The organism is Georgenia sunbinii, assembly GCF_036421875.1.
GTDB lineage: Bacteria > Actinomycetota > Actinomycetes > Actinomycetales > Actinomycetaceae > Georgenia_B > Georgenia_B sunbinii.
Genome location: NZ_JAZGOL010000006.1, coordinates 113110 through 170780, shown reverse-complemented (window position 1 = coordinate 170780; position 57671 = coordinate 113110). Strand labels below are relative to the sequence as shown.

The 57671-nt window shown below is 71.1% G+C and carries 47 protein-coding genes and 2 pseudogenes (2 of these 49 only partly in view); 29 read left to right on the top strand and 20 right to left on the bottom strand.

Annotated features, from left to right (window positions below; genetic code table 11):
- The 3 genes from V2J52_RS14920 to V2J52_RS14910 form a co-directional block, all read right to left on the bottom strand.
- Positions 1 to 781, bottom strand: the start of a protein-coding gene (locus V2J52_RS14920) for a cupredoxin domain-containing protein (protein ID WP_331228523.1). The gene continues 830 nt to the left of window position 1, outside the view; the window shows 781 of its 1611 coding nt (coding positions 1-781); its start codon is at positions 779 to 781; its stop codon lies beyond the left edge, outside the window.
- Positions 782 to 856: 75 nt separating this feature from the next.
- On the bottom strand, positions 857 to 4786 hold the full coding sequence (locus V2J52_RS14915; protein WP_331228522.1) for a ThuA domain-containing protein: 3930 nt from the start codon (positions 4784 to 4786) through the stop codon (positions 857 to 859).
- 149 nt (positions 4787 to 4935) lie between these two features.
- Positions 4936 to 5949 (bottom strand): multicopper oxidase domain-containing protein, encoded by a 1014-nt coding sequence (locus V2J52_RS14910; protein ID WP_331228521.1) that lies wholly within the window; start codon positions 5947 to 5949, stop codon positions 4936 to 4938.
- Positions 5950 to 6470: 521 nt separating this feature from the next.
- Between V2J52_RS14910 and V2J52_RS14905 the strand changes: the two genes are divergently transcribed.
- Both V2J52_RS14905 and V2J52_RS14900 read left to right on the top strand, forming a co-directional pair.
- Positions 6471 to 7436 (top strand): hypothetical protein, encoded by a 966-nt coding sequence (locus V2J52_RS14905; protein WP_331228520.1) that lies wholly within the window; start codon positions 6471 to 6473, stop codon positions 7434 to 7436.
- 88 nt (positions 7437 to 7524) lie between these two features.
- Positions 7525 to 8094: an HhH-GPD-type base excision DNA repair protein gene (locus V2J52_RS14900; RefSeq protein WP_331228519.1), complete on the top strand. Its 570-nt coding sequence runs from the start codon at positions 7525 to 7527 to the stop codon at positions 8092 to 8094.
- Positions 8095 to 8106: 12 nt separating this feature from the next.
- Here the strand turns inward: V2J52_RS14900 and V2J52_RS14895 are convergent, their stop codons facing one another.
- The 9 genes from V2J52_RS14895 to V2J52_RS14855 all read right to left on the bottom strand — a co-directional run bounded on the left by V2J52_RS14895 (position 8107) and on the right by V2J52_RS14855 (position 14581).
- Complete coding sequence (locus tag V2J52_RS14895; RefSeq protein ID WP_331228518.1) at positions 8107 to 8361, bottom strand: helix-turn-helix domain-containing protein; 255 nt, start codon at positions 8359 to 8361, stop codon at positions 8107 to 8109.
- Positions 8361 to 9029 (bottom strand): hypothetical protein, encoded by a 669-nt coding sequence (locus V2J52_RS14890; RefSeq protein ID WP_331228517.1) that lies wholly within the window; start codon positions 9027 to 9029, stop codon positions 8361 to 8363. Before V2J52_RS14890 ends, V2J52_RS14895 begins: the two co-directional genes overlap by 1 nt.
- A gap of 75 nt (positions 9030 to 9104) precedes the next feature.
- Positions 9105 to 9683 (bottom strand): hypothetical protein, encoded by a 579-nt coding sequence (locus V2J52_RS14885; RefSeq protein ID WP_331228516.1) that lies wholly within the window; start codon positions 9681 to 9683, stop codon positions 9105 to 9107.
- A gap of 83 nt (positions 9684 to 9766) precedes the next feature.
- The gene (locus V2J52_RS14880) at positions 9767 to 9985 is read right to left on the bottom strand and encodes a PLD nuclease N-terminal domain-containing protein (protein ID WP_331228515.1); all 219 of its coding nucleotides are present in this window, start codon (positions 9983 to 9985) and stop codon (positions 9767 to 9769) included.
- Between the two features lie 68 nt (positions 9986 to 10053).
- Positions 10054 to 10455 (bottom strand): type II toxin-antitoxin system VapC family toxin, encoded by a 402-nt coding sequence (locus V2J52_RS14875; RefSeq protein ID WP_331228514.1) that lies wholly within the window; start codon positions 10453 to 10455, stop codon positions 10054 to 10056.
- A complete protein-coding gene (locus V2J52_RS14870; protein ID WP_331228513.1) occupies positions 10452 to 10682 on the bottom strand; it encodes a hypothetical protein in 231 nt (76 codons plus the stop codon). The genes V2J52_RS14875 and V2J52_RS14870 overlap by 4 nt, the downstream gene beginning before the upstream one ends.
- A 40-nt stretch (positions 10683 to 10722) precedes the next feature.
- Complete coding sequence (locus V2J52_RS14865; RefSeq protein ID WP_331228512.1) at positions 10723 to 11370, bottom strand: pentapeptide repeat-containing protein; 648 nt, start codon at positions 11368 to 11370, stop codon at positions 10723 to 10725.
- Positions 11367 to 11858, bottom strand: a complete 492-nt coding sequence (gene ybaK, locus V2J52_RS14860; RefSeq protein WP_331228511.1) for a Cys-tRNA(Pro) deacylase — start codon at positions 11856 to 11858, stop codon at positions 11367 to 11369. Before ybaK ends, V2J52_RS14865 begins: the two co-directional genes overlap by 4 nt.
- Positions 11855 to 14581 carry a DEAD/DEAH box helicase gene (locus V2J52_RS14855; RefSeq protein ID WP_331228510.1) on the bottom strand — a complete coding sequence of 909 codons (2727 nt, stop codon included), beginning with the start codon at positions 14579 to 14581 and terminating at the stop codon, positions 11855 to 11857. The genes ybaK and V2J52_RS14855 overlap by 4 nt, the downstream gene beginning before the upstream one ends.
- 119 nt (positions 14582 to 14700) lie before the next feature.
- On the opposite strand from V2J52_RS14855, the gene V2J52_RS14850 reads away from it, so the two are divergent.
- The 8 genes from V2J52_RS14850 to V2J52_RS14815 all read left to right on the top strand — a co-directional run bounded on the left by V2J52_RS14850 (position 14701) and on the right by V2J52_RS14815 (position 20851).
- Complete coding sequence (locus tag V2J52_RS14850; protein ID WP_331228509.1) at positions 14701 to 15390, top strand: TetR/AcrR family transcriptional regulator; 690 nt, start codon at positions 14701 to 14703, stop codon at positions 15388 to 15390.
- Entirely contained in the window at positions 15374 to 16297 is a 924-nt protein-coding gene (locus V2J52_RS14845) for an ABC transporter ATP-binding protein (protein WP_331228508.1), read from the top strand. Before V2J52_RS14850 ends, V2J52_RS14845 begins: the two co-directional genes overlap by 17 nt.
- A gap of 1 nt (position 16298) precedes the next feature.
- Positions 16299 to 17954, top strand: a complete 1656-nt coding sequence (locus V2J52_RS14840) for an ABC transporter permease (RefSeq protein ID WP_331228507.1) — start codon at positions 16299 to 16301, stop codon at positions 17952 to 17954.
- 63 nt (positions 17955 to 18017) lie between these two features.
- Entirely contained in the window at positions 18018 to 18284 is a 267-nt protein-coding gene (locus V2J52_RS14835; RefSeq protein ID WP_331228506.1) for a type II toxin-antitoxin system VapB family antitoxin, read from the top strand.
- On the top strand, positions 18281 to 18676 hold the full coding sequence (locus tag V2J52_RS14830) for a type II toxin-antitoxin system VapC family toxin (RefSeq protein WP_331228505.1): 396 nt from the start codon (positions 18281 to 18283) through the stop codon (positions 18674 to 18676). The genes V2J52_RS14835 and V2J52_RS14830 overlap by 4 nt, the downstream gene beginning before the upstream one ends.
- 40 nt (positions 18677 to 18716) lie before the next feature.
- Positions 18717 to 19559 (top strand): hypothetical protein, encoded by an 843-nt coding sequence (locus V2J52_RS14825; RefSeq protein WP_331228504.1) that lies wholly within the window; start codon positions 18717 to 18719, stop codon positions 19557 to 19559.
- Between the two features lie 55 nt (positions 19560 to 19614).
- Entirely contained in the window at positions 19615 to 20016 is a 402-nt protein-coding gene (locus tag V2J52_RS14820; protein ID WP_331228503.1) for a VOC family protein, read from the top strand.
- Entirely contained in the window at positions 20009 to 20851 is an 843-nt protein-coding gene (locus V2J52_RS14815; protein ID WP_331228502.1) for a PhzF family phenazine biosynthesis protein, read from the top strand. Before V2J52_RS14820 ends, V2J52_RS14815 begins: the two co-directional genes overlap by 8 nt.
- Positions 20852 to 20868: 17 nt before the next feature.
- Here the strand turns inward: V2J52_RS14815 and V2J52_RS17145 are convergent.
- A pseudogene (locus V2J52_RS17145) lies at positions 20869 to 21005 on the bottom strand (DUF899 domain-containing protein); the annotation flags it as partial.
- 234 nt (positions 21006 to 21239) lie between these two features.
- Here V2J52_RS17145 and V2J52_RS14810 point away from each other — a divergent pair.
- The gene (locus V2J52_RS14810) at positions 21240 to 21722 is read left to right on the top strand and encodes a hypothetical protein (protein ID WP_331228501.1); all 483 of its coding nucleotides are present in this window, start codon (positions 21240 to 21242) and stop codon (positions 21720 to 21722) included.
- Positions 21723 to 22002: 280 nt separating this feature from the next.
- On the opposite strand, the gene V2J52_RS14805 is transcribed toward V2J52_RS14810, so the two are convergent.
- Both V2J52_RS14805 and V2J52_RS14800 read right to left on the bottom strand, forming a co-directional pair.
- Positions 22003 to 22959 carry a hypothetical protein gene (locus V2J52_RS14805; protein WP_331228500.1) on the bottom strand — a complete coding sequence of 319 codons (957 nt, stop codon included), beginning with the start codon at positions 22957 to 22959 and terminating at the stop codon, positions 22003 to 22005.
- Positions 22960 to 23178: 219 nt separating this feature from the next.
- A complete protein-coding gene (locus V2J52_RS14800; RefSeq protein ID WP_331228499.1) occupies positions 23179 to 23601 on the bottom strand; it encodes an NUDIX hydrolase in 423 nt (140 codons plus the stop codon).
- A gap of 135 nt (positions 23602 to 23736) precedes the next feature.
- On the opposite strand from V2J52_RS14800, the gene V2J52_RS14795 reads away from it, so the two are divergent.
- Both V2J52_RS14795 and V2J52_RS14790 read left to right on the top strand, forming a co-directional pair.
- A complete protein-coding gene (locus tag V2J52_RS14795; RefSeq protein ID WP_331228498.1) occupies positions 23737 to 23982 on the top strand; it encodes an AbrB/MazE/SpoVT family DNA-binding domain-containing protein in 246 nt (81 codons plus the stop codon).
- Positions 23979 to 24359 carry a type II toxin-antitoxin system VapC family toxin gene (locus tag V2J52_RS14790; RefSeq protein WP_331228497.1) on the top strand — a complete coding sequence of 127 codons (381 nt, stop codon included), beginning with the start codon at positions 23979 to 23981 and terminating at the stop codon, positions 24357 to 24359. Before V2J52_RS14795 ends, V2J52_RS14790 begins: the two co-directional genes overlap by 4 nt.
- A gap of 47 nt (positions 24360 to 24406) precedes the next feature.
- Here V2J52_RS14790 and V2J52_RS14785 read toward each other — a convergent pair whose 3' ends face one another.
- Positions 24407 to 25072 (bottom strand): TetR/AcrR family transcriptional regulator, encoded by a 666-nt coding sequence (locus tag V2J52_RS14785; protein WP_331228496.1) that lies wholly within the window; start codon positions 25070 to 25072, stop codon positions 24407 to 24409.
- 122 nt (positions 25073 to 25194) lie between these two features.
- Between V2J52_RS14785 and V2J52_RS14780 the strand changes: the two genes are divergently transcribed.
- On the top strand, positions 25195 to 25878 hold the full coding sequence (locus V2J52_RS14780) for a hypothetical protein (protein ID WP_331228495.1): 684 nt from the start codon (positions 25195 to 25197) through the stop codon (positions 25876 to 25878).
- 135 nt (positions 25879 to 26013) lie between these two features.
- Here V2J52_RS14780 and V2J52_RS14775 read toward each other — a convergent pair.
- Positions 26014 to 26236: pseudogene (locus V2J52_RS14775) on the bottom strand (DUF899 family protein); the annotation flags it as partial.
- Positions 26237 to 26372: 136 nt separating this feature from the next.
- Here V2J52_RS14775 and V2J52_RS14770 point away from each other — a divergent pair.
- Both V2J52_RS14770 and V2J52_RS14765 read left to right on the top strand, forming a co-directional pair.
- Positions 26373 to 32240 carry a metallophosphoesterase gene (locus V2J52_RS14770; protein ID WP_331228493.1) on the top strand — a complete coding sequence of 1956 codons (5868 nt, stop codon included), beginning with the start codon at positions 26373 to 26375 and terminating at the stop codon, positions 32238 to 32240.
- Positions 32241 to 32254: 14 nt separating this feature from the next.
- Positions 32255 to 33019: a PT domain-containing protein gene (locus V2J52_RS14765; RefSeq protein WP_331228492.1), complete on the top strand. Its 765-nt coding sequence runs from the start codon at positions 32255 to 32257 to the stop codon at positions 33017 to 33019.
- 149 nt (positions 33020 to 33168) lie between these two features.
- Here the strand turns inward: V2J52_RS14765 and V2J52_RS14760 are convergent, their stop codons facing one another.
- Complete coding sequence (locus tag V2J52_RS14760; protein WP_331228491.1) at positions 33169 to 34410, bottom strand: glucose-1-phosphate adenylyltransferase family protein; 1242 nt, start codon at positions 34408 to 34410, stop codon at positions 33169 to 33171.
- Between the two features lie 215 nt (positions 34411 to 34625).
- Positions 34626 to 36305 (bottom strand): bifunctional 3'-5' exonuclease/DNA polymerase, encoded by a 1680-nt coding sequence (locus tag V2J52_RS14755; protein WP_331228490.1) that lies wholly within the window; start codon positions 36303 to 36305, stop codon positions 34626 to 34628.
- Between the two features lie 160 nt (positions 36306 to 36465).
- On the opposite strand from V2J52_RS14755, the gene V2J52_RS14750 reads away from it, so the two are divergent.
- The 4 genes from V2J52_RS14750 (at position 36466) to V2J52_RS14735 (ending at position 43118) form a co-directional block, all read left to right on the top strand.
- A complete protein-coding gene (locus V2J52_RS14750) occupies positions 36466 to 38472 on the top strand; it encodes a S8 family serine peptidase (protein WP_331228489.1) in 2007 nt (668 codons plus the stop codon).
- 161 nt (positions 38473 to 38633) lie between these two features.
- Positions 38634 to 39251, top strand: coding sequence for a TetR/AcrR family transcriptional regulator (locus V2J52_RS14745; RefSeq protein WP_331228488.1), 618 nt, complete (start codon positions 38634 to 38636; stop codon positions 39249 to 39251).
- 94 nt (positions 39252 to 39345) lie between these two features.
- Positions 39346 to 41913 carry an MMPL family transporter gene (locus V2J52_RS14740; protein WP_331228487.1) on the top strand — a complete coding sequence of 856 codons (2568 nt, stop codon included), beginning with the start codon at positions 39346 to 39348 and terminating at the stop codon, positions 41911 to 41913.
- A 167-nt stretch (positions 41914 to 42080) separates the two neighbouring features.
- Positions 42081 to 43118, top strand: coding sequence for a LacI family DNA-binding transcriptional regulator (locus V2J52_RS14735; protein WP_331228486.1), 1038 nt, complete (start codon positions 42081 to 42083; stop codon positions 43116 to 43118).
- Between the two features lie 132 nt (positions 43119 to 43250).
- On the opposite strand, the gene V2J52_RS14730 is transcribed toward V2J52_RS14735, so the two are convergent.
- The gene (locus V2J52_RS14730; protein WP_331228485.1) at positions 43251 to 45905 is read right to left on the bottom strand and encodes an alpha/beta hydrolase-fold protein; all 2655 of its coding nucleotides are present in this window, start codon (positions 45903 to 45905) and stop codon (positions 43251 to 43253) included.
- Positions 45906 to 46471: 566 nt separating this feature from the next.
- Between V2J52_RS14730 and V2J52_RS14725 the strand changes: the two genes are divergently transcribed.
- The 9 genes from V2J52_RS14725 to V2J52_RS14685 all read left to right on the top strand — a co-directional run.
- The gene (locus tag V2J52_RS14725) at positions 46472 to 47455 is read left to right on the top strand and encodes a carbohydrate ABC transporter permease (RefSeq protein ID WP_331228484.1); all 984 of its coding nucleotides are present in this window, start codon (positions 46472 to 46474) and stop codon (positions 47453 to 47455) included.
- Positions 47452 to 48309 (top strand): carbohydrate ABC transporter permease, encoded by an 858-nt coding sequence (locus tag V2J52_RS14720; protein ID WP_331228483.1) that lies wholly within the window; start codon positions 47452 to 47454, stop codon positions 48307 to 48309. The genes V2J52_RS14725 and V2J52_RS14720 overlap by 4 nt, the downstream gene beginning before the upstream one ends.
- Positions 48310 to 48335: 26 nt before the next feature.
- Positions 48336 to 49676 carry an ABC transporter substrate-binding protein gene (locus V2J52_RS14715; RefSeq protein WP_331228482.1) on the top strand — a complete coding sequence of 447 codons (1341 nt, stop codon included), beginning with the start codon at positions 48336 to 48338 and terminating at the stop codon, positions 49674 to 49676.
- Between the two features lie 101 nt (positions 49677 to 49777).
- A complete protein-coding gene (arfA, locus tag V2J52_RS14710) occupies positions 49778 to 51277 on the top strand; it encodes an arabinosylfuranosidase ArfA (protein WP_331228481.1) in 1500 nt (499 codons plus the stop codon).
- Positions 51274 to 53607: a beta-xylosidase/alpha-l-arabinosidase gene (locus V2J52_RS14705; protein ID WP_491062138.1), complete on the top strand. Its 2334-nt coding sequence runs from the start codon at positions 51274 to 51276 to the stop codon at positions 53605 to 53607. Before arfA ends, V2J52_RS14705 begins: the two co-directional genes overlap by 4 nt.
- A complete protein-coding gene (locus V2J52_RS14700; protein WP_331228480.1) occupies positions 53604 to 54548 on the top strand; it encodes a sugar phosphate isomerase/epimerase family protein in 945 nt (314 codons plus the stop codon). The genes V2J52_RS14705 and V2J52_RS14700 overlap by 4 nt, the downstream gene beginning before the upstream one ends.
- Positions 54545 to 55447, top strand: a complete 903-nt coding sequence (locus V2J52_RS14695) for an NAD(P)-dependent oxidoreductase (protein ID WP_331228479.1) — start codon at positions 54545 to 54547, stop codon at positions 55445 to 55447. The genes V2J52_RS14700 and V2J52_RS14695 overlap by 4 nt, the downstream gene beginning before the upstream one ends.
- Positions 55444 to 57231 carry a dihydroxyacetone kinase family protein gene (locus V2J52_RS14690; RefSeq protein ID WP_331228478.1) on the top strand — a complete coding sequence of 596 codons (1788 nt, stop codon included), beginning with the start codon at positions 55444 to 55446 and terminating at the stop codon, positions 57229 to 57231. Before V2J52_RS14695 ends, V2J52_RS14690 begins: the two co-directional genes overlap by 4 nt.
- A gap of 5 nt (positions 57232 to 57236) precedes the next feature.
- Positions 57237 to 57671, top strand: partial view of a ribose-5-phosphate isomerase gene (locus tag V2J52_RS14685; protein WP_331228477.1) — the 5' portion only. The gene runs 21 nt beyond the window's last position; the window shows 435 of its 456 coding nt (coding positions 1-435); its start codon is at positions 57237 to 57239; its stop codon lies beyond the right edge, outside the window.

Here is a 57671-nt window from a genome sequence, read left to right as displayed (position 1 = left end):
TGTCCTCGGGGTCGGGTTCGCCGCCGTCGTCCTCGACGATGGTCAGGTCCACCGTGCCGTCGGCGGTGTTGCCGGCGACGTCGGTGGCTCGGTAGTTGACGGTGTGGTCGCCGAGCTCGGTGATGGTGATGGGCTCGGTGTAGGGGGCGAACTCGCCGTCGTTGAGTGAGTACTCGATGGTGTCGACGCCGGAGTCGTCGTCGGTGGCGGTGATGGCGACCTCGGCGGAGCCGATGAAGTTGCCGTCCTCGTCCTGGTCGCCGGTGACCTCGGCGGAGACCGCCGGGGGAGTGGTGTCCTCCGGGTCCGGTTCGCCACCGCCGTCGTCGGTGACGGTGAACTCGCCCGTCATCATCCCGTGGCCCGGGATGGCGCAGAAGTACCGGTAGGTGCCCGGCGTCAGCGTGATCTCGGCCTCGTAGTACCCCTCGTTCGCGTCGTACGGGTTGGCGGTGATGTTGAGGTCGACGTCGTGGTTGTAGCCCGGCGTCGAGGTGTCGAAGGTCAGCGTGTGGGGCATGCCGGAGGTGTTCCCGGCCGCCACGCTGTTGTCGAAGATGACCTGCGCGGTCCCGGCGACCGCCGTCTCCGGTGCGCTGAGATAGTCGGTGACGCTGTTGCCCGACGTCCAGGTGAGCACCTGGTCCTGGGCGGAGGCCGCCATCGGGACGAGGGAGAGGCCGGTGAGCGCGCCAAGGAGGGCGACGACGATGCGCCGGAGCAGTGTGCGGCGTGCCGGTCGACGATGGTGGATCTGGGGTGACATCACTTGCTGAGACATATGAGCAGTGCACCTTTCGGGTTGCGGGANGGCGAGCGGGCTGCCCGCTCGCCGCACCGGCCCGTGGATCACGACCTAGGACAGGTCACGCACGCGAACGTTGCGCATCTCCATCAGGTCGTTGCTGCCGTGGTTCTGCAGGCCGATGTAGCCGCTGGCGAACTGCCGCAGATCCGTGGGCGGGTCACCGGCACGGGACGACTCCTGGCCGGGCGAGTTCTCGAACTCGTTGATGACCACGCCGTTGCGCAGGATCGTGTACTGCTGGCCGACGACGCGGATCTCGTAGTCGTTCCACACGCCCTTGTCGGTGACACCAGCGTCCTCGAGCGCGACCGGGTCGAAGTTGTACACCGATCCGGTCTTCTGCGGCTCGCCGGTCGGGCCGTCGTACAGCTGGATCTCGTGACCGCACATGATGGCGACCCAGGCCTCGGACTGACCCTCACCGCACTCCGGCTGCTCCTCGGCAGTCGGGTCCGGGAACCGGACGAACACGCCGCCGTTGGCGTAGGTGTCGCCCTCGGAGACGTCCCGGAACTGCAGCTTGAGCGAGAAGTCCGAGAACTCCTCCGCCTCGTACCACAGCATGCCCAGGCCGCCCTGGCTCAGGATCGACCCGTCCGGGAGCAGCTCGAAGTGACCGCCCGGTGCCTGTCGCCAGTCGTCGAGCGACTCGGCGGTGCCGTCGAACAGCCACTCGTAACCGGTCTGTCCGGGGTTGCCGATCTCGGAGCGTGCTGCCCCGTTGCTCAGCTGGCCCCCGTCACGACCGGTGACCACGCCGTCGGCCCGGAGCTGGCGCACAACGTCGTTGACGTGGCGGATGAACGCGCCGTGGTTGTCCCACTCGCCCTCGTCGTTGATGAGGTCGGCGATGGTGCAGCCACCGAGGTCCTGGTTGGCCACGCCGGTGTCGACGTCACCGATCCACACGGTGTCGCGCGCGTCGGGAACGGCGCACTCGATGGTCGAGACGGTCTCGACCGTCTCCACCGTGCCGTCCGCGTAGGTCACGGTCAGCGTGACGTCGTAACTGTCCACCCGGTCGTAGGTGTGCCGGGGGTTGGGCTCGGTGGAGGTGTTGCCGTCACCGAAGTCCCACTCCCAGGCCACGCCGCCGGACCGGGATCCGGAGAACTGCACGGTCAGCGGGCTGCTCTGGATGCTCGCCGCGGTTGCGGTGGGCGCCGGGGTCGCCGGGCCACCGGTGTAGGCGATGCGGATGAGCTTCTGGTTGTCGTGCAGCGTGAAGAACGCGCTGCCGTAGTCGAGCAGGTACAGCGCACCGTCCGGCCCGAACTCGGCGTCCATCCAGCTCTGCAGCTGGTTGTCGCCGCCACCGGCGCGGATGATGTGGCGCAGGTCCTCCGCGTACAGCGGCGGTGCCTGCTCGTCGATCCCGTCGGGGTCGGCGGTCACGGCAATCCGGTTGTTCGAGTTGGACTGGTCACCGATGAGCCACTTCCCTTCCCAGTAGGAGGGCCAGGCGATCTCGCTGTCCTCGTCGACCTGCGACATGCGGTAGGTCGGGCCGGACATGACGGCCTGACCGCCACCCTGCAGGTAGGGCTGGGTGTAGGTGGCCTCGTCGGACTCGTAGCTGGGGATGCCGTCCTCGTCGCGCGGGAAGACCGGGCCACCACCCTCGGGGGCGTACCAGATCATGTTGTCCCGAGCGTCGGGGATGTCCACCAGGCCGGTGTTGCGTGGCGAGTTGTTCTCCAGGTTGTCGCAGTCGTACCAGTCGGTGAGGACGCTGGCGTCCTCGTTGCTGCGGTCGCGGTACGGCTGGCGGTCACCCATGCAGTACGGCCAGCCCTGGTTGCCCGCCGAGGTGATGATGGTCGCCGTCTCGTACTTGGCCGGGCCCAGCTCTGGGTCCGGCCCGAACGCGTCGGGACCGACCCAGGCTGCGGTCAGCCAGTCGGTGTCCGGGTCGATCTGGATGCGTGACGGGTTGCGCACGCCCATGACGTAGATCTCCGGGCGTGCCTGGTCCCCGTTGCCCTCGGCGCCGGTGAACAGGTTGTCCTCGGGGATCGTGTAGCTGCCGTCCTCCTCGGGGTGGATCCGCAGGATCTTGCCGTTGAGGTTGTTGGTGTTGCCCGAGGTGCGCCGCGCGTCCTGGAACGAGATGCCGGCGTACTCCTGGGTCCAGTTGTTGCCGGAGTATCCGTCCGAGCCCTGGGAGGAGTTGTTGTCACCGGTGGCGACGTACAGGTTGCCGTCGTCGTCGAAGCCCATGCCGCCGCCGGCGTGGCAGCAGCTGTGGATCTGGGTCTGCCACTCGAGCAGGTCGACCCGGGTGTCCTGGTCGATGGTCAGGTTCTCCCGGTCATAGGTGAACCGGGAGACGGTGCGCATCCCGATCCGGTCCTCGGTGTCGATCGACTCGTGCGGCATCCAGTAGACGTAGAGCCAGTTGTTCTCCGCGAAGTTCGGGTCCGGCTCGATGCCGAACAGGCCCTCCTCGGTCTTGACCAGCTCGCCGCCGCTGCCGCGGTTGCCGAACACGTCGAGCGTGGTCAGCAGCGTGGCCTCACCGGTCTCGGGGTCCCACTGGTGGATGGTGCCGCAGCCCAGGCCCACGTTCGGGTCGTCCCACGAGACGACGGGGCCCGTGGCGCAGGCACCGCGGCCGACATAGAAGATCGTGCCGTCGTCGGCGGCGACCAGCCCGTGCGGCTCGCCCATCTGGTCGAGCTCGCCCTCGGCGTTCTCGTCGGTGAGCCGCTCGATCTCGTAGTTGTCGCCGATGGTGGCCTGGCAGTCGCCACGGATGATTCCGGTGGACCACTGGATGGCGCCGAGCAGGTGGCTGCGGAAGGCGTCCTCGGAGTAGCTCTCCGCGGTGCCGCCCATGCCGGTGTAGAACGACCGGCCGCCGTCGTAGTCGCGGCACCAGGCGATCGGGTGGAACGCGCCGTTGGCGTTGTCACCGGGCTCGTAGCTGGTCTCGTCGATCTGGGCGACGGTGTGGACCTCTCCGGTCGGGTTGACGTCCCAGTTGAGCCACTTGTCCGAACGCGTCCACGTCTGCGGGAGCTCCGCCGTGGCCGGGTGTGCTTGGTCGGTGACGTTGACGGTCGCCTCCTGGACCGGGATCTCCACGTCGGGCGGTTCGATCGGCTCGTCGGCGAAGAGCAGCCAGTCGGCGAGCTGGACCGATGAGTCCCCGGCGTTGGCGGTGATGTCCAGCTGGAAGTGCTGGTACGACTCGGTGTTGTCGATCTCGTAGGTCTTGCGCTGGAAGCGCTCCGGGAAGTCGTCGCTGCGCGTGTCGAGGTCCACCCAGGTCTCGCCGTCGGTGGAGCCGCGCAGCGTCCACGTCTCCGGGTCACGGCCCGCGAAGTCGTTGGCGGACGTCATGGTGTAGCTCGTGATGACGGCGGGCTCGGCGAGCTCGAGGGTGATCGTGGAGGTTTCCGCGAAGGCGAGCCACTTGGTGTTCTCGTTGTCGTCGATGAGGTTCTCGACGCCCTCGTTGCCCGGGCTGTCGCCCGTCGCGGAGATCTCGGCGACCGAGCTGATCCCGGCGGGCCGGGCGCCGAGGAGCTCGGTGAACCACTGGGACTCGGGCTGGGCGGTGACGGCGTCACGGACTCCGAGGAAGCCACCGCCGTCGCTGATGAAGTCCTGCAGCGCGCCCTCCTGGGCGGCGTCGAGGGCACTGCCCTCGGCGGCGAGGAACACCACCCCGCGGTAGTTGTCGAGGTTCTCGTCGGTGAAGTCGGCCGGGTCGGTGGAGGCGGTGACGCCGAACCCGTTCTCGGCGCCCAGTTCCTCGATGGCCTGAGTGGCCTCGACGACCGGGTCGTCCTGCGCGGCCGGATCACCGTGGAAGACGAGGACATCGACGTCCTGGTCTGCGGCCGACGCCGCTGGTGCCACCGACTTCGGTTGCGCGCTCGCGGCGCTGCGGCCCTTGCTGGCGGTGGCGTCGCGGGAGCTGTCGGAGCTCCCTGGCGATGCGAGGGCGGGACCGGCGGTCATGCTCAGCATGACCGCGGCACTCGCCGTCAGGGCTCCGGCGTGCTTGAGACGCCGGAGCCGGCCAGCCCTGAGGCCGGCGCTTGCTCTTGATGTGTTGCTCAACTTCTCCCCCTTGTGAAGTAGTTTCGGCCCGCGATCTGGCGGGCCGCGAGGTATGCCTAGTGGTCGCCTCCTTCGTGCTCGTGGAACCAGTCGATGGACTCCTGGGCGCCGTCGGGCATGCTGCCGTCCGCATTGCGGACCAGGAAGATGCCCGCCATCCCGCCGTCGGAGTGGAACTGGACGTGGCAGTGGTACATCCACGCACCGGGGCCGACGTCCTCGCCGGCGATCACCTGGAAGCCGAAGGACGATCCCGGGTTGAGGTCCTTGTTGTCGATGATCTGGCTGGAGTCGCGCGGGCCCTCGAGGTAGCCGGTGCGGTTGTCCGCCCAGCGGTGCGCGTGCAGGTGGAAGGTGTGAAACATGTCACCGTGGCCGATGCAGATGTACTCCACCGTCTCGCCGAGGTTGGCCTCGAACATCGGGGTGTCCGGGGCGACCTTGTTGTTGGTGAGCATCCCGTTGAAGACGACCGTGAACTGCCGGTCGGGCAGGATGTCGCCCCGACGACGGACGATGAGCGCCCCGTAGAGCCCGGCCTGCAGCCCGCCGGTGCCGTGCGGCGTGCCCATCGCGTGGTCGTGGTAGTGCCAGTAGCCGGCGGTGCCAGGCCGGCTCCACCGGCCCAGCGACTTCTCGCCGGTCGTCCGCCAGATGTACGTCCGGGTCTCGCCCGGCTTGTTGTACGAGAAGTTCATCGGCGAGCCGTCGGACTCGGTGTCGTACAGCACCCCGTGGGGGTGGATGGACAGATCACGGTCGGTGGTGTTGACCAGCGTGATCTCCATGGTGTCGCCCTCGTACATCTCGAGGATGGGGCCGGGAATCGTCGCCTCGCCGGGCGCCAGCCCGTAGCCCACCTGGCCGCCGCCCATGTCCTCGGCGTACATCGTGATGCGGTGGACCGTCGCGAGCGGGTCGGCGGCCCGGCCCGGCGCTGCCGCCGCAGGGGTGGCGAGCGCAGCCGCAGCAGCGGGCGCGAACACCGCGGCAGCGGCGCCGCCGAGCATCGTGCGTCTCGAGAGGCCGCCGCCGGTGGGTCGGGCGGGGCTGGTCGTCTTGTCGGTCATCTTGCTCCTCTCGACTGGGGAGCCTGTGGCCGTCCGCACGCCCCCCGGCGTGGATGCCCGCCTCATCGCCGGTTCCCGTCCGGGCCCGACGATGGGCCCGGGCCGACGAGGCGCTGGAGTGAGGCGCGTCGTCGCGGCGATCCGGAGGTGAAGCAGGTCACTAAACCTGCCAACCGTAGGCCTGCATTTTGCGTTCCGTCAAGCAAAAGAACCGAGAGGGGCTTCTGTACGTCGATCTACCTAACGGGGGGTTGCTGTTTTCCGAATAAGACGGTTCACTCTCTTCCGGGGGTTGCCCTGACAGAGACGTCGTCAACTGGGCAGTGACACATGAAGTCACGTAACACGTGCGAGGTGCGTTGCGGTGGAGACACCGGCGCCACCAGGCCCGACGCTGGGTCCGGGCTCCGAGGTGCCTGCGTGCGCCTGTCGAGCTCGCGGTGCCATCCCCACCCTCAGAACCGAGCGCGCCGGCGGTCGTCCGTCGTGCCCGGGAAGCTCACCTCAGCCAAGGAGAAACCATGCGAAAGAGACTGACCAGCGTCCTCATCGGCGGACTCGTGCTTGCCGGGTTCGGGGCCATGGGTCCGGCGCAGGCCGCCCTGACCACCCACTGCGACGGGAGCGCCGAGGGGGTGACCGTCCCCGGGGACCTGGTCGTCCCCGCCGGGAAGGCCTGCTCGCTGGCGGACACCACCGTCACCGGCAACGTGCGCGTCGCCGCCGGGGCCGACCTCGTCGGCAACGGGCTCACCGTCAACGGGAACGTCAACGTCCAGGCTGACGCCTACCTCGACCTGGTGGACTCCACGGTGGACGGCAACGTCGTCAACCGCGGCGCCTTCGGCGTCTACCTCGACTACACCGAGGTCAACGCCTACAACGGCAACCCCAACGTCAACCCCGAGTCGTTCCTGTGGACCTACGAGTCCTCCTTCGCCGGCCGTGTCGCCGCCACCGGCGGGTCCGTCCTGCTGGAGAGCTCGGACGTCAACCGCGTCGTGCAGGCGACCGACACCCAGTACATCGACATCATCGACACCGTGGTCGGCGGCGCCCTGACCGTCACCGGCGCGGAGTTCGGGGCGATGGTCTGTGGCAGCGAGGTCGACGGGCACGCGACCTTCGCCGACAACGGCGTGGGGGTCCAGCTCGGTGCCGGCGGTGCGCTGGCGGCCTGCGACAACGGCACCAGCGTCTGGGGCGGCAACGTCCTGGTCTCCGGGACCACCGGCGCCGCCCAGGTGTCGGACAACATCATCCGGGGCAACCTCTCCGGCACCGGCAACGAGTCGGCGGCGCAGAGCGACAACCGTGTCCGCGGTGACATCCTCGGCCAGTTCGCCGAGGAGACCCAGCAGCGCGCGATGCGGATGCAGCTCGAGGCGCAGCCGAACGCCGAGCGCAACGCGCTCGACGAGCTGCGCAGCGAGCGCCTCGGCACCGCCGAGGAGCTCGTCGAGATCGCAGGCCCGGCCAACCTCTGACCGGACCGCTGACCGCACGGGGTCCTGCGCCGCTCCTGGCGCAGGACCCCGTCGCGCTGCCGGCCTCCCGGGTGGCAGGATCGGGGCCATGGACCTGCACCTCACCGGAGACGAGGCCGCCGACCGGCTGCTGTCGACCGACCCGTTCGCGCTGCTCGTTGGCATGCTGCTCGACCAGCAGGTGCCGATGGAGACCGCGTTCGCCGGCCCCGCCAAGCTGGCCGACCGCCTCGAACGGTTCGACGCCGCGACGCTGGCCCGTCTCGACCTTGACGAGCTGACCGAGGTCATGCGCCAGACGCCTGCGGTCCACCGCTACCCGGGATCGATGGCCAAGCGGATCCAGGCGCTGGCCGCCGTCGTCGTCGAGGAGTACGACGGCGACGCCGCCCGGATCTGGACCGACGGGCAGCCCGACGGTCCGCAGATCCTGCGCCGGCTCAAGTCGCTGCCGGGCTACGGCGAGCAGAAGGCGACGATCTTCCTCGCGCTGCTGGGCAAGCAGGGCGGGCTGGAGGCGCCGGGGTGGCGCGAGTCCGCCGGAGCCTATGGCGAGGAGGGTTCGCTGCGGTCGATCGCGGACGTCGTCGACGAGGACACCCTGCTCCAGGTCCGCGAGACCAAGCGCGCGGCGAAGGCGGCGGCGAAGAAGGGCTGAGGGTCCCGGCGGTCAGCGGACCGGTGGGGCCAGCCGGTCGCTGCGGACGAGGAGCTCGCCGATCTCGCAGTCGAGCGCCTGGCAGATCGCGACGAGCGTGGAGAACCGGATCGCGCGGGCGCGGTTGTTCTTGAGCACCGAAAGGTTGACGATGCTCACCCCGACGAGCTCGCTCAGCCGCGTCAGCGTCATCGCGCGGTCAGCAAGCAGCTCGTCGAGGCGGCAGTGGACGCCGGTGGGCGCGTCGTCGTCGGCGGCGCGAGCCATCAGACCAGCCCCTCGGTGTCCCGCTGCAGCCGGGCGCCGATCTCGAAGGCGGCGGCGACGACCCCCAGGGCGAGCCCGATGCCGATCGGCGCCAGGCTGATCTCCATGGCCAGGCCGAGGAAGCCCTCGGCCGCCCCCGCGCCGTGGTACCCCCCGGTCGACTCCGGCCCGAGGAAGGAGACGATCTCGGCCCGGCCGATGGCGCCGAGGAACTGTCCGAGCACCCCGCCGGCCATCACGAGCGCCGCGGTCGTCAGCAGCGCCGCGCTGATCGACCTGCCGAAGGGGCGCTGCCGCGCCACGCGGACGCACAGCCACAGCAGCGCGAGGCAGATGCCGATCGCCGCCAGCGAGCTCACGGCGTCGGCGCCCCACAGCAGCCACCGGGCCGACTGCGGCGCGCCCTCGACGGTGATCGTCACGGACTCGTAGCGGGCGTCGGTGATCGCAGCGATCGGCTCGGTGAACGCCGGTGTGGCGGCATCGCCGATCGTCATGTCGCGGACCTCGAGCGGGCCGCTGCCGAGGGTCTGGCGGCCGGCGAGGACGATCCCGACGGCGTGCAGCAGTGCCACCAGCGCGGCGCCGGCGCCGATGAGCCACAGGCCGACGTGGTCCGCCGTCGTGCTGGCGCGGCGGCTGGGGGAGGAAGGTGACGTGCGGGCCATTGCGATCATCCTTCACGCTTATCGATAACAACGATGATCGATAAACTTACCAGAACTGGTCGCTCGGTCGCCTGCTCAGTCGATCAGCCAGTGGTGCCGCAGCCGCAGCGCCCGTTCGAGGGCGGCGAGCACGGCGGCGATGGTCAGCGGGGTGTTGAGCACGCCGGGCAGCGTGACCGGCGCGACGAACGTGAACCAGCCGGTGAGCTCGGCGACTGCCGCGACGAGCTGGGGCAGCTGCAGCACGAGGGCGATGACGAGCACCGCCGTCGACGCCGCCCCGAGTCGCCGGCTGATCGTGGGGTGGTCGCGGTCGAGATCGGCCCGCCAGCGCTCGCCGGTCCCGCGCGCGGGGACCAGTGGGCGCTCGGTGCCGTCGGGCAGCACGAGGTGGGCCCGGCGCAGACCGAAGGTGCTCATCGCGGCCTCGATCCGCGCGCCGTCGTCGAGCGGGAATCGTGTCCGGCCGCGCTGCACCCGGTCCTGCCGGCCGTCGCGGTACAGCACCACCTTGTCGTCCCAGTCGAAGAAGTCGACGTCGATGTCCCACCGTGCGCCGTCGTGCTCGGTGCCCAGCACCGACCGGTAGATGAAGTGCCAGCCGGCCATCGGCCGCAGCTCGCTGCCGTCGCCGGCTCGTTCTCTCGTCGTCACCCGAGCACCTTGGCACGGTGGGCCGGGGTGACGCGTCCATCCTTCGATTGACGGCGACGGCGGCCGTGTGGGTGGCGGCCGGCTCAGGCGGGGTGGCGGCCCTTGGCGAAGTAGGTGATCGGGCCGACGAAGTTCACCGCGATCACCACGGCCCAAACCGCCTTGGGGCCCCTGACCTGTTCGCTGGGACGCTTCGCCAGGTCGGCCCACGCCGTGGCCGCCAGCGTGAGCTGGACGGCGCCGAGCGCGACCGTCATGACGCGAGCACCAGCGCTCACATCCTTCGATCGACGCTTGCTCATGGTGATCTCCTCGGTTCGTCGGGCTGCCATCCTGCCGCCGGTCGGGCGCTGTGTCGAGGGAGGGCGAGTCAGGTCATCAGGTCGAACGTGCAGCGAGGTCCGTTGGCCTCGGCGAGCTTGCGGTCGCAGGTGACGAGCCGGCCGTCCAGCCGTTCTGTCAGGGCGACGTACGCGGCGTCGTACGCGGTGACGTTGTCGCGCAGTTCCCAGATCCGTTGCAGGAGCGGCGCGAGCGGCATGCGTCGGATCGGGAAGCCTGCCACGTGCTGCAACGCTCCCGGCACCGCCGCCCGCAGCGTGGGGTTCGACCGGCTCAGACCGCGCAGCGCCGACACGATCTCAGCGTCCAGATGTGCCGGCGCGAACAGCGCGTCGCCGACCGCCAGCCGCGCGACGACCGCCTGTCGCCGAGGGTCCTCGACCGCATAGAAGGCGACGAGCGCGGAGGCGTCGACCACGGCCAGGCTCACGAGGCCTCGCGCACGTCCCGCACCGCGGCGGCCGCGTCCTCGAGGGACACGCCACTGCCCTCGGGCGGCTGGTACGACGCGAGATAGTCGTCGAGCCGCGTCACCTGCGCGACCTCGGTGAGGCGCGCGACGACGAACGCCGACAGTGACTGGCGGTTGGCCTCGGCCGCATCGACCAGTGCTGCATACACGTCGTCGGGCACGTCCCGGAGATTCATGCGCCTCATGGTGCCAGTGTGGCACCACGGGCGGGTCTGGGCCAGGCCATCAGTCGCGGATGACGATTCCGAGCTCGCGGGCCATCGCCGGCAGCAGCGCGACGGCGTCGTCGCCGGTGACCGTCGCGCCGCGCAGTGCGGTGACGCCGCCGATGCCGTCCAGCCGGCAGTCGCGCAGCTCGACGTCAGTGCACCGCAGGCCGGAGAGCTGGGCACCGGAGAGGTCGCAGTCCTCGAGGAGCACGTCGTCGAACACCGTCTCGGTGAAGGTTGCCTCGGACAGGTCGCAGCCGCGCAGCACGACGCGCCGCAGCTGGGTGCCGTGCCACGTCGTCAGCTTCGCCTGGACGCCCTCGAGGAGCGTCGACCGCGCCCGCACCCCGACGAGCAGGGCGCCGGTGAGGCGGGCGTCGCGCACCGAGCAGCGCATCAGCGAGCCCTCGCGCCACACCAGGTTGGCGAGGTCCGCGCCGTCGAGCCGGCAGTCCGCCAGCGTCACCCGCTCCCACGCGGCGCCGCCGGCCCGGACCCGGCTGAGGTCGCTCGCGTCCACCTGCGCCTCGCGCAGCGTGGTGAGCACGGCGCCGGTGAGGTCGACGCCGGACGTCGTCGCGTCGTCGAGGTCGGTGACGTCGCCGACCTCGAGGTGCGGCGGGATTGCCGGCTCGGGGATGCGCCGCACACGGGGGCGGGTCACGACTGGCCGATCGGTGCGGTGCGGGCCCCGGTGAGCGCGACGAGGTCGCCGGGGGCGAGCTCGACGTCGCAGCCTCGCCGACCGGCGCTGACCAGCACCGCCGGGTGGTCCAACGCGGTGGTGTCGACAACGACGGCGAGCGCCTTGCGCTGGCCGAGCGGCGAGATCCCGCCGATGACGTACCCGGTGGCGCGCTCGGCGACGTCCCGCGGCGCCATCGTGGCGCGCTTGCCGCCGACCGACGCCGCCAACGCCTTGAGGTCGAGCTCCCCGGTGACCGGCACGACGGCGACCACGAGCCGATCGTCCACCTGCGCGACGAGCGTCTTGAGGACCCGCGCGGGGTCGACGCCGAGCGCCGCGGCAGCCTCCGCCCCGTAGGAGAGTCCGCTGCGCGGGTCGTGGTCGTACTCGCGGACGGTGTGCTCGATGCCGGCGGTCTGCAGTGCGCGTAACGCCAGGGTGCCGGCCGGTGCCCGCCGGCTCACCGCGGCCCGACCTCGAGCACCCGCAGCACCGCACCGGTCGCCTCGTCGCTGGCGTCGAGGTCGACGAGCACGGTGATGCCCCAGTCGTGGTCGCCCTCCGGGTCATCGAAGGTCTGGCGCACCAGCCACGCACGGTGCCGCTCGGCGAGATCGAGCGTGGCGTCGTCGTCCTCGGCGATCCCCGCGCGCAGCAGGTCCTCGCGGGTGGGGCGCTCGACGATCCGCACCAGCGCGGCCGACCGGGCCTCGGTGTCGACGCCGAGCCAGTCGTACTCCTGCCAGTAGGGGGCCATCGCCTGCTGCCAGCGGGTCTCGTCCCAGCCGTCGGCGCCGTGCATCTGGCCCAGCGCCTCGTGACGCTCGGTCGCGACGAGGTCGAGCCGCCGGAACACCGCGTTGCGCACCGCCACCCGGAAGGCGTGCCGGTTGCGGGTGAAGGCGATCGGCTCGCCGTCGGGCCCCTCGCCGAACCGGCGCTCGACGACGTCGACAATCCCGCTGTCGGTGACAATCCCGCTGGCGGTGACAAGTCTGCTGTCGGCGGAAGGGGGGAGGGTGGCGGCTGCGGCGGCGCTGGGGGCGGCGTCGCGGAGGGACTCCCACTCGTCGAGCAGCGAGGAGTCGACGGCGCGGACGAGGGTGCCGAGCCACTCGATGATCTCCTCGACCTCCTCGGTGCGGGCGTGCTCGGGCACCACCTGGCGCAGCGCGCGGTAGGCGTCGGTGAGGTAGCGCAGCACGACTCCCTCGCTGCGTCCGACGTCGTAGCGGGAGACCAGCTCGGAGAACGTCATCGCGCTCTCCACCATCTCGCGCACCACCGACTTCGCCTTGAGCTCGTTGTCGGCGACCCACGGGTTGGTCTGCCGGTAGAGGGTCAGTGCGGCCTCGAGCAGCTCGGCCAGCGGCCGCGGCCAGGTGATCTCCTCCAGCGCCGCCATCCGGTCCTCGTACTCCATGCCCTCGGCCTTCATCTGGCCGATCGCGTCGCCGCGGGCCGCGCGCTGCTGGGCGTACAGCAGCGGCCGCGGGTCCTCCAGGGTGGCCTCGATGACCGAGACGACGTCGAGCGCGAAGTCCGGTGCGTCGACGTCGAGGAGGTCGATGGACGCCAGCGCGAACGGCGACAGCGGTGCGTTGAGCGCGAAGTCCCGGGGCAGGTCGAGGGTGAGGTGGACGTAGGGCTCGCCGGGGTGGGCGCGGCGCCACGCGGCGTCGTGGTGCTCGACGACGCCGGCGGTGCGCAACGAGCGGTAGATCTCCACCGCCCGGCGGATGTGCATGTTGCGCGGCGAGCGCGGCTCGTGGTTGTCGGTGAGCAGCTTGTACATCGCCTTGACCGGGTCGCCCGGGCGGGCCAGCACCGACAGCACCATTGTGTGAGTGACGGAGAACTGGCTGGTCAGCGGCTCCGGCGAGGCGTCACGCAGCCGCTCGAAGGTCTTGTCGGTCCAGTTGACGACGCCGCTGGGGGCCTTCTTGCGGACGATCTTCTTCCGCTTGCGCTCGTCGTCGCCGGCCTTGGCCAGCGACTTGGCGTTCTCGATGACGTGCTCGGGCGCCTGGACGATCACCTCGCCGGTGGTGTCGTAGCCCGCGCGGCCGGCGCGGCCAGCGATCTGGTGGAACTCGCGGGCGCTGAGGTGGCGCGAACGCTCGCCGTCGAACTTGGTCATCGCGGTGAACACCACAGTGCGGATCGGCACGTTGATGCCGACGCCGAGGGTGTCGGTGCCGCAGACGACGGCGAGCAGCCCGGCCTGGGTCAGCCGCTCGACCAACCGCCGGTAGCGCGGCAGCATCCCCGCGTGGTGGACGCCGATCCCCAGCCGCAGCAGCCGCGAGAGCGTCTGGCCAAAGCCCTTGGCGAAGCGGAAGTCCCCGAGCGCCTCGGCGATCTCGTCGCGCCGCTCGCGGGAGGCGATGTTCACCGAGGTGAGCGCCTGCGCGCGCTCGACGGCGTCCTTCTGCGCGAAGTGGACGACGTACACCGGCGACTTGTGGGTCTGCACCAGCCGCAGCAGCAGGTCCTGGATCGGTTCGACGGAGTAGTCGAAGCTCAGCGGCACCGGCCGCTCGGCGTCGTCGACCACCGCGACGTCACGGTCGGTGCGCCGCTGCAGGTCCTCGACGAAGAACGAGACGTCGCCCAGCGTGGCGCTGAGCAGCACGAACTGGGTGTGGGGCAGCTCGAGGAGCGGGACCTGCCAGGCCCAGCCGCGCTGCGGGTCGGCGTAGAAATGGAACTCGTCCATGACGACGATCCCGGCGTCCAGCGCGGCACCCTCGCGCAGCGCCTGGTTGGCGAGGATCTCCGCGGTGCAGCAGATGATCGGGGCGTCGGGGTTGATCGCCGAGTCCCCGGTGACCATGCCGACGTTCGACGAGCCGAACAGCGCGACGAGCTCGAAGAACTTCTCACTCACCAGCGCCTTGAGCGGCGCGGTGTAGTACGTGCGCTCGCCCCGGGCCAGCGCCACGGTGTGGGCCGCCAGCGCGATCATCGACTTCCCCGACCCGGTGGGCGTCGCCACGATGACGTGCGAGCCGGTGGCGATCTCCAGCAACGCCTCGTCCTGGTGGGGGTAGAGCGCGCGGCCGGTGCCGGCGGCCCAGGCGGTGAAGCCCTCATAGAGCGCGTCGGGGTCGAGCTCGCCGTCCTCGGCCGCATCGTCCTCGAGACGGTCGAGGAGAACGTTGAGCTCGTGCACGGTGACAGTCACCGGGCCAGTCTCGCAGAGAAGGCCGGACGGTCCGGGGCTAGCACCGGGCCCGCCTTGAGGAGTAGGCTGACTGTACGTTCAGTCAGCCTGGACTGGGGACCAGTTGCGAGGGAGCAGGGATGACACAGCGGGTCGATGCCGAGGCACTGCCGGACGGCACCGGTGCGGAGCGGATCCTGCGGGTCGCCGTCGACCTGTTCGGCCGCCATGGCGTGCGAGCCACCAGCCTCAAGGCGATCGCGGCAGATGCCGGGGTGTCGCCGGCGCTGATCCTGCACCACTACGGCTCCAAGGACGGCCTGCGGGTCGCCTGCGACACGCATGTTGCCGCCACCCTGAGGGGCATCAAGGCCGACGCCGTCGCGCGGGGCACGCGCCTCGACCCGCTCTCGATGTTCGAGGGCTTACCGGAGCGCCGGCCGCTGGTGCGCTACTTCGCGCGCACCGTCACCGACGGCAGCCCGCACGTCAACGAGCTGGTCGACCAGCTCGTCGCCGACGCCGAGCGCTACACCGCCGACGCCCAGCGGCAGGGCCTGGTGCGGTCCAGTAGCGACCCGAAGGCCCGCATCGTGGTGCTGCTGCTCGCCTCGCTCGGCACCCTTGTGCTGCACCCGCACCTGGAGCGGCTGCTGGGGGTCGACCTCATCGACGGCGACGAGCCGCCGATGCGCTACTACCGCGCCCTGCTCGAGATCTACTTCGACGGGGTGTTCGCCGACGACAGCTATCCCGAGCTGCGCGCGGCACTCGACGTCTCGGCCCCGGTGGCCGGGGAGGAAGGACAGACCGATGACAACAACCCCTGAGGTGATCGAGTCCGCCGGACTCGTGAAGACCTTCGGCGCCACGCGGGCGCTGGACGGGCTGGACCTGACCGTCGGGCGCGGCGAGGTGCACGGCTTCCTCGGCCCGAACGGCGCCGGGAAGTCCACCATGATGCGGGTGCTGCTCGGGCTGCTGAGGGCCGACGGCGGCTCGGTGCGCCTGTTCGGCGCCGACCCGTGGACCGACGCCGTCGCTCTCCACCGCCGGCTCGCCTATGTCCCGGGCGACGTCGAGCTGTGGCCCAACCTCACCGGCGGCGAGGCCATCGACCTGCTCTCCCGGCTGCGGGGCTCGGTGAACCAGCGCCGCCGCGACGAGCTGTGCGAGCGGTTCGACCTCGACCCGAGCAAGAAGGCCCGCACCTACTCCAAGGGCAACCGGCAGAAGGTCGCGCTGATCTCGGCGCTGACGTCCGACGTCGAGCTGCTGCTGCTCGACGAGCCGACCGCCGGGCTGGACCCGCTGATGGAGGTGGTGTTCCAGCAGTGCATCACCGAGGCCCGGGACACGGGCGCCACCGTGCTGCTCTCCAGCCACATCCTGGCGCAGGTCGAGGTGCTGGCGGACCGGATCTCCATCGTCCGGCACGGCCGGATCGTCGAGACCGGCTCGCTGCACGACCTGCGCCACATGACCCGCACCAGCATCGTGGTGAGCACCGAACGGTCCGCTGACGGCCTCGCTGGTGTGCCCGGCGTGCACAACCTGCAGCGCGACGACGGGCAGCTGCGGCTGGACGTCGACGGCGACCAGGTCGGTCCGGTGATGCGAGAGCTGGGCGCCCTCGGGGTGCGGTCGATCGTCGCTCACCCGCCCACCCTTGAGCAGCTGCTCATGCGGCACTACGGCGACGAGGTCGGCCCCGGTCGGCGCGAGGAGGTGGCCTGAGATGGCCTCGACGCTCGACACCCGGACCTCCCGCCCGCCGGTGAGGGGCGGCTCGGAGGACTCCGGGCCGCGGGCCGGCACCACGGTGATGGTGCGGTTCATGCTGCGCCGGGACCGCGTCAAGCTGCCGGCGTGGATCGCCGGGCTCGGCGTGTTCGTGGTCTACATCGGTGCCGCGCTGCCACAGCTGGCGCCGACGGAGGAGGACCTCGCCGCCGTCGCCCCGCTGGTCCAGCAGCCGGTGGGCCGGATGTTCACCGGCCCCGGGTACGGCATGGACGCGCCGACCTACGAGAACTTCTTTGCCGCCGGGTACGCCCCCTACCTCTTCCTGCTCGCCGCGCTGATGAACATCATGCTTGTCACCCGGCACACCCGGCTGGAGGAGCAGACCGGCCGCGCCGAGCTGGTGCGGGCCAACGTCACCGGTCGGCAGACGATGCTCACCGCCGCCCTGGTGGTCGCGGCGATCGGCAACGCCGCAGTGGCCGTCGTGGTCACCGCGCTGGCGATCGCCAACGGCTTCGCCGCCACCGGGTCGTTGCTCATCGGCTGCGGCGCGGGACTGGTCGGGATGGCGTTCGCCGGACTCACCGCGGTCACCGCCCAGCTGAGCGAGAACTCGCGCGGCGTCGCCGGTCTCGCCGGCATCGTGCTCGGCGTCGCCTACCTGCTCCGGGCCGTCGGCGACATGGCCGAGCTCGGCGGCAGTGCGCTGTCGTGGGCCTCGCCGCTGGGCTGGGCGTCCCAGACTGCGCCCTACGTCCTCGACCGGTGGTGGCCGCTGCTGCCGCTGGCCGCGCTCGCCATCGTCGGGGTGGTCCTCGCCTTCGTGCTCCAGGGGCGACGTGACCTGGGCGCCGGACTGCTCAGCGCCCGTCCCGGACGAGCGACCGCCCGGCCGTCGCTGGGCACCCCGCTCGGGCTGGCCGCCCGGCTGCAGCGCGGTGCGTTCCTCGGCTGGGGCGTCGCGGTACTCGCTTTCGGCGTCGTCGACGGCGCCTTCGCCCAGGTGATGCTCGACGCCGACATGCCGCCGGCGGTCGGCGAGATCTTCGGCGGCGAGGTCGGGATGCTCGGCGGCTACCTGGCGTTCCTCGCCACCTTCAACGGCTACCTCACCGCCGCCTACACCGTCTTCGCCGTGCAGAGCCTGCGGGCGGAGGAGAGTCACGGCCGGGCCGAGCAGGTGCTCGCGACGCCGACGGCGCGGGCCACCTGGGCCGGCGCGCACCTGCTCGTCGTCGCACTCGGCGCGGCCGTCATCCTCGTGGTCGGCGGCGTCGGCACCGCGCTCGCGGTCGCGGCAGTCACCGGGGAGAGCGGCATCATCGGCGACGTCGTGCTCGCGCACGTGAACATGCTGCCCGGGGTGCTGGTGGTGCTGGGGCTCAGCGCGCTGCTGTTCGGTTGGCTGCCGCGGCTGATGGCGCCGGTCGGATGGGCGCTGGTCGGTGTCATCGTGTTCGTCGGCAACTTCGCCGGGCTGCTCGACCTGCCGCCGTGGCTGGCGAACATCTCGCCGCTGAGCCACCCGGCCCAGGTGCCGCTGGAGGACGTCGCGCTGATCCCGCTCCTCGTCCTCCTCGGCCTCGCCGCGGCGCTCGCGGGTCTGGGCCTGCTCGGGCTGCGCCGCCGGCAGATCGAGACGCGCTGAGTCTCGCGGAGGGGCCGACATGGAAAGGGTAGACGTGGGATCTGCCCTGGGTAGAATTGACGCATGGCGCTGAACATCAAGAATGAACGGACGCACGCCCTGGTGCGCCGGCTCGCCGAGATGACCGGCCAGAGCCAGACGAGCGCCGTCGAGGACGCCGTGCAGCGACGCATCGAGGAGCTGTCCCGCTCCGAGGACGAGGTCGAGGCGAAGGTCGAGCGCGCGCTGCGGATCGCCGAGGAGTTCAGCGCGGACCTCACTCCGCAGGACCGTGAAGCGCTGCTGTCCGCGGACGACTACCTCTACGACGAGCTCGGCCTGCCCAAGTGATCGTCGATACCTCGGCACTGGTCGCGATCCTTGCCAACGAGCCTGAGCGGTCGCTGTTCACCCGGATGATCGGGAGTGCTCGGCCGGCGAGGATCTGCGCCGCGACGCTCGTCGAGGCGCGGGTGGTCGTGGAAGCCCGGTTGGGGCCACGTCAGCGTCGAAGGCTTGATGCGCTGTTGCGAGAGCTGGAGGTGGAGGTCGTGGCGTTCGACGAGCAGCAGGCAACGATCGCCAGTGAGGCGTACCGCGACTACGGAAAGGGCTCGGGTCACCCGGCGCGACTGAACCTGGGCGACTCCTACTCCTACGCCCTGGCATCCCGCACGGGAGAACCACTGCTCTTCAAGGGAAACAACTTCGGCTACACGGACCTGCGACCCGCCGTCGGCTGATGCCCGCGTGGCGCGGGGCGTCGTGACCGACAATGGCGCCATGGGACCACCGGCCGATGGGCTCGTCGCTCAGTCGACGTACCGCTACCTGCGGCTGATGATGATCACCCTCCCGACCCTGCTCCTGGTGGCCACCGCCCTCGCGTTCTTCTGGCTCGGCACCATCGAGACGTCGATCAGCGCCTACTACCTCGGTCCCATCCGCGACGTCTTCGTCGGCGTCCTCATGGCCGCGGCCGCGTGCCTCGTGGTCTACCGCGGCTCCTCACCGCTGGAGGACTTCGCGCTCGACGTCGCGGGCTTCTTCGCGATCTTCGTCGCCCTCGTGCCGACCCGCCTCGACCTCACCCTGGCGGACCTCGACGCACCCCGGCGGGCCGATCTGATCACCGCGCTGCAGGCGTCGACGGTCGCCGTCCTCGTCGTCTCCGCCCTGTTCATCCTCGTGGAGGTCCGCACCGCGCCGTGGAAACCGGCGCCGCTCGGGCCGCACCGTCCGACCCGCGTCGTCGCCGCCGTCACCAACGCGGTGCTCGTGCTGTTCGTCGCGTTCGTCGTGCTGCGGGTGATGGAGGGGCAGGACTTCGCCGGCGTCCACGGGGCGGCGGCCGTGCTGCTCATCGCGAGCCTCGCGGTCGCCGTCGCCAGCCACGGCTGGCCGGGGGCGACGGGTGCGCAAGGCAGTGCCACGGACGCCGCCCGGCGTGACCACCGCGGGAAGTACCGGACGATCTTCCTGCTGATGGTCGCCGGCGCCCCGCTGTTCGGGCTGCTGAACCTGCTCGGGTGGGACTACGCGCTGCTCGCGGTCGAGTGGTACGAGATCGCCCTCTTCGCGCTGTTCTGGGTGCTGGAGACCGGGCGGACCTGGTCCAAGGGCTGACAGCGGGTCACGGCGGGTGGTTCACTTGTCGCGACCGATTGCCCGAGGAGGCGCGATGTCCGTCCGCTGGTACACCCTCGTGATCGACTGCCACGACCATGCGGCGCAGGCCGCCTGGTGGGCGCAGGCACTGGGCTGGGTGCGGGCCTACAGCTCCCCGGAGGAGATCGTGCTCGTGCCGCCGCACGCGCTCGAGCCCGGAGCGCGCACCGTGCCGCCCGAGCGGCGCGGCCCGGGCCTGGTCTTCGTCCCGGTGCCGGAGGGCAAGACCGTGAAGAACCGGCTCCACCTCGACCTCGCCCCGCTGGCGGACGACGACCAGGAGGCCGAGGTACGCCGGCTGATCGACCTGGGTGCCCACCGGGTGGACGTCGGCCAGCCGTCGGACGTGTCGTGGGTGGTGCTCGCCGATCCCGAGGGCAACGAGTTCTGCGTGCTCAGCTCGCGCGATGACTGAGGCCGCAGTGCAGAGACGCTTCCGTCAGGTGGACGTCTTCGGGGCCGGCCCCGGCCAGGGCAACGCGCTCGCCGTCGTCGTCGACGGCGACGGCCTCACCACCGAGCAGATGCAGCGGTTCGCCGCCTGGACCAACCTCGCGGAGACCACCTTCCTGCTGCCGGCCACCGCCGACGGCGCCGACTACCGGGTGCGGATCTTCACCACCGGCACCGAGCTGCCGTTCGCCGGGCACCCGACGCTCGGCTCCGCGCACGCCTGGCTGGCGACCGGTGGGGTGCAGGCCGCCGCCGGGCGCCTGGTCCAGCAGTGCGGCGTGGGACTGGTCGAGCTGCGGGAGGACGACGGCGGCACGTGGGCCTTCGCCGCCCCGCCGCTGCGCCGGTACGAGCGGCCGGACGGCGCCACCCTCGGCCGGGCGGTCGACGCGCTCGGGCTCGCGGGCGACGACGTCGTCGCCGCCTCCTGGATGGAGAACGGCCCGCCGTGGCTCGCGCTGCGGCTCCGGACGGCGGTCGACGTGCTCGCCGTCCGGCCGCGGTACGAGCGGTTCGGCGAGCTGCGCCTCGGCGTCGTCGCGGCCCCCGGGAGTGGCGGCGCCGACGTCGAGGTCCGGGCGTTCACCGTCGACGGCGGCGAGGACCCGGTCACCGGCAGCCTCAACGCCGGGCTCGCCCGGTGGCTCACCGACACCGGCGTGGTGAGCACGCCCTACCTCGCCGCGCAGGGCACCGCGCTCGGGCGGGCGGGACGGGTGCGGGTCACCGCCGCCGACGGCGAGCTGTGGGTGGGCGGCGCCGTGACCACGGTGATCAGCGGCACCGTCGACCTCTGAGGGCGCCGTCGGGTTCGTCAGCGGTGAGGGCCGTGCTGCCGAGCGACGTGACGGGTGTCGCGCCCGGGCGGGTCCACTGCGGTACCGGGCGGCTGGTCGGTCCCAGGGTGGCGTTGCCGTCCGCGTCGGTGCGCCAGAACCAGCAGACGCCCCGGGCGTTGAGGTAGACGGCGTCCTTCAGGTGCCAGGCGGTGGTCGTGCTGTGGATTTCGCCGTTGAGTGGCGGGGTCCTGTTGACGCTCCGGGTGGCTTCCGCTCCTGAGTCAGGCTGGCGGGCTGCGCTGACTGACGTGCCGGAAGCCGATCTCGTTGGGGCACCCATCGCGGCAGCCACGATCCCACGGATCGAGAGCGGCCAGGACCGTTGGCCCGGCTCTATGGTGACCACATGGACTGGGAGTTGCGCGTGCTGGGGTACTGGGTGGTCTCTGTGCTCGCTGTGACCCTGGTGCCGCAAACAGTGGTTGGCGTAGTCCTCGGGATCAGCAGCCTCTTCTCGCCGACGGTGCCTTACATGCCCGGCGCCTTGCTGTGGTTCATCGTCGTGGCGGCACCCATCGCTCTGGTCTTTGCTGTCCTGGCAACAACGGCATCCCTGCTTGCGGTGTACCAGCTGAAGCTCGGTGCGCCCGATCGGCGGCGACTACGGTGGACGGGCTACCTGATCTTCCTCATGATGGTGTTCGCCCTGGTTGCGATCATCGGTGGCCTGCTGGCACCGACGGCCGCGACGTCGCTCGCGCTACTTGCGGCGCTGGCGTCAGTCCTGGCAGTGGGGTCCACGATTCACCTGCGACGCCTGGACCGGCGCTACTCGCTTCCAGGAACGACGAGCTCACGGGTAGTGGCGGGTACCGCCCAGGTCATGTGACACGTTCCGCCACCTGGCCACGCAAGACGCGCGACGCGCAGACGACGCGACGTCGCAGACACCTCGTACCCGGATTATGGTCGGTGTCAGTGCCGCCCGTGCAACCCAAGCGATCGCTAAGTTGACGGGCGAGTCGCGGGAAGCTTCCGGTGAGGATCCGCTTACGGCGCATGCCCCGGTTAATCTCGGCCGCGGACCGCGGTACCTGATCCTTCGTTCGCGGTGCGCCGCTCCTGGGGCTCCAGCTCAGCCGTCGCACTCAGATCAGACCCGGCGGCGCTCAGACTCGTCGACCGCCGCCAGCACGCGACCCGGGCCTTCGATCAGGCCGAGCAGACCGCTCGTCCATCGAGCCCATCGCTCCGAGTCCTCTCCCTCGGCGAATGCTGCGGCGGACGTGAACTGGTCCTGGAGATTGACGGGCAGCCGGTCGGCCAGGGCCTTCCCGAGCTCGCGGCCCAAGACCGCTTGCGGCGAGCACGGCCGCATAAACCTGCTCCATTTGCCCGTCGCGGGTGCAACGGTCCCGCTCGCGTCCTCGAGCCGCGACGGCATCCCGGACCCAGCTGTCGTCCCATGCGTCGAGGAGCGGGACGGCGACCTGTTGGACGCTGGCGATTGCATCCCGCCCCAGCGCCAGAGAGAGCCCGCCCGGATCCTCGTGATGGTTCAGGTAGCGGGCGACGTCGATGCCGGGAGGGCAGACCTCATCGAGCACGACGTCGCCAACGAAGTTGCTGGGGTCGATGAGCCAACCTTCCCGCAGCGCTACTGATGGCTTGAGACGTACCCGGTAGAGGTAGAACTGGCTGCCGTGGTCGGCCTGGTCGCTGATCCGCCTCAGCATGTTGTGGACCGCGGCCTCGTACGTGCCGACGTGGAGCGCCTTCGCGCGCTGGCGTGCGGCCCACGCGGCGACCCTTTCGTCACCGCCCATCATCAGCCGGGTCTCGCGCGTGAGGGCGGCCGCGGGGTCGAAGTACTTCTTCGGCCAGTCCCGCTGCGTACTGGTGTGGTGCCAGGTGAAACGTGCGACCTGGTCGTCGTCGAGCGCGGGATCGCCGGGGTCGACCGTCACTCGGGGCGAGTCCTCGTGCTCGCAACTCGTTCCGCAGCCCGGGCACGTCTCCTTCCCCTGCTCCCACCGGTCGATCCAGTCCAGGCCGACCATCCACCGGTGACCGCAGATCCCGCACAGCATGTGCCGCTTGCGTGAGAAGTCGATCCGCCGTTCCATAGCTCCATTCTCCGGGCGTGCTGAGTCAGAGACGGGAACGTCAAGACTGCCCGTCGGCGCGAACCCGAGCTGGAGTCTCGCTTCGTGACAAGCCTTACGAGACGGTCGTCCGCCTCTTCGGGTGACCGATGATCGATCGCTTACGGAACGTCACCGCTGCAGCCAGGAGCTGCGCGCGCACGGGCCGCTTGCATGCGCGGCCGGACTGTCCGGCGCTATTCAGGTTCGACTGGGTTCGTCGAGTAGCGCGGGAAGCACCCGATCAGCGAGCAGCGGGGCCAGATCGTCCGGCTGTTCGCCGTTGATGTTGAGCCAACGAAGTTCCTCAAGCTCGGCGCTGGGCCCACGTACGTCGACGACGGGATGTTCATAGACGGTCGCCGCGACGATCCGGCCGTCCTCGTTGGCGGCAGGAGCGCGCCAGCTACCGAGCAGCCGCAACTGACGGATGTCGAGCTGGACGCCCAGTTCTTCTCGGCACTCGCGCACGGCGGCTTCTTCTGGAGACTCGCCAAGCTCGGGCTTGCCTCCGGGAAGCATGAACCGGGAAGTGCCGCTCTTACGGACTGTCAGCAGCCGGTCAGTGGAATCTCGCAGCACGACGGCGCTCACGGTGATCGCGACGGCGTCTCCTTCTCCCATGCCCGCCACAGTATCGAGCCTCCAGTACGGGGCATGGCACCGTGCCGATCGCCGAGATTGAGGAACTGACCGCGCGACGATCCTCGAGCGGACCAGAGTCTGGCATGAGGGTACGCCCAGTGGCACAATGGCCTCATGGATGCCACGCTCATTCTCGGTCAGCAGGGTCGTCTCGTCATTCCGGCTGAGATCCGCTCCACGCTCGGGCTCGCCCCCGGCGATCAGTTGCACCTGCGCGTCGAGGGTCGACGGGTTGTACTGGAACGGCAGCAGGACGCTGTGGCTGAGCTTCGAGGGTTGGCGTCCGAGGTCCCCAAGCACCGTTCGCTGGTCGATGAACTGCTGGCCGAGCGTCGCTTGGCGGCGGCGAGGTCCGAGTGACGGTCCTCGACGCCTCGGCCGTCCTCGCTCTCTTGCACGATGAGCCTGGTGCTGAGCTGGTCGCCGCTGAGCTCGGTTCCGCATCCCTGGGAGCGGCCAACCTCGCTGAGGTGATCGGGAAGCTGGTCGACGCCGGAGTCGACGTGAGGCGAGTTCGTGAGCTCCTCACCACGGGCGGCGTCACCATCGAGCCGGTCCTGGCGGAGGACGCCGAGCTGGCGGGAGCTATGCGAGCACTGGAGGGAGGCAAGACCCTCTCGCTCGGGGATCGGTGTTGCCTCGCGTTGACGGTCCGCAGCACCCCGGCTGAAGTCTTGACCGCCGATCGGGCATGGGCCAACGTCGACCTCCCCGTACGTGTACGACTGATCCGATAGCGGATCCCTACCTGGCACATCCATCAGGACAGTGGGTGTCGTTCCGGTCACTGACGCTCGCTTCTAAAGACGGCCTCGGCGAAGAGGTCGACGTGTTGCTGGACGTCTGCGCGCGTCTGGGCTCGCTCCGCGGGGCTCGCATCGGCGTGGAGGTGCAGGACCCGCGCGAGGCCGATGGGGCCGGTGAACGAGAACGCGAGTCTGTCGGCTGGGCCGAGGTGTTCGGGAATCTGATCGGCGGCGATCCAGTCGGTGAACAGGCCAGCGGCGTAGCCACGCATGCTGGTCAGGGCGTCGCGGAGCGCGTCACTGTGCAAAAGCCCGTCCCGGGTCATGAGGCTGATCAGCAACCGTGACTCCTCGCGGTCCCAGTCTTCCAGGAAAGCGTCGACCAGCTCGGTGAGGAACCGGGGCGGGTCGGTCTCGGCCAGGGCTGGGTCGACCTCGTTCAGCGCACCGGGCGAGGCCTGTGGGCCGTATCTGGCCAGGGCCGCGTCGAAGACGGCCTGCTTGTTCTCGAAATGGGCGTAGAGCACGCTCTCGCTGAGCCCGACCTCGCGGGCGAGCGCACGGATCGAAGTGCTCGCGAAGCCATGCCTGGCGAAGAGCCGCACCGCCGCCCGCAGCAGCGCCTCCTTGGTGTCACCGGCCTCGGCCTTCCGGGGCCGTCCCGGCCGGCGTCCGCCGGGCACGCCCTGGCATGTCTCCTGCATCCGATGCCTCCCTCACTCGGTGGCGCCTCCGCCACCTTGACGGTAATAGATCGACCGCTTAGTTTCTAGGCAGGAACCACACCGGGTCGGCGCCTCGACCCGGACACGCGAGAGGAGCGACGATGACACCGGACAGATCACCCACCTACGGCCGGGCCGCCTTCGAGGAGCCGACCACGGATCACTTCCTGTACGCCGGCTGGCGTGTCGACCCCCCGACGAGACTTCCCATCGTGCGGCGCAGCGACCAGCGCGAGCGGGTGATCGAACGCTGTCGCGCCTACACCGCGGCTACCGAACGCCACGAGGGTGTGGTGAGCGCGACCGTCTTCGAGACCCAGATGATCCCGCCGCTGCCCGGCATACCCCGATACGACGTCCTCACGCTGGTCAGAGCCCGTACACCCGATCGGCTGGCCCAAGCCGAAGCGGACCTGCAAGACCTCGGACCCGACTTCGTGATGCCGGCGCAGAACACTCGGCGAATCGGAGACACCGACCGCACCAGGTCGGCGACCTTCCTCTTCAACCATTTCACCGCCGAACACCCCGCCGTGGCCATGGAGGGGTTCGACCAGGTGGCGGGCTGGTTCCCCGACAAGCTCGGCGTCGACAACACCACACTGCTGCAGCCGGTAGACCAAACGGCATCGCCGTACGTGTTCGTGAACTACGTGCGGGTCCCCCACGGTGCCCGCGGGTTCCTGCTCGCCATGCTCACCCGGCCCAGCTTCCACACCCATGTCCGCCGGAGCCTGCGCAAGAACGACATGACCGCCCTGCCTCTGCTGGCCAAATCGGTCTGACCCAACAGCCGCCAGCCGTCCCGTAAGGCGAACCCGTTGCGGGAACGGTGCAGGTCATCGGGCACACCCACGTCCGAGTGTTCGCAAGACCCGGCCGAGATGGTGTCCGGTGACGGTACGTCATACGATGTGGGGCTTGTAGACGACGAGCACGTCGCGACCCTGGAACAGGTCGAGGAAGGGCACCGGCCCGTCGGCCCCGACCACCTCGACGCTGCCGTTGAGCTCCACCATCGGCAGCCGGCGGCTGGCCGCGGCGCTGGCGTCCCCCTCGGGCGTGGGCCCTCTCCCGGACCAGGAGCTCGTCACGGGTGGCCTGCCAGCTGGCGAGGTTAACGTGCGCCGCTGCACCTGGTATGACTCGCGAACCGCCGGGAACTCATCGCCCGGGCGTGGCGCCACGCCGTCGTTCATTCCGTGTTCACCTGGCTGGCCCCAGTCGGACATGCCTCGCTCCTAGCCTCCTCGGGGCCTAACGACGAAGAGGAGCGGACATGAGATCACGTACGTCACCACGGTGGCGAGGCAGCCGGGCGACCGCGCTGCTGGCAGGGGCATCACTCGCCGCGGGCGGGCTGCTCGCGGCCCCGGCGAGCGCGACGCCGGCGCCGGCTGAGCCCGGGCCGGCCGCGGACGAGCAGGCGGGCACCGACCTGCCGCCGGACACCGCGCCGCCGCAGGACGTGCCGGTCGACCCGCTCACGATCGGCGCCACCGCCGGTGAGCACGACCACGACGAGGACGCCGCCGCGCCGCTGGCCGCCGCCGCGCCGCTGGCCGCCGCGGACGTCGTCGCGGACGAGGACCGGCCGGCGTACCTCGGCAAGAACCACTACCGCGCCGAGGTCCACTCCCACACCTCGATCAGCGACGGCCAGCAGCTGCCGAGCGACGCGTTCGAGCACGTCGCGGAGAACGCCAATGTCGACTTCTTCGCCGTCACCGATCACGACGTCGTGTTCGACCTGCGCAACGCCGACCATTTCACCACTGACCGCCATGAGTCCCACTCCGAGGAGTGGAGCTACAGCCACCGTGAGTCCGAGGAGTTCAACGCCGCGAGCGACCACCTGCTCACCCTCATCGGCGAGGAGGTCACCTGGTACAACCAGAGCGGCCACATGAACATCTTCAACACCGACTGGTTCCTCACCGCGCAGAGCGGCGGCGGTGGTGCCTGGGGCACCGGGCACATCATGTACGACGTCCCCACGGTGCTCGCCCGGCTCACCCTCGACCCGGACGCCATCGGCCAGTTCAACCACGCCGCGTCCGGCCACGGCCATTTCGGCTTCGGCCACCTCACACCCGAGGCCGACGCGCAGGTGCCGCTGTTCGAGTACAAGGCGGCGAGCTACCACGACACCTTCGTCAAGGCGCTCGACGCCGGCTGGCACCTGGCCCCGGTGTGGTCCGGTGACGAGCACAGCCCCACGTGGGTGACCGGCAACCCGTCGCACACCGGGGTGTGGGCCGCTGAGCACAGCCTCGAGGGCCTCTACCAGGCGATGCGTGACCGCAGCATGTACACGACCTTCGACGTCGACGCCACGCTGCAGCTCGGTGCCAACGAGCAGCAGATGGGCTCCATCCTGCCGGCCGGCACCACCGAGCTCACCCTCGACGTCGTGCTCTCCGACGACAGTGAGGACGACTCCTTCGCCTCCGCCGTGGTCTACACCAACGGCGGTGAGGTCGCCCACGAGTTCGACGGTCTCAGCGGCCGTGAGGTCGAGCTGAGCACCACTCTCGACGTCGCCGACGGCGACTACTACTGGCTCAAGGCGACCCAGGCTGACGGCGACGAGGTCATCTCGGCTCCGGTCTGGATCGGCGAGCGTGTCACGGGCGCCGACTACGCCCCCGACCTCACCGTGGCCGCCGCGCCGGAGACCGTCGGCTACGGCCAGCAGATCTTGCTGCCGGCGGCCACCGCCACCGACGACGGCGGCGCCGAGCCGACCATCGACGTCACCGTCTACGACAGCAGCGGCGAGGTGCCCGTCGTCGACGGTGGGTTCGCCGTTGCCAGCTACGGCGACCACTTCATCGTCACCAAGGCCACCGACGCCGCCGGGAACGTCGCCGCGGACCTGCAGCGCATCGTCATCGGCCAGGACGTGCTCGACCCCGCTGGTGTCTTCCAGTACTTCGGCACCGTCGCCAACGTCGGCGCCGAGGGCGGCGATGCCGGACTGTCGGTGCTCACCGACCTCGAGATCGAGGACGCCTGGGCGCAGGTGCTGCCGGCCGGCAGCGACGACTGGTCCGCGGCGGTCACCCTGGAGGCCGAGACCAGCCAGGTCTTCGAGGTCGACACCGTCGCCACCGAGGACGCCGCGACCTACCAGGACTCCATCACCGGCCAGCCGCTGCGCTCCCACGAGTTCAACGTCTCCGGGCTGGACGACGGCGAGCGGTACCAGTACCGCTTCGGCGTCAGCGCCGACGGCGGCTGGACCGACGCGCAGGGCGAGTTCCTCGCCGGCGGCACCGGCAACGCCCCGATCTACGTCCTCGGTGACCTGCAGGTGAGCAGCCAGCTCGAGTCGGACCACGCGCTGTTCACCGCGATGCTCGACGAGGTGCGTGAGCAGCAGCCCGGTGGCAACCTCCTCCTCCAGGTCGGTGACCTCGTCGACAACGGCGGGCGCGGCCAGTACTGGGAGCAGGCCTTCGACTGGGTGCTCGACGACCTCGACCTCCAGCTCGCCACCATGGTCGGCAACCACGAGACATACGGTGACAAGGAGTTCAACGTCCTGTCGCCGGAGCGCAACGCGATCTTCCGGGCGATGTTCAACCACCCGAAGAACGGCAGCGAGGTCGGGGAGTCCAACTACTCCTTCGACCGCGGCGACATCCACTTCTCGGTGCTCAACTCCAACTACGACCTGCAGACCCAGCTCGACTGGCTGGTCGAGGACATGCGCGCCACCGACAAGCCGTGGAAGGTCGTCACCGGGCACTTCTCCTACTACGGCGGCAGCCACGCCGACGACGCCGGGATGAACAACGAGCGGGCGATGGTCAGCCAGACCCTCGACCAGCTCGGCGTCGACCTCTACATCGGTGGCCACGACCACGTCTACAAGCGGTCGACCATCCACGGCGACGCGCTCGCCGCCACCCCCGAGGAGGAGGCCGCCGGCACCACGCACGTGACGATGGGCTCCGCCGGGCCGAAGTTCTACGAGAACCAGGAGTTCTGGTGGGACGACGTCGTCTTTGACGACAACACCCAGGTCGGTGCGGTGCTCGAGGTGACCGACGCGGGCCTGGAGATGACGACGTACACGGTCGACGGCGAGGTCGTCGACGAGTTCACCGTCACCCAGCCCGAGGGCACCTGGCGGCTGAGCTCGGCCACGATGACGGACCGCGAGCTGCCCGGCGTCGGCTTCCTCAGCTACCCCGGCGCCCGTGACGACCTCACCGTCGCGGTGGCCGCCTACGACTACGACGTCGAGGAGCTCGTCGACCTGCGGGTCGCCGACGTCGAGCTCGACCACCGCGGAGGTGAGCAGTTCGTCGCCTTCGACGAGCCGCTGCCCATCGACGCCAGCCAGACCGTCCGCTTGTTCGTCTGGGACGGCCTGGGCACCGGCGTACCGCTGCAGGCGCCGGTCGAGCTGCGGCAGGGCATGCTCGGCGGCGGGACCGAGGAGGACCCCTACGAGATCCGCACGTGGCAGGACATCGAGAACATCCAGTGGGAGCCCGAGGGCTACTACGCGCTGGTGAACGACCTCGAGCTCGACGGCGAGGTCCGGCCGCAGATCGGCGCCGGCGCCACCCCGTTCGCCGGGGTGTTCGACGGTCAGGGCTTCGCGATCTCCGGCTACGCGGCGCCCGACACCGGCGGCGCCGGCCTGTTCGCCACGAACGCGGGCACCATCCGCGACCTTGCGGTGATCGACGCGGACATCGAGTCCGCACAGGGCACGATCGGCATCCTCGCCGACTACAACACCGGCACCATCGAGGGCTCGTGGACCTCGGGCACCATCACCGGCAACGGCCGGATCGGTGGGCTCGTCGGTGACTCCACGGGTGTCGTGCGCGATTCCTACTCCACCGCGGACGTGCGCTCGCGCACGACCGAGGCGGGCGGCGTCGTCGCGGTCGCGCTCGGCGGCTCCACCACCGAGCGCGTCTACTCCAGCGGGAACGTCACCTCCGACACCCGGAACGTCGGCGGCGTGGTCGGCTATGGCTACGCCGGGACCGTGGTCGAGCACGTGATCTCGCTCAACGAGTCGGTGACCGCGCCGTCGTACGCGCACGCCGTCGTCGGGCGGGTGCTCGCGGGGCAGACGGCGGACCTCGCCGGCAACCTCGCCACCGACGCCTCGTTCGTCAGCGTGAAGTCGCTGTCCGACGCCCCGGCCGAGGACAACCTCCACGGTCGGGTGGTGCCGGCGGCGGAGACCGAGAGTCAGGGCCTCTACGCGGACACCCTGGGCTGGGACTTCGACGGCACCTGGGCCTTCGACGCCGTGGCGCAGCGCCCGGTGCTCCAGGGCAACACCGAGGAGTACGTCGTGCCGCGCCCGCCGGGCGAGCCGAACGCCGACGGCTACTACGAGATCGCCACCGCGGCCGGGCTCGACCAGCTCACCCGGTTCCCCGGGGAGAAGTTCGTGCTCACCGCGGACCTCGACCTCACCGAGGTGACCGACTGGCAGCCGCTGGGCGGCCTGCGGCCGTTCACCGGCGAGCTCGACGGCGCCGGCCACGTCATCACCGGCCTCACCTCGGCGACCGGCGGGCTGATCAACATCAACAACGGCACGGTCCGTGACCTGGGGATCGTCGACGCCACCGTCGACCTCGACGGCGGACGCGTGGGCATCCTCGCCAACGTCAGCAACGGCACGGTGGCGAACGTCTTCACCACCGGCACGGTCAGCGGTGGCTCGCGGGTCGGCGGGGTGCTCGGCGACTCCGGCGGCGTCGTGCGCGACGTCTACTCCACCGCCGACGTCCACACCCGCGCCACCGAGGCGGGCGGTGTCATCGGCGTGGCGCTTGCCGGCTCGGTGACCGAGAACGTCTACGCCACCGGTACGGTCTCGGCCGGCACCCGCAACATCGGCGGCGTCGTCGGCTACGGCTACACCGGCACCGAGATCCGCGACGTGATTGCACTCAACCCGAGCGTGACGGCGTCGAGCTACGCGCACCGGGTGCTCGGCCGGGTGCTCGGCGGCAACACCGCGACGCTGGCCAACCTGTGGGCGAGCGAGGCGCTGGTCGCCGAGACCGTCTTGACCACCGAGCCGGTCGGTCCCACCGGATGGATGGGGGCGACGGCGTCGCTGCGCCAGACCCGCGACGCCGGGTTCTTTGCCGACACCCTCGGCTGGGACCTGGACTCGGTGTGGACCTGGCACGAGGACGCCGGGCGTCCGGTGCTGCGAGTGGTGACCGAGGAGTACACCGGCGAGCCGGTGGAACCGCTGCCGCCGCTCGACCAGCCGGCCCTCGAGCAGGACACCGACGGGTTCTTCCTCATCGAGGAGCCCGCCGACCTCGCCGAGATCGCCGCCTACCCGGCGGCCGACTTCCGGCTCGGCGGCCCGCTCGACCTCACCGGGACCGAGCAGCCGCAGATCGCCGATCTCACCGGGACCCTCGACGGCGCCGGGCACAGCATCACCGGCTACGACTCCGCCACCGGCGGGCTGGTCACGGTCAACAACGGCACCGTCACCCGGCTCGGCCTCGTCGACGCCGCGGTGACCACGAGCAACGAGAACGTCGGGCTGCTCGTCGACACCAACAACGGCGAGGTGAGTCAGGTGTGGACCTCCGGGTCGATCACCGGGCACGCCACCGTCGGCGGCGTCGTCGGCTACTCCAACGGCCAGGTCCGCGACGCCTACTCGACGGCAGACGTCACCGCCGACGGCGGGCGGCAGTCCGGCGGGGTCGTCGGCATCACCGGCCGCGGCAGCCTCACCGAGCGGGTCTACGCGACCGGCGCGGTCGAGACGGTCGACAACCAGAACGCCGGCGGGATCTCCGGCTACGCGTACACCGGCACCACGGTGCGCGACAGCTTCGCGCTCAACGAGTCGGTGACCGGGTTCAGCCAGGTCAGCCGGGTCGTGGCCCGGGTGCTGAACGGGGACACCGCGACGATGACGAACAACTACGCCTCCGAGGCGCTGGTGGTCGGCGTCGAGACGGTCACCGCCGAGGGGCCCGACACCCAGCGCGGCGAGACCAAGACCCTCGCCGAGGTCGCCGACGTCGCCACCTGGCGCGACGGCCTGGGGTGGGACTTCGACCAGGTGTGGCAGTGGGACACGGAGGCCGGACGTCCGGTGCTCCAGGACGCTCCGGAGGAGAACTGACGATGAGGACCACCATGAGAAGCATGCTGATCGGCGCGGGTGCACTCGCGCTGGGCGGGGCCGTGCTGGCCCCCGCCGCGGCCGACCCCGCCATCACCCACGAGGCGAGCCCGGCCGACGGCGGGTACGCGGACGTCGTCGTCACCACCGGCGCCGAGCTGGCGGGGGAGTGGCTGAGCGTCCTCGTCATCGACGAGGACGCTGACGCCGACGCCCCGGCCACCGCGGACATCGTCTTCGTCGAGCAGCGGCAGCTGGACGACGACGGCGGGCTCGCCTTCCGGGTGCAGCTCCCGTCCGGCGAGCTGGGCGGGTACGACATCGCGCTCAACACCACCGGCGGCACCGAGCGGTACCTCGCGCCGCTCGACGGTGTCGAGGACCCGGGGCCGGAGCCGGAGCCGACGGACGAGCCGACCGATGGGCCGACGGAGGAGCCGACTGACGGGCCGACGGCCGGGCCGGGTGACGGGCCTGACGGCGAGCCGACGGACGAGCCGACGGGTGGTCCGACCGATGGTCCGACCGACGGGCCGACCGCGCCAGGCGATGGCGACGATGACGGTGCGGGTGGTGCGGGCGCCGACGGATCGGGTGACGGCTCGGACGGTGGCGGCTCCGGCGCTGACGGGTCTGGCGCCGGAGGGGCCGACTCTGCTGGCGACGACTCCGGCGGTCAGCTCAGCCAGACCGGTGCGCCGGTGGCGCTCGCCGTCGTCGTGGCGCTCGCTGCCATTGCCGGTGGTCTCCTGCTCAAGGTGCGTCGCTCCCGCGCCTGAGAGGCGTGAGTCGCGCCGGTGAGGCGTAGCCGTGAGGCCCGGACCACCGAGGTCCGGGCCTCACCTGCGCTTCGACGCGATCTCGGCTGACAGCATCCGATAGGTCTCGTCCGCGTCGGTCGGCGCCGTGTAGAACGCAGCCGTGAGGCTCAGGTCGTGCTGCCCGGCTCCATGCGAGCGCCCGGGTCGAGGGTGGTGCCGCGCCTCACCACCGCGTCGGCGCCGACGAGGGTGACGACGGACTCCCGCAGCCGGCGAGCGCGGGGAGCGGCACCGACGGTGCTGTCCCGGCCGACGCGGACCCGGCGGTCGAGGACAGCGGTATGCACCGTGGCGCCCGACTCGACCACGATGCCCTCGAAGAGGACGCTGTCGACGACACGTGCGCCGGCTTGCACCACGACGCCCGGGCCGAGCACGCTGCGCTCCACCTCACCGTGCACCACCGCACCAGGGGCGAGCAGGCTGTCCCGGACCGTGGCGCCGTCCCGGACGTCGGACGGCAGGCCGGTCGCCGGCGCGCTGAGCACCGGGCGGTGAGGCTGGGAGAACACGTCGATGCGGCCGCGGAGCAGGTCGCGGTGAGCCTGCAGGTACGCCTCCGGGCGGCCGACGTCCTTCCAGTAGCCGCTGATCGGCTGGGCCAGCAGCGAGCCTCGGGCGGCCAGCGCGGGCAGCAGGTGGAGGGCGATGTCGCCCAGCCCCGTGTCGTCGGCGCCGGTGTCGTGCTTCCGGCGGCGGAGGCGTTCCAGCTCGCCGAGCAGCACCCTGCGGTCGAGCACGTAGATCTCGGCGGCCACCGTCCCGCCGTTCGGGTGCTCCGGCTTCTCCGCCGTCGAGGTGACGCGGCCGTCTGCACCGGTCTGCACCACGACGTGGTGGACGGCCTCGGTCACCCCGACCTCGGCCGTCACCATGGTGGCCTCGGCGCCGGCCTCCCGGTGGGCGGCGAGCACCCGGGCGATGTCGACGTTGTGCACGTGGTCGGCGCTGCACACCACGAGCAGCTCGGCCCCGTGCTGCTCGATGTCGTCACGCATCTGATCGAGGTCGTCGGCGCTGCCCGCCGCGAACCCGCTCTGCACCGCCGACCCGGCCCCCTCCTCCGGCGGCATCATCCGCAGCCCGCCGCGGCTCCGGTCGAGGTCCCACGGGCGGCCGTGGGCCAGGTGCCGGTCCAGCGTCCGCGACTGGTACTGCACCGAGATCCAGACGTCGGTGATGCCGGCGTGCGCCAAGCTGGAGAGCGGGAAGTCGATGAGGCGGAACCCGCCGCCGAACGGCAGCGCCGGCTTTGCCCGTTCCCGCGTCAGCACATCCATCCGGCTGCCGTGCCCGCCGGCCTGGATCACGCCGAGGACCGTCCCCCCGGCACCCGCACCCTCGGTCATCCCCGCAGCGTAGGTCCGCGCCGTCCGCTGCGCGCGCGGTGCCCCGGTCGCCGGGCACCGGGCGCCCGGGCGCTGGGGCGCGGGCGCGGCGAGGGATGAGCGGGCTAGGGCGATGCTTCGGGGGTTTGCATCAAATACCTGTGGTCGGGCCCCCGGATGATGATCGGAAACCCCGTTTCACCCTGGGGGTGGGGAAGCGGGCAGGTGCAGCTGGGTCAGTCGGCGGCGCCGTAGTGGTCGACGACGTGGACGTCGAGCGGGAAGTCCACCGGGAAGCTGCCGAACAGCAGGCGCCCGGCGCTCGCGGCCGCCTCGCGTACCGCCGCGGCCACCTCCTCGGCGAGGTGCGCCGGGGTGTGGACGACGACCTCGTCGTGGAGGAACAGCACCAGGTGCGGGCCGGTGGCCACCGCGCCGGCCACCTCTCCGGCGGCGCCGTCGGCGACCGGTGCCGCGAGCGTCCGCAACCGGCCGCGCAGCTCGGCGATCCAGCACAGCGCCCACTCGGCGGCCGTGCCCTGCACGATGAAGTTGCGGGTGAACCGGCCCCAGTCCCGCGACTGCCGGCCGGCCCGCCGGCGGTCCTCCTCGGTGGCGTCCTGCTCGCTCGCCCGGCGCTGCACCACGTCCCAGGTGCCGGCCGGCGGCGGGGAGGTGCGCCCGAGCCATGTCCGCACGACGCCGCCGGCCTCCCCGATCCGAGCAGCGTCCTCGACGGCCGCCAGCGCTCGCGGGAAGGCCCGCACCAGCCGCGGCACGAGCTCGCCGGCCTCGCCGGTGGTCGCGCCGTACAGCGCCCCGAGCATCGCGACCTTCGCGTGGGCCCGGGTGTCCACCACGCCGGTGTCGACCAGCCCCTGGTAGAGGTCGGTGCCGCGACCGGCGTCGGCCATCCGCGGGTCGCGGGACATCGCGGCGAGCACGCGCGGCTCGAGCTGAGCGGCGTCGGCGACGACGAGCCGCCAGCCCGGGTCGGCCACCATCGCGGCGCGCACCGCCTTCGGCAGCTGCAGCGCGCCGCCGCCGCGGGTGGCCCAGCGCCCGGTGACCACACCGCCGGGGACGAAGTCCGGGTGGACCCGCTCGCGGGCGCCGGGGCCGGGCAGCACCCAGGCGTCGGACCACGCCCAGCCGTTGGCGGTGTGGAGCCGGGAGAGCTTCTTGTAGGTGAGGAGGGGCGCGATGGCGGGGTGGTCGATCTCGCGCAGCTCCCACGTCCGGGTGGTGCGAGCCTCGACGCCGGCGGACCGCAGCGCCCGCAGCAGCTCGGTGGGGGAGTCGACGTTGAGCCGCGGGGCGTCGAGCGCGGCGCGGACCTGCGCCGCGAGCCCCACCAGCGCCACCGGCACGGCGCCCGGGTAGGGGCGTGGCCCGAGGAGGTCGGTGAGCAGACGGTCGTGCTCGTGACGGCTCCACGGCATGCCGTCGTGGCGCATCTCCGCGGCGGCGAGCGCACCGGCGGACTCGGCCGCGAGCAGCGCCGCCAGCCGGCCACGGGCCGGCGCCGTCGCCAGTCCTTCCCGCTGTCGGCGGTACTCATCGAGCACCTGCGACGGCGCCATCGGGAAGGACTCGAAGAGGGTCGGCGGCGCGTCCGGGCTCGCGGCGTCCGGCACCTCCCAGCTGTCGGCGTCCGGCGGGGCGCCGACGGCGCGACCGAGGATGGTCCGGCACAGCGTGAGGTCGTGGGCGCGCGCCACCCGCACGCCCCGGGCGAGCAGGTCCGGGTAGGTCGCGGCGGTGTCCGCCCACACCCACCGGGGGCCGTCGGCCTCGAGCTCGAGCACCCGGGCCGCCAGCTCCTCACGCGGCACGACCTCCGCGGGCTGATCCGCGCCGGGCTGCCACGGCGACAGGTGGACGCCGTCCGCCGACTCCGCCACGACGATCTCCACGCCCGGAGCGTACGACGCCTCGGCGCCGGCCGGTGACGCCCCGGTGCGCCCACCGCGCCATCGGCCGACCTCCGACGTACGCTCAAGACCGACAGCGTCAGCGAGGACGTCCACCGGTTGGACCGGGAGGTCTCGCAACGCTCCAGGCAAGGGGGCCGCGATGGGCAGCGCAGCGACGGACGACCGCGAGAGGCGCGGCCGAGACTTCCCTGAGCAGATCTTCGCGGTCGCCTCACCGGTGTCCGTCGATGGCCGCTCGCTGTTCTCGCCGGACCTCCAGGTGACGGCTGCGACCATCGCTGAGCTGACGTGCACCGAGGATGCCGTCCGGCGGGCGGTCGTCGCGCTGGAGCAGGCGGGGTTCGAGGTGCTGCAGGCCACGAGCCTGATGGTGAACTTCGCCGGTCCGGCCGAGCTGTTCGAGGCTGCCTTCGGTGCCCGGCTCTTCACCGAGGAGCGGCCGGTCATCAAGCCGGGCTCCGTCGCGACGACGGGCACCTTCATCGACACCGTGGGCAGCATGGGCAGCACAACGAGCGGGCTGATCGAGACCGCGGGGACCCCGTTCGGCGAGGTGCTGACCGGTGTCGCCATCGAGGAGCCGTACTACGTCGACGTTGTCGCAGCCGAGCCGCCGAACGTCGACTACTGGCACCTGGCGCTGCCGACAGAGCTTGCGGCCGCACTCAAGGCCGACCTCGCGCACCGGTCGGTGACCGGCGACGGCGTGCGGGTGGCGATGGTGGACACCGGTTTCCAGCGGCATCCGTTCTTCGCCGAGCACGGCTACCGGGTGGAGCCGGTGGTGCTGGGGCCGGGCACCGCCGACCCGGACCTCGACGAGAACGGCCACGGCACCGGGGAGTCGGCCAACATCTTCGCGGCGGCGCCGGGCGTCACGCTGCTACCGGTGAAGACCGCGGCCTCGTCCGGCGCGCTGGTCAACGTCACCGCCGCGTTCAACGCTGCCGCGGCGCTCGCGCCGGACATCATCACCAACAGCTGGGGCTCGAGCCAGCCGACCGGACCGTTGAGCGCCGCCAACCAGGCGCTCGCCGCGGCGGTGGCGAGCACCGTCGCCAGCGGCGTCGTCGTGGTGTTCTCGGCGGGCAACGGCTCGTGGGGCTTCCCCGGCCAGCACCCGGACGTCATCGCCGCGGGCGGCGCCTACCTCACCCTCGACGGCGAGCTGCGGGCGTCGGACTACGCGAGCGGCTTCGTCTCGACGATCTACCCGGGACGCCGGGTGCCGGACGTCTGCGGCCTCGTCGGGCTGCTGCCGCACGCGATGTACCTCATGCTCCCGGTGCCCGCCGGCTCGGTGATCGACGAGGGCAACGCCGGCGGCAGCCACCCCGACGGCGACGAGACCGCGCCGGACGACGGGTGGGCCGCCTTCAGCGGTACCTCGGCCGCAGCCCCGCAGCTCGCCGGGGTCTGCGCGCTGCTGATGCAGACCGCACCGGGCCTTGCCCCACCGCGGGTGCGCGAGCTGCTGCGGGCCTCGGCCCGGGACATCACCACCGGCAGTAACCACCCGGAGTTCGGCCATGAGGCGGTCGCCGGGCCGGACACCGCCACCGGCCACGGCCTGGTCGACGCGTACGAGGCGGTCGTCCTCGCGCGGGAGGAGGTCTCGGCGGTGGACGAACCGGCGCCCGGCGAGCCGGTGACGCCGGTGGTAGACCCGGCAGACCCGGCGCCGCACGAGCAGGTCCTGCCGGAGCGAGCGCCGGACGAGCCGTCCCCGGCCCCGGTGGACGTTGCCGAGCCGGTCCGGGCCGGTGCCGCCCCTGACGACGGCGGGCCGCCCGTCGTCGCGATCGTCATGCTCCGGCCGGCCACCGAGAGCCATGGCCCGGCGCCGGCGACGGCCGCGCTGCTCGGGCAGGCGCCGCGCGCCGAGACGGTCACGGACGTCGCCGCGGCGCTGGTCCGCGCGGGCTTCCGCGTCGGTCCGCCCAACGGGCCGACCCTTGCGGTCGAGGCGTCCGCCGCGGTGTTCGCCGAGTTCTTCGGCACCGCACCCGTCCCCGCCCGGGACGGCGGATGGACGACGCCGGCCGGTGACGAGCTGCCGCTCGACGCGGCGCCGGTGGAGGTGCGGGGGGCGCTCACCGCCGTCGTCCTCGAGCGTCCGGCCGAGCTGCACCGGCCGGACCGGTAGTCGCCCGGCCAGCACCGGCCGACGAGCACCGGCCCGGCCAGCCCCGGCCTACCAACTGCGCCCGACCAGCACCCGCCAGCCACGTGGCCGCCGCCACCGTGTGGCCGATTGCACTCCGGGCAAAGTTGCACGCAGTGCAGGCGAGGCGAACACTGGTTGGTATGTCCGAACCCACCAGCCGGCGCGAGCTGAACAAGGCCCGCACCCGGCAGGCGCTCATCGACGCCACCCGGGAGCTCGGCCAGCAGCGCGGGCTGGAGAACGTCACCGCCGAGGACATCGCCGAGCGTGCCGGCGTCTCCCGCCGGACCTTCTTCAACTACTTCGCCGGCATCGAAGGGGTCGTCGCCGCTGACCTGGCGGCGCCGCTCCAGCGCATCGCCGAGGTGCTGCACCGCCGGCCGGCCGACGAGCAGCCGATCACCGCGATCATCGCGGCGCTGCGCGAGCAGCCGCTCGGCGCCGAGATCCTGCTCGGCTGGGTCCCTGCCGCGAGGCCCTCCTCGGCCCAGGGCCGCGAGCTGGAGCTACGCGTCTGGCAGCACCACGAGGAGTGGCTCGTCGGCGTCCTGCAGCAGCGGCTGGGCACCGAGGACGACCTCCGCGCAAGGTCGCTCGCCGCCGCCGTCATGGCGATCTTCGAGGTCGTCCAGAAGGCCTGGCTGCCCACCGCGGCCGAGCTGGGCGCCGAGGAGGCCGTGGCCGCGTTCAACCACGAGCTCGCGCGCGTCCTCGGCTACGCCGGCGACGGCTGGCGCCACCCCCGACCCGACCTCTGATGCCCCGCCCGGGGAGCTCGTGCTGTGAGCGACCGGGCCACCACCGCACGCCTCCGGCGCCCGCCGCCAGTGAACAACCCCCGAAAGGAAGACCGTGGCCGCACTCCTGCACCGCGTCGGACGATGGAGCGCCCAGCACCGCTGGACCGCCGTCATCTCCTGGCTCGTCATCATCGCCCTCGCCGTCGGCGGCACCCTCGCCTTCAGCCAGCCGCTGGGCGACGAGTTCACCGTCCCCGACAGCCGCTTCCAGCAGGTGCTCGACGAGCTGGAGGAGGAGATCCCCGACGCTGCCGGCGGTATCGGCACGGTGACCTTCACCGCTGACGACGCCTTCACCGACGAGCAGCGTGCCGCCGTCGCCGAGGTCACCGAGGAGTGGACCGACCTCGACGGCGTCATCGACGCCTCCGACCCGTTCACCACCCAGGCCCAGCTGGACGCCAGCCGCGACGAGATCGCCGCCGGGCGGGAGCAGCTCGAGGCAGGACGGGCCGAGCTCGAGACCGGTCGCGAGCAGCTCGCTCCCGCCGTCGCGCAGCTCGACGAGGGGGAGGCCGAGCTGGCCGCCGGTCGCGAGCAGCTCGCGACCCAGCGCACCGAGCTCGAGGCCGCCGGCACCGCGATGCCGCCGGCCGCGCTCGCCGCCGCGCAGGAGCAGCTGGCGGCCGCCGAGGCCGAGCTCGACGCCGCCGAGCAGGAGCTCGCCGCGGGCCGCGCGGAGCTCGAGGCCGGCGAGCAGCAGCTCGTGCAGGGCGAGGAGGAGCTCACCGCCGCCGAGACCCAGCTCGACCAGGGCGAACGGCTCGCCGACCTCACCGAGGGGCTGCGCCAGGTCTCCGAGGACGGCGACGTCGCGATGACCCAGATCCGCTTCGAGTCCGCCGGCGGGCAGCTCGACCCCGAGGTCACCGCCGTGGTCCAGCGGGTCGGCGACGCCCTCGCCGCCGACGGCGTCGAGGTCAACTACAGCGCCGAGATCACCTCTGACATCTCGAGCATCATGGGGCCGGCCGAGCTCATCGGCGTCGCGGTCGCCGTCATCGTCCTGCTCCTGCTCCTCGGCTCCGTGCTGGCCGCGGGACTGCCGCTGCTGACCGCGCTGGTCGGCGTCGGCGTCGGCCTCGGTGGCGCGATGGCGCTCAGCGGCGTCGTCGAGATGACCAGCGTGACCCCGGCGCTGGCGCTCATGCTCGGCATGGCCGTGGGGATCGACTACTCGCTGTTCATCCTCAACCGGCACCGGATGCAGCTCGCCGAGGGCATGGCCGTGCGCGACTCCATCGCGCTGGCCACCGGCACCGCCGGCAACGCCGTCACCTTCGCCGGCGGCACCGTGGTCATCGCGCTCGCGGCGCTCACCATCACCGGGATCCCGTTCCTCGGCACCATGGGCCTCGTCGCCGCCGCAACCGTCGTCGTCGCGGTCCTCGCCGCCATCACGCTCACCCCCGCGCTGCTGTCCTTCCTCGGTCAGCGGGTGCTGCCGGCGCGGCAGCGCGCCCGGCTGGTGCGCCGGAACGGCGACGACGGCGCCTCCCGTGGCTGGGCAGCGGCGGTGCAGCGCCGGCCCTGGCTGGCGATCCTCGGCGTCGTCGCGATCACCGCGCTGCTGGCGGTCCCGGCCAGCCAGCTGCGCCTGGGGCTGCCGGACGGTGCGCAGGAGCCGGCCGACTCCACCGCCTACCGGACCTACGACACCATCCGCGACAACTTCGGTGCCGGCGCGAACGGACCGATCATCGCCGTCGCCGGGCTCGACGCACCGCTGGACGACGCCGCGCTCACCGATCTCCAGCTCGACATCGCCGAGGACCTGCAGGCGGTCGACGGCGTGCAGTACGTCGTGCCGTTCGGGGTCAGCGAGGACGGCGACACGCTCGCCTTCCAGCTGATGCCCGCCGAGGGGCCGTCGGACGAGGCGACGGTCGCGCTGGTCGACTCGCTCATCGCCGGCCAGGACGACCTCGGTGCCGCGCACGGCGTCGAGGTGGGCTACACCGGACAGACCGTGGCGAACATCGACATCTCCGAGCAGCTCGGGGACGCGCTGCCGATCTACCTCATGGTGGTCGTCGGTCTCTCGCTCCTGCTCCTGCTCCTGGTGTTCCGCTCGATCTGGGTGCCGCTGCTCGCGTCGGCCGGCTTCCTGCTGACCGTCGTGGCCGCCTTCGGTGGCGTGGTCGCGGTCTACCAGCTCGGCTATCTGTCGGGGCTGTTCGGGGTGCACGAGGCCGGGCCGGTCCTCAGCTTCCTGCCGATCATCCTCATCGGTGTGCTGTTCGGGCTGGCGATGGACTACCAGCTGTTCCTCGTCTCGGCGATGCGGGAGGTCCACGTGCACGGCGTGGACGCGCGCACCGCCGTCGTCAAGGGCTTCAACCAGTCCGCCCGGGTGGTGACCGCCGCGGCGATCATCATGGTCTCGGTGTTCGGCGGCTTCGTGTTCGCCGAGATGGCGATGATCCGGCCGATCGGCTTCGGGCTCGCCTTCGGGGTGCTCGTCGACGCCTTCCTCGTGCGGATGACGCTCACGCCCGCCGTGCTCAGCCTGCTCGGCGAGAAGGCCTGGTGGCTGCCGCGCTGGCTGGACCGGGCGCTGCCGAACGTCGACGTCGAGGGCGCCCGGCTCGAGCGGGCTGTCACGTCCGGCAAGGCGTAGCCGCGCGCTCGGCTCGTCCTTCTCGTTCAATGGTCGTGCGTTCCTGCGGCGGTTTCTGACGGAGAAGGGCGAGTTGAGCGCGTTGGCTCGCGCGGCGGACGGCTCGGATACTGTGGGCAGTCTGACACCTGATGTGGCGTCCGGGGATCTCGGCGAACGGGAGAACGATGGGCACGACGATGCACGACGTCGCCCGGTTGGCGGGCGTCTCGGTCAAGACCGTGTCCAACGTGATCAACGACTATCCCCACGTGCGGCCCACCACGCGTGACCGGGTGCTGGCAGCCATCGACACGCTCGGCTACCGTCCCAACGTGTCGGCACGCGGCCTGCGGTCCGGCCGCACCGGCGTCATCGGGCTGGCGATCCCCGCGCTGCGCGAGAACTACTTCGCCGAGCTGGCCGACTCCGTCATCCACGCCGCGCAGGACCACGGGCTGAGCGTGCTCGTGGAGCAGACCAGCGGCGACCGCGACAAGGAGCTCATCGCCGTTTCGGGCGGGCGGCTGCGGTTCACCGACGGTCTCATCCTCAGTCCCGTCGGGCTCGGTCAGAGCGACGCGGAGCTGCTCGATGTCGCCTTCCCCCTCGTCCTGCTCGGCGAGCGGATCTTCGGCGGGCCGACGGACCACGTCGCGATGCACAACACCACCGCGGCCGAGGTGGTGGTGGCCCACCTGCTGGAGGTCGGACGGCGGAGGATCGCGGTGGTCGGTGCGAGCGGCACCGACCTCAGCGACGCGAGCTCCGCAAGCCTGCGCATCCGCGGGTACCAGCGGGCGCTCGAGGCGGCCGGGGTCGACTTCGACCCGACCCTGGTGCGGCAGACCCCCACCTGGAGCCGGGAGTCCGGCGCGGCAGCGGCGCACGCGCTGGTGGCGGACGGGACCAGCTTCGACGCGGTCTTTGCTCTCAACGACACCCTCGGGCTGGGCGTGCTCCGCGCGCTCGGGGAGGAAGGGCGCCGGGTCCCCGAGGACGTCGCCGTCATCGGCTTCGACAACATCGAGGAGTCGCGGTTCGCGCTCCCGTCGCTGTCCACCGTCGACACCGGCCGTGACGAGATCGCCTCGATCGCGGTGGATCTGCTGGTCGAACGGATCAACGCCAAGGGGGAGCCAGCCCCGCCCCGCACCATCAAGCCGGAGTTCCGGGTCGTCGGGCGCGAGTCGACGCTCGGGGCGCAGCACCAGCCGCACGAGTAGCACGGCGGCCGGGGCTGCGGCGCCGGGACACGCATGAGCGCGGTCGGTCGGNCCCCCCCCCCCCCCCCCCCCCCCCCCCCCCCCCCCCCCCCCCCCCCCCCCCCCCCCCCCCCCGCGCCCGGTCGTGGAGCGTCAGTCCACGGGGAACAGCGAGACGTACAGGCTGCCCGCGTAGGTCCCCGCCTCGGTGTCGACGGGGACGTCGAGCACCAAGGCTGCGGAGACCGACGTCGAGCCGACCCGCCCCTCGGCGTCGGCCGATGCCAGGGTCCTCGGCGTCGCCAGTCCGGACCCGTCATCGATCGCGGTGGCGACGGTGGCGCCACCGGTCACGCCCGGCCGGGGCGTGCGCAGGTTCGGGATCCAGCCGAGGTGGTCCGCCGTCACGGTCCGCCCCGCTGAGGTGAACGCGTCCGCCAGCCCGGACACCGTCCAGCCACCGAGGCCCGCCTGCTGCGCGGTCCGTGAGTCGCTCACCGTGACCTCGGGGAGCGAGCCCAGGAGCCGCAGCCGGTCAGCGCGGTTCTCCGGGGTGGACAGGGCCACCCCGTCGCCGTAGTCGCCGACAGTGAGCGCGAGCACGCCCGCCTCCCGCTCGGGGATGGTCGCCTCGATCGGGATCCCGTCGCTGGTGTCGGCGGTGAACAGCCGTGGCAGGAAGTCGATCAACGACTTCTGCCAGACGTCCCAGCTGTGCGGCCCGGGGATGATCGTGGCGAACTCGTGGTTGACCCCGCGCTCGGTCAGCGCGGCGACCATGCCGAGGGTGGCGTCGTAGGTGAAGTCCTGGACGTCACCGCTGTAGATGCGCAGCAGCGTGGTGCCGGCGTTGATCGCCTCGACGTCGGCGTCGGCCGGCGGGGGGCTGAAGGCCGAGAAGGCGCCGACGTAGGCGAACTCGCCCGGGTGGGCGTACAGCGTGGACATCGCGTGGCCGGACCCCATCGACAGGCCCGCCAGGGCACGGTCTGCCGGGTCGGAGCTGACGTGGTACTCGGACTCGACCGTCGGGATGAGGCGCTGACGGATCTCGTTCGGGTAGTTGACGCCGTTGCCGTTCGCCATCACCACGACCATCGGGACGATGGTGCCCCTCAGGTAGTGGTTGTCGAGGATCTGCGCGGCGAAGCCGACCTCGATCCAGTCCGCCCAGGTCTGTCCGCCGCCGTGCTGGAGGTAGAAGACCGGGTAGGGCTGCTCGCGGTCGGGATCGTAGTCCGGCGGGGTCCAGACGTAGGCCGACCGCTCCTGCTCACCGGCGGTGCTGGTGTAGCTCATGACGTCGACGTCGCCGCGCGACTCGGGCGCGACGTCCCCGGTGTACTCGCCGCGGATCCCGTCCCCGGCCACGTAGAAGGTGCTCCACGTCGGTTCGGAGACGACGCTCGACGGGTTGGACTCGTCCTTGTGGTCGACACCGTCGACGACGAACTTGTAGTAGTACGAGCCGCCGTCCAGCGGCCCGAGGGTCAGCCGCCACCGGTCGCCTTGCTTCTCCATGGGGATCCGCGACCAGTTGCCGGCCGCGGCCCAGTTCGCCCAGATCGTCACCTCGTCGGCGTCGGCGAACTCGGTGCCGGTCTCGAAGGTGACGATGCCGTTGTCATCGATCCACGGAGTCGGGGTGGTTCCCGGCGCGGGCAGCGAGTGGAGCCCGTCCACGGCGAGGTGCCCCTCGCTGGGGCCGTCGTCCTCGACGTCCTGGAACAGCCGGGGTGCGAGGTCGTGCAGGGCCTTGCGCCAGGTGTCCCAGCTGCCGCCGGTCTCGGGGGTCACGCCGTCGAACTCGTGGTCGACCCCGGCGGCGTCGAGCTTGCCGAGCAGGCTGACGTTCTGGTTGTACGACGGGTCGGTCGTGTTGCCCACGTACAGCCGCACCAGGTCGGTCGAGGCGTTGATCGCCTCGGCCTTGGTGGGGCTGACGCTGCTGATGAGCCTGCCGGACAGCGACGCCACGTGCGAGAACTCGCCGGTGTCGGTGAGGAGGAGGTTCAGTGCCTGCAGGCCACCGCGGCCGATGCCGGCGATCGCCTGGTCCGCGGGGTCCGCGGAGATGTTGAACGCGTCGCGCGCGGCAGGGACGATGTTGTCGAGGACCTCGACGCGTGCGTCGGTCTCCGGACCGTCACCCATGACGACGACCATCGGCTCGATCTCACCCTCGACCGCCAGGTTGTCGAGGATCTGCGCCGCCCGACCGAGCTCGGACCACTCGCGGTGGCTCTGCCGCTCGTCCTGCAGGAGGTAGAGGACCGGGTAGGGCTCGGCGCGGTCCGGGTCATAGCTCGGTGGCGTCCACACCACGGCAGAACGCTCTGACTCGGTCACCGTGCTGTCGTAGGAGATGGTCTGCAGCTCGCCGCCGGCGGGAACGTCGGAGATCCACTGCACCGACGCGCCGGGGATGAACAGCGTGTTCCAGCTCGGCTGCGAGGTGACCTGCTGGGGGCTGTCGGGGTTGCGGAAGCTGATCGGCTCGTTGCTGCCCGCGACGGTGGCCTCGTACCGGTAGGTGTACAGGCCGGGATCGAGCGGGCCGATCGAGACGTTCCACGTCCCCCCGCCGAGCCCGGTGTTCAGCCTGGCCAGGCTCTTGCCCGGGCCGAAGTCGCCCACCACGTTCATGCCCTGGGGTGCGGCGCCCGCAGCGGCCTCGACCGCCTCGTTGGGCACCGAGAAGCGGTTGACCTCCTCGGTCGGGTGCCAGATCCATGAGTCCTCGGTGATGGCCGGGGCGGCCTGGGCGGTGACCAGCGATCCCATTGCCAGGACCGCCGCCGTCGCCACCACCCCCACGGTTCTACGCACACCGGTACGGCGGCGATTGTGCACGTTCACATGCGTCACGACTATTCCTCTCGATCGATGCGTGCGTCGATGCACGCGATGTCGCTCGGGGACAGGCGCCAGTACGGCGCGATGCGCCCAGCTGGACGAGGACCACGTGTTGCTCGAAGGCCGTGGGTGATGACCATTTACAACGTAGTAGATAGGCCCTCGGCCAGAAGTATGGGTGCCCTGGTCGGATGCGTCAAGGGCCATCGCCCGGCCGGCGCCGTCGTCGTGGAACACGCGGGCGTCAGGCTCTTGACAGCACCACGGCCGTGGCTGCACGATTGCAGCGTCTGGATCTACTACGTTGTAAAAATGCAGGTGAGCGACTTTCGGCGGCACAGGCCGCCGTCGGTGAGCTCGCCGGAGCCAACGGTGCAGGTCAGCGCGCAGCGGCGCACGCGGTCACCTCGACGGGGAGGCGGGAATCAGTATGAGAGCGTTCACACCAATCGTGCTGGTGCCTCATCGGCCAGCAGCCGGTGGCCGTGTCGACGAGGACTGGGAGCAGTGAGCAGAGCATGAGCACTGACACACGACCGAGGGTCAGACCGAGGGTCAGGCCGAGGGTCACCATCCCTGGCGAGGAGCGCGGCCTCCGCCGAGCGAAGCGGCTGCTGTACTCGCAGAAGGCCGCGCCCTACTTCTTCATCGCACCCTTCGTCATCACCCTCGCCGCCTTCTGGACGGTCCCGCTCATCAGGGCGTTCGTCATCAGCACGCAGGAGGTGCTCTACGGCGACGCCACCTTCGTCGGGCTGGAGAACTACCGGAAGCTCGTGAACGATCGAGTGTTCTGGCAGGCGATGTTCAACAGCGTGCGGTACATGCTGCTCACGCTCGTCCTCCTCATCCCGATCCCGATGCTGCTCGCGGCCGTGGTGAACTCGAAGATCGGCAGCGAGCGCATCAAGTCCTTCTTCAAGGCGTCGATGTTCGTCCCGGCGCTCACGTCGGTCGTCGTCGCGGGAATCATCTTCCGGCTGATGTTCGCCGAGACCCACACCGGCCTGATGAACCAGGTCATCGGCCTCTTCGGGATCGACCCGGTCCGGTGGCTGCGGGAGGACATCCCCGGCCTCATCGCGCTGCTGGTGCTGGCGATGTGGCGATACACCGGGGTGAACATGATGTACTTCCTCGCCGGGATGCAGTCGATCCCGACCGAGTACTACGAGGCCGCGTCCATCGACGGCGCGAGCAAGCTCCAGCAGTTCTTCTGGATCACGATCCCCAACCTCAAGCCCACGATCGTCTATGTCACGACGATCAGCATCTACGGCGGGCTGGCGATGTTCCTCGAGAGCTTCATGCTCTATGCCGGCAACGGCTCGCCCAACAACCAGGGCCTCACGGTGGTCGGCTACCTCTACCGCCGAGGCATCGAGGAGAACAACATCGGCTTCGCCTCGGCCGTGGGCGTCGTCCTCCTCGTGGTGATCATGGTGATCAACCTGACCAACCTCACTCTTTCGGGAGTCTTCAAGAAGGAGCAGAACCGGTGAGCGCGGGCCGTGAGAAGTGGCCGCTGCCACGGGGGTTGTTCCGGACGATCCAGGGACTGTTCCTGGTCTCGCTCATTGTGGTCATCCTCATCCCGCTGATCGCGATCTTCGTCGGGACCTTCCAGGACGGCAACGCGATCATCCGCAACGGCATCACCTTCGACGTCGACCTGAGCTCGCTGTCGCTCGACAACTACGTGATGCTGCTGACCGACTCGGGCCTGTACTTCCGGTGGTTCGCCAACAGCCTGCTGCTTACCGTCGTGCAGGTGGCCGGCACGCTGCTGGTGAGCTCGTTCGTCGCGTACGGGTTCGCGATGTACAACTTCCGGGGCAAGAACGTCGGGTTCGTCGCGGTCCTGCTCCTCATGACCGTCCCGTTCGAGATCATGATGCTGCCGCTGTACGTCATGGTGAACGACTTCGGGCTGGCGGACAACTACGCCGTCATCGTCGTCCCGTTCCTCGCCGCCGCGGTGACGATCTTCTTCTTCCGGCAGTACTTCCTCGGGATCCCGCACGAGCTGCTGGAGGCCGGCCGGGTGGACGGCGTCACGGAGTTCGGGATCTTCTTCCGGCTCGTCCTGCCCATCGCGAAACCCGCGATGGCGGCCATGGCGATCCTCAACGGAATGATCATCTGGAACAACTTCCTGTGGCCGCTCCTCGTGCTGCGCTCGCCGGAGAAGTTCCTGCTGCCGATCGGGTTGAACACGCTACTGACGCCGCACGGGAACAACTACGAGCTCCTCATCATCGGCGCCTTCGTCTCGGTCCTGCCGATTCTCATCCTGTTCGTCCTTTTCCAGCGGTTCTTCATCGCTGGAATGACCGCCGGAGCCCTCAAGGGTTAACAATCCACAAGAGATGGAGTCATGACATGAGCACAGCATCACGACTGAGGATGGTGGCCGCCGCCGGCCTGGCCGGCGCCCTGCTGGTGGCGTGTGGGGGTGATGGCGGAAGCAACGAGGGCAGCGGCAACGGCGGCGGCAACGGCGACGGGCCGGTCCCGCTGGAGATGTGGGTGTTCGCCGAGCTGCACGGCGCGCTGTACGAGGAGATGGCCGATCGCTGGAACGACGAGAACCCCGACAGGCAGATCGACCTGCAGATCTCGGTGTACCCGTACCAGGACATGCACAACAACCTCCAGCTCGCGGTGAACGCCGGGTCCGGCATGCCGGACATCGCCGACATCGAGGTGAGCAAGTTCGGGAACTTCGTCATGGGCTCGAACCCGCCGCTGCTCCCGCTCAACGACCCGGCCGCACCGTACATCGACGACATCGTCCAGGCCCGCCTCGACCTGTACAGCCGCGACGGCAACATCTACGGCTACCCGACCCACGTCGGCGGGATGGTGGCGTTCTACAACACCGAGCTGCTCGATGGAGCCGGGGTCGACTACACCACCATCGAGACCTGGGAGGACTTCGAGGAGGCCGGCGTCGCCTACAACGAGGCGACCGGCGCCGCGTTCGGCCCAGCCCCGACCGAGGTCACCTTCGTCCAGTCGCTGGTCCTCAGCCAGCTCGGCGGCAACCTGTTCGACGACAACGGCGAGGTCGCCGTCGACAACCCCGAGGTCGTCGAGGCCCTGTCGCTGCTCGCCGGCATGCAGGAGTCCGGCGCTCTGTCGACCATCCCGGGCGGGAGCCCGGACACCGAGGAGGCCTTCGGAGCGATCAACAACGGTGACTTCGCCGCGATCGTCTACCCCGGCTGGTACACCTCGCGCTTCGTCGACTACATGCCGGACCTCGAGGGCAAGATCGCGATCGCTCCCGCACCCGTCATCGAGGGCAGCGACGTCCTCACGATCGGTGGCGGCGGCACCGGCACGTCCGTGCTGGCCGACTCGCCGAACGCCGAGCTCGCAGCCGAGTGGCTCGCCTTCACCAAGCTGTCGCCGGAGGCGAACGTCGCGGTCTGGGAGGTCCTCGGGTTCGACCCGGTGAGCATGGCGGTGTGGGACGACCAGGAGGTCACCCACGCCGAGGACAACAGGTTCAACCAGTACTTCACGACGAACCTGTTCGACGTGCTCAACGAGGTCCGTGACGGCATCGGGCACTTCGAGGGCTTCACGCACCCCGACTTCCCGGCGGTCGACAGCATGTTCACCACGGTCGTCCTGCCGCAGATCTTCGACAGCGGTACACCCGTCGAGGACGCGCTCGGGCAGGCGCAGCGCGACCTGGAGAACCAGCTCGGGTAGCAGTGCCCCGAGTGACGCGACGTCGTCATGCCTCGTGGGAGTTCGATTGGGAGCAACGGTGCGTGAGCGTACCGGCGCCGCATCCTCGGAAAGGTCAGTACATGCTCGACACCTTCGTTAACCTGCATGCCGACGACGTCGTCGCACCCGTGAACCGACGCGTCTTCGGTTCCTTTGTGGAACACATGGGGCGGTGCGTCTACACCGGCATCTTCGAGCCGGGGCACGTGGAGGCCGACGAGAACGGGTTCCGGCAGGACGTGCTGGCGCTCGTGCGAGAGCTGGGGGTCACCCTGGTGCGGTACCCGGGGGGCAACTTCGTCTCCGGGTACCGGTGGGAGGACGGCGTCGGGCCGGTCGAGGAACGGCCCACGAGGCTCGACTACGCGTGGCGGTCCACCGAGACCAACGAGTTCGGCCTCAACGAGTTCATGGCCTGGGCGAAGCTGGCCGACGTCGAGCCGATGATGGCGCTCAACCTCGGCACCCGCGGGATCCAGGAGGCCCTCGACCTCCTGGAGTACACCAACCACCCCGCGGGCACCGCGCTCGCGGACCAGCGGATCGCCCACGGCGTGCCAGACCCGCACGACGTGCGGGTCTGGTGCCTCGGCAACGAGATGGACGGGCCGTGGCAGCTGGGCCACAAGACGGCCGAGGAGTATGGCCGGCTGGCGGCCGAGACCGCGCGGGCGATGCGCCAGTTCGACCCCGGCCTGGAGCTGGTGGCCTGCGGCAGCTCCGGGCGGGGGATGGCGACCTTTGGCGCCTGGGAGGCGACGGTCCTCGAGCACACCTACGAGCTGGTCGACTTCATCTCCGCCCACGCCTACTACCAGTGCGTCGGCGACGACTACGCGAGCTTCCTCGCCTCGTCGGTCGACATGGCCACCTTCATCGCCGATGTTACGGCGACCGCGGACCACGTCGGTGCCCGGCTCAACTCGTCCAAGACGATGAAGATCTCCTTCGACGAGTGGAACGTCTGGTACCAGCGTGAGCTCGAGGTGCCGGAGGACTGGGCGGTCGCGCCGCGGCTGAGCGAGAACGACTACACCGTCGTCGACGCCGTCGTCGTCGGCTCGCTGCTCATCACCCTGCTCCGCCACGGCGACCGGGTGACCGCTGCCTGCCTGGCGCAGCTGGTCAACACGATCAGCCCCATCCGTGCTGAGCCGGACGGTCCGAGCTGGCGGCAGGCGACCTTTCACCCCTTCGCGGAGATGGCCCGCCACGCCAGGGGGCAGGTGATGCTGCCGCGCATCACCGCGCCGACGATGTCGACCGAGCAGTACGGCGAGGTTGCGACGCTCGACTGCGTGGCGACGTACGACGACGCGACCGGCACGCTCGTCCTGTTCGCCGTCAACCGCAGCCCGGTGTCGCCGGCACGGCTGCGGGTGGACCTGGCCGAGTTCTCCCTGGTGGGCACCGTCGACGCCGTCGTCCTGCACGACGCCGACTTCGCCGCGGCCAACACGCAGGAGGACCCCGACCGGGTGCGCCTCCGGGCGCAGCAGGTGGACCTCGAGGAGGGCGTGCTCCTCTCGGAGCTGCCGCCGGCGTCGTGGAGCCGGTTCATCGTGGACGTGGCCCGATGACGATGCCAAGGAATGATGCGACGACGACGCACCGGGCGCCGAGCCTGGCCAGCGGCCTCAGCGACGACGAGCTGCTGGCGGAGATGACCCTCGAGGAGAAGCTGGCACAGCTCGTGGGCCTGTGGGAGGGCAGAGGGGGAGACGGCGGCGGCGAGGTCGCCCCGATGCAGGACGCCATGCAGTCCGAGGTCGACCGGCTCGAGGAGTTCGCCAGCCACGGGCTGGGCCACCTCACCCGGGTGTTCGGGACCCGGCCGGTCGACCCGGTCGAGCAGGCGCGGGCGCTGGTCGGCAAGCAGCAGTGGTTGCTGACCAGCACCCGGCTGGGGATCCCCGCGCTGGTCCACGAGGAGTGCCTCACCGGGCTGGCGACGTGGCAGGCGACGACGTTCCCGGCGCCGCCGGCGTGGGGCGCCACCTTCGACCCCGAGCTGGTCGCCGAGATGGGGCGGGCGATCGGCGACTCGATGCGCTCGCTGGGCGTCCACCAGGGCCTCGCGCCGGTGCTCGACGTCGTCCGCGACGCGCGGTGGGGGCGCGTGGAGGAGTGCATCTCGGAGGACCCGTACCTCGTGGGGGAGCTCGGCACCGCGTACGTCCGCGGGATGCAGGACGCCGGGGTGGTCGCCACCCTCAAGCACTTCGTGGGCTACTCCGGGTCCAGGGCCGGCCGGAACCTGGCGCCGGTCCACGCTGGCACGCGGGAGGTGGCCGACGTCCTGCTGCCGCCGTTCGAGATGGCGGTGCGCGACGGCGGCGCGGGCTCGGTGATGAGCTCGTACAACGAGATCGACGGCGTGCCGGTCGCCGGCGACGCCACGCTGCTCACCGACCTGCTCCGTGACGAGTGGGGCTTCACCGGCACCGTGGTGGCGGACTACTTCGGGGTGGCCTTCCTGCACACCCTGCACCGGTCGGCGACGGACCTCGGGGACGCTGCGGCGCAGGCGCTGGTCGCCGGCGTCGACGTCGAGCTGCCCACCGGCGCCGGCTACCTGGAACCGCTCGCGGCGCTGGTGCGGTCCGGCGAGGTCGACGAGGCGTACGTCGACCGTGCGGTGCGCCGGGTGCTCCGCCAGAAGCGCGAGCTAGGGCTGCTCGAGCCCACCTACGACCCGGTCGTCGCCGGCGAGGTCTACCTGGACCCGCCCGCGAACCGCGCCCTCGCCACGCGCATCGCCGAGGAGTCGGTCGTGCTCGTGACGAACGACGGCACGCTGCCCCTCCAGGCGCGCACCGTTGCGCTCGTCGGCCCCAACGCCGACTCGGTGAACGCGCTCTTCGGCTGCTACAGCTTTGCCAACCACGTCCTTGCCCGGCATCCCGATGTCGACATCGGGCTTGACGTCACCACCATCCGGGAGGCGCTCGTCGAGGAGCTCGGCGCGGACCGGGTGCGCTACGCCCCGGGGTGCGACGTGCGAGGGGAGGGCACCGGCGGGTTCGCCGGCGCGCTCGCCGCGGCGGAGCAGGCCGACGTCATCGTCGCGGTGATGGGCGACCTCGCCGGGATGTTCGGACGCGGCACGTCGGGGGAGGGCTGCGACGCGGACTCCCTCGAGCTGCCCGGCGTGCAGCGACAGCTCGTCGAGCAGCTGCTCGAGCTCGGCAAGCCGGTGGTGCTGGTGCTGGTCACCGGCCGGCCCTACGCCGTCGGCTGGGCCACCGACCGGTGCGCCGCCGTCGTGCAGGCCTTCTTCCCCGGGCAGGAGGGCGCCCGCGCGCTCGCCGGCGTGCTCACCGGCCGGGTCAACCCGTCGGGGCGCCTGCCGCTGTCGCTGCCGGGCTCGCCCGGTGGGCAGCCCTACAGCTACCTGCACCCGCCGCTGGGGGGCGCGAGCTCGGTGAGCAACCTCGACACCCGGCCGACCGCCGCCTTCGGCCACGGCCTGTCCTACACCGCGTTCGAGCACAGCGAGTTCTACCTGGCCGAGCCGCAGGTGCCGACCACGGGCACGGTCACCGCCCGGGTCCGGGTGACCAACGTGGGGTGGCGGGCGGGGGCGGACGTCGTCCAGGTCTATGCCCAGACGGTCGCCCGCGGCGTCACCCGGCCGACGGTCCAGCTGCTGGGCTTCGCGCGGGTGGCGCTGGAACCGGGCGCGACGGCCGACGTCGAGGTGCGGGTCCCCACCGCCCGGCTGGCCCACACCGGCGCGGACCGGCGGCGCGCCGTCGGGCCGGGGCAGGTGACCGTGTCGCTGGGCAGGTCCAGCGCGGAGCTGCTGGCGAGCCGGCCGCTCACCCTCACCGGCGAGGTGCACGACGTCGCCGGCGAGGACGCCCGGCTGATGTCGGTGACCGTCCGGCACGAGAAGAGGCAACGATGACCGCACCACGTCCGACGTCCGCCACCTGGCCGGTGGCAGCCGCGATGCTGCCGTTCCCGGCCTCCCACGACGCCTCGTCCAGCCGGTGGCGGGCCCAGCTCGCCGAGGTGGCGGCCGAGGGCTTCGACACCATCGACGTCACCGACTCGTGGCTCCGGGTGGGGGACCTGGAGCCGGCGCGGCTCGCCGAGCTGGCGGCGGTCGTCGACGACGCGGCGCTGCGGCCCGAGGCGGTGTCCGCCATCCGCCGCAGCGTCATCGACCCGAAGGTGGGGGAGGAGAACCTCGCCTACTCCCACCGGACCATCGACGCCGCCGCCGAGCTGGGCTGCTCCGTCGTCAGCGTCGGGCTCCACCGCCCGCTGACCCTGGCGCAGCAGGCGGCGCTGTGGTTCTGGACGGTCGACGGCCCGCGCGACAACGACTCGCCCGAGACCTGGCGGCTCGCGGTCCAACGGCTGCGGGAGCTGGCGGAGCACGCCCGGTCCGTGGGCCTGGTGCTCTCGCTGGAGATGTACGAGGACACACTGCTGGGCTCCTCGGAGTCCGCGGTCCGGCTGCTGCAGGACATCGATCACCCCGCGGTGGGCCTCAACCCGGACCTGGGCAACCTGTTCCGGCTCCACCGGCAGGTCGAGCCGTTCCTCGAGGCGGTCGAGCGGTGCCTGCCGGTGACGAACTACTGGCACGTGAAGAGCTACTACCGCAGCTTCGACCCGATGTCCGGTGGCACCCACACCGTGCCGGCACCGATGTACGCCGGGTCGATGAACTACCGCGCCGCGTTCCGGGTCGCCGTCGAGGCCGGCTTCACCGGCCCGGTCTGCGTCGAGCACTACGGCGGGGACGGGCTGGCGGTGATGGCGGAGAACCACCGCTACGTCCGCCGGCTGCTCGCCGCTGCCACCGGAGAGCTGCTGACAGGAAGAGGTGACGAATGACCGGGAACCAGCGGATCGTGGCCGTGCTCGGGCTGGGCGCGATGGGGCTGCCGATGGCGACCCGGCTCGCCCAGCAGCACCGGGTCACCGGGTTCGACGTGAGCGCGCAGCGGCGGCAGCTGGCCGCCGGCGCCGGGGTCGACGTGGCGGCGACGGCCGCCGGCGCCAGTGCCGCCGCGGACGCGGTGGTCATCAGCGTGCGGCACGCCGGCCAGCTGGAGGACGTGCTGTTCGGGCCGGCCGGGGTGGCCGCCACCCTGCGACCCGGTGCAGTGGTCGTGCTGACCTCGACGGTGGGGGCGGACGCTGCGGTGTCCGTCGCCGACCGGCTGGCGGCGCACGAGGTGTCGCTCGTCGACGCGCCGGTGAGTGGCGGCCCGGTGCGTGCCGGTGAGGGTGACCTGCTGATCGTCGTCGGGGCGCCGGACGAGGCGCTGGAGCGGTCCCGGCCGGTGCTGGACGCGCTGGCGTCGTCGCTCGTCGTCGTCGGCCCGCGGGTGGGGGACGGGCAGCAGCTGAAGACCGTCAACCAGCTGTTGTGCGGGATCCACACCGCCGCAGCGGCGGAGGCGCTGGCGCTGGCCCACGCGCTCGGGCTGGACCTGGACCGCACGATCGAGGTGCTCGGCAGGGGTGCGGCGGCCTCCTTCATGCTGGCCGACCGCGGGCCGCGGATGGCCCAGCAGCTCCGCGGGGAGGAACCGCCGCTGACCTCCCGGCTCGACGTCATCGCCAAGGACATGGGGATCGTCGCGCACCTCGCCCACGGCAGCCAGGTGGCGATCCCGGTGGCCGCCGCCGCCGAGCAGCTGTACCGCATCGGCCGGGCACACGGCATGGGCGCCGCCGACGACTCGGTGGTGACCACGCTACTGGCGGGCGGCGAGGAGGACCGATGACCACGCTCCACGACGATCCGGCCGGGTTCGCCGAGGACGCCCTCCGGGGTTTCATCGATGCGCATGCTGACGAGGTCCGCCCGGTACCCGGAGGAGTCGTCCGGCTCCGGCCCACCCGACCGAGGAAGGTCGCCGTCATCGTCGGCGGCGGCTCCGGCCACTACCCCGCCTTCTGCGGGCTCGTGGGTGAAGGCATGGCGGACGGTGCGGTCGTCGGCAACGTTTTCACGTCGCCGTCCGCCGCGGATGCGGCGGAGGTCGCGCGGCACGCGGACGCCGGCGGCGGCGTCCTCCTGCTCACCGGCAACTACGCGGGCGACGTCATGAACTTCACGATGGCTCTCGACCGGCTCGCCGACGAGGGGATCGACGCCCGCTACGTCGTCGTGACCGACGACATCGCCAGTGCACCTGTCGGGCAGGAGGACCAGCGCCGCGGCATCGCGGGCAATCTCACCGTGTTCAAGGCAGCCGCCGCCGCAGCAGAACGTGGCGATGACCTCGACGCCGTCGAACGGATCGCCCGGCACGCGAACGACCGCACTCGCACCCTCGGCGTCGCCTTCGACGGGTGCACGCTGCCGGGCAGCGCGTCGCCACTCTTTACGGTCCGCGAAGGACATATGGGGATCGGTGTGGGGATCCACGGCGAGCCGGGCATCGGCGAGGTCGAGATGCCCAGCGCGCGCGGGCTCGGTCGGCTGCTCGCCGACCGCGTCCTCGCCGAGGCCCCGACGAGCTCCAACGGTCGCGTCGCTGCCGTGCTCAACGGCTTGGGCCGCACGAAGTACGAGGAGCTCTTCGTCGTGTGGGCGACCGTGTCACAACTGGTGCGCGAGAAGGGGCTGACCGTCGTGGAGCCAGAGGTCGGCGAGCTGGTCACGAGCCTCGACATGGCTGGCTGCTCGCTGACCCTCATGTGGCTCGACGACGAGCTGGAGCCGCTGTGGCGAGCTCCGGCGGCTGCGCCCGCCTACCGCAAGGGTTCGGCAGCACGGCCGCCGGATGCGGCTGCGGCTGCGGCTGCGGCTGCGGGCAGCGTGACGCACGCCGTCGTGCCCGACCGTGCTGCGGTCAGCGACCGCGTCGATGTCCCGGTGTCCCCCGTCCAGCTGCGGCCGGGGCCGGGACGCAGAGCCGTCCGGGTGCTGGCTGCCGTCGAGGCGGCGGACCGGGAGGTCCGGAGCGTCGAGGACGAGCTGGGCCGGCTCGACGCAGTGGCGGGGGACGGCGACCACGGTCGAGGAATGGTGCGTGGGCTCACGGCCGCACACCTCGCTGCGGCAGAAGCGGTCGCTGCAGGTGCGGATCCCGGCGACACCCTGGTCCAAGCGGGTAAGGCATGGGCCGGCCGGGCCGGCGGGACGTCGGGGGTCCTGTGGGGGGCCATGCTGGAAGCTGCGGGCCAGACGCTTCCGGCCGGCGGTGAGCAGTGGGACGACTGGGAGCTCGACCCGGTCCGCGGCGCCGCGGAGGCAGTCGCGGCTGCGATCGGCGCGGTCCGCCGGATCGGCAGGGCCGAGGTCGGTGACAAGACGTTGCTGGACGCCCTTGTGCCCTTCCACGCGGCGCTGCTCGCCGATCCGGCCCGGGACCTCGCGACTGCGTGGTCACGGGCGGCGGCTGCTGCGCGTGCAGCCGCCGGGGCGACCGCCGAGCTCCGCCCACGCACGGGCCGGGCGCGGCCGCTCGCGGACCGTAGCGTCGGGCACGCCGATCCGGGCGCGACCTCCCTCGCCCTCGTGCTCTCCGCTGTCATCGGCTCGCCAACAGGGGAGGACTAGACGAGATGGAACAGCTGCGGATCGCGCTCGGCAGTGACGACGCCGGGCTTCAGTACAAGGAAGCTCTGCGCGACGTCCTCGAGGCGGATGATCGCGTGACAGCGGTCCTCGACGTGGGGGTGGCCGCCGGTGAGCACACCCCGTACCCGGACATCGCGGTGGCGGCAGCACGGAAGGTCGCCGCAGGCGATGTCGACCGCGCCCTGCTCGTGTGCGGCACCGGCCTGGGGGTGGCGATCGCCGCCAACAAGGTCGCGGGCGTACGCGCCGTGACCGCACATGACAGCTACTCCGTCGAACGGTCCGTGCTGTCCAACAACGCGCAGGTGCTGTGCCTCGGCCAGCGGGTGATCGGTCTGGAACTCGCCCGCAAGCTCGTCCAGGAGTGGCTCCGGCACCACTTCGACCCGGCATCGCCCTCCGCTGCGAAGATCGCGCGA

Bases quoted from the DNA above. Each gene is read 5' to 3' on its own strand.
- V2J52_RS14915 (WP_331228522.1), bottom strand. From the start codon at position 4,786: ATGCTGAGCATGACCGCCGGTCCCGCCCTCGCATCGCCAGGGAGCTCC.
- V2J52_RS14910 (WP_331228521.1), bottom strand. From the start codon at position 5,949: ATGACCGACAAGACGACCAGCCCCGCCCGACCCACCGGCGGCGGCCTC.
- V2J52_RS14905 (WP_331228520.1), top strand. From the start codon at position 6,471: ATGCGAAAGAGACTGACCAGCGTCCTCATCGGCGGACTCGTGCTTGCC.
- V2J52_RS14900 (WP_331228519.1), top strand. From the start codon at position 7,525: ATGGACCTGCACCTCACCGGAGACGAGGCCGCCGACCGGCTGCTGTCG.
- V2J52_RS14895 (WP_331228518.1), bottom strand. From the start codon at position 8,361: ATGGCTCGCGCCGCCGACGACGACGCGCCCACCGGCGTCCACTGCCGC.
- V2J52_RS14890 (WP_331228517.1), bottom strand. From the start codon at position 9,029: ATGGCCCGCACGTCACCTTCCTCCCCCAGCCGCCGCGCCAGCACGACG.
- V2J52_RS14880 (WP_331228515.1), bottom strand. From the start codon at position 9,985: ATGAGCAAGCGTCGATCGAAGGATGTGAGCGCTGGTGCTCGCGTCATG.
- V2J52_RS14870 (WP_331228513.1), bottom strand. From the start codon at position 10,682: ATGAGGCGCATGAATCTCCGGGACGTGCCCGACGACGTGTATGCAGCA.
- V2J52_RS14850 (WP_331228509.1), top strand. From the start codon at position 14,701: ATGACACAGCGGGTCGATGCCGAGGCACTGCCGGACGGCACCGGTGCG.
- V2J52_RS14845 (WP_331228508.1), top strand. From the start codon at position 15,374: ATGACAACAACCCCTGAGGTGATCGAGTCCGCCGGACTCGTGAAGACC.
- V2J52_RS14840 (WP_331228507.1), top strand. From the start codon at position 16,299: ATGGCCTCGACGCTCGACACCCGGACCTCCCGCCCGCCGGTGAGGGGC.
- V2J52_RS14835 (WP_331228506.1), top strand. From the start codon at position 18,018: ATGGCGCTGAACATCAAGAATGAACGGACGCACGCCCTGGTGCGCCGG.
- V2J52_RS14825 (WP_331228504.1), top strand. From the start codon at position 18,717: ATGGGACCACCGGCCGATGGGCTCGTCGCTCAGTCGACGTACCGCTAC.
- V2J52_RS14820 (WP_331228503.1), top strand. From the start codon at position 19,615: ATGTCCGTCCGCTGGTACACCCTCGTGATCGACTGCCACGACCATGCG.
- V2J52_RS14815 (WP_331228502.1), top strand. From the start codon at position 20,009: ATGACTGAGGCCGCAGTGCAGAGACGCTTCCGTCAGGTGGACGTCTTC.
- V2J52_RS14810 (WP_331228501.1), top strand. From the start codon at position 21,240: ATGGACTGGGAGTTGCGCGTGCTGGGGTACTGGGTGGTCTCTGTGCTC.
- V2J52_RS14805 (WP_331228500.1), bottom strand. From the start codon at position 22,959: ATGGAACGGCGGATCGACTTCTCACGCAAGCGGCACATGCTGTGCGGG.
- V2J52_RS14800 (WP_331228499.1), bottom strand. From the start codon at position 23,601: ATGGGAGAAGGAGACGCCGTCGCGATCACCGTGAGCGCCGTCGTGCTG.
- V2J52_RS14795 (WP_331228498.1), top strand. From the start codon at position 23,737: ATGGATGCCACGCTCATTCTCGGTCAGCAGGGTCGTCTCGTCATTCCG.
- V2J52_RS14785 (WP_331228496.1), bottom strand. From the start codon at position 25,072: ATGCAGGAGACATGCCAGGGCGTGCCCGGCGGACGCCGGCCGGGACGG.
- V2J52_RS14780 (WP_331228495.1), top strand. From the start codon at position 25,195: ATGACACCGGACAGATCACCCACCTACGGCCGGGCCGCCTTCGAGGAG.
- V2J52_RS14770 (WP_331228493.1), top strand. From the start codon at position 26,373: ATGAGATCACGTACGTCACCACGGTGGCGAGGCAGCCGGGCGACCGCG.
- V2J52_RS14765 (WP_331228492.1), top strand. From the start codon at position 32,255: ATGAGAAGCATGCTGATCGGCGCGGGTGCACTCGCGCTGGGCGGGGCC.
- V2J52_RS14760 (WP_331228491.1), bottom strand. From the start codon at position 34,410: ATGACCGAGGGTGCGGGTGCCGGGGGGACGGTCCTCGGCGTGATCCAG.
- V2J52_RS14750 (WP_331228489.1), top strand. From the start codon at position 36,466: ATGGGCAGCGCAGCGACGGACGACCGCGAGAGGCGCGGCCGAGACTTC.
- V2J52_RS14745 (WP_331228488.1), top strand. From the start codon at position 38,634: ATGTCCGAACCCACCAGCCGGCGCGAGCTGAACAAGGCCCGCACCCGG.
- V2J52_RS14735 (WP_331228486.1), top strand. From the start codon at position 42,081: ATGGGCACGACGATGCACGACGTCGCCCGGTTGGCGGGCGTCTCGGTC.
- V2J52_RS14725 (WP_331228484.1), top strand. From the start codon at position 46,472: ATGAGCACTGACACACGACCGAGGGTCAGACCGAGGGTCAGGCCGAGG.
- V2J52_RS14715 (WP_331228482.1), top strand. From the start codon at position 48,336: ATGAGCACAGCATCACGACTGAGGATGGTGGCCGCCGCCGGCCTGGCC.
- arfA (WP_331228481.1), top strand. From the start codon at position 49,778: ATGCTCGACACCTTCGTTAACCTGCATGCCGACGACGTCGTCGCACCC.
- V2J52_RS14705 (WP_491062138.1), top strand. From the start codon at position 51,274: ATGACGATGCCAAGGAATGATGCGACGACGACGCACCGGGCGCCGAGC.
- V2J52_RS14700 (WP_331228480.1), top strand. From the start codon at position 53,604: ATGACCGCACCACGTCCGACGTCCGCCACCTGGCCGGTGGCAGCCGCG.
- V2J52_RS14695 (WP_331228479.1), top strand. From the start codon at position 54,545: ATGACCGGGAACCAGCGGATCGTGGCCGTGCTCGGGCTGGGCGCGATG.
- V2J52_RS14690 (WP_331228478.1), top strand. From the start codon at position 55,444: ATGACCACGCTCCACGACGATCCGGCCGGGTTCGCCGAGGACGCCCTC.